This is a genomic window from Streptomyces sp. RLA012 (assembly GCF_056270325.1).
The window spans coordinates 6515728-6573398 of record NZ_JBWDPA010000002.1 but is presented as its reverse complement, the minus strand read 5'-3'; the positions used below and the strand labels follow the sequence as shown (position 1 = coordinate 6573398).

The 57671-nt window shown below is 71.5% G+C and carries 41 protein-coding genes (2 of these 41 only partly in view); 13 read left to right on the top strand and 28 right to left on the bottom strand.

All coding sequences use genetic code 11. From position 1 onward, the window contains the following. From RV986_RS30190 to sbnA, 15 genes are all read right to left on the bottom strand, one after another. Nucleotides 1–564, bottom strand: the 5' end (the start) of a protein-coding gene (locus RV986_RS30190; RefSeq protein WP_475924479.1) for an inositol-3-phosphate synthase. 636 nt of this gene lie to the left of the window's left edge; only the first 564 of its 1200 coding nucleotides appear in the window; it begins with the start codon at nucleotides 562–564; the stop codon falls past the left edge of the window. A 172-nt stretch (nucleotides 565–736) separates the two neighbouring features. Then, nucleotides 737–1525 (bottom strand): Tat pathway signal sequence domain protein, encoded by a 789-nt coding sequence (locus RV986_RS30185; protein ID WP_475920409.1) that lies wholly within the window; start codon nucleotides 1523–1525, stop codon nucleotides 737–739. A 123-nt stretch (nucleotides 1526–1648) separates the two neighbouring features. Beyond that, on the bottom strand, nucleotides 1649–3124 hold the full coding sequence (locus tag RV986_RS30180; RefSeq protein ID WP_475920408.1) for an MFS transporter: 1476 nt from the start codon (nucleotides 3122–3124) through the stop codon (nucleotides 1649–1651). Further along, the gene (locus tag RV986_RS30175) at nucleotides 3121–4104 is read right to left on the bottom strand and encodes an ornithine carbamoyltransferase (RefSeq protein WP_475920407.1); all 984 of its coding nucleotides are present in this window, start codon (nucleotides 4102–4104) and stop codon (nucleotides 3121–3123) included. Before RV986_RS30175 ends, RV986_RS30180 begins: the two co-directional genes overlap by 4 nt. Nucleotides 4105–4109: 5 nt before the next feature. Further along, a complete protein-coding gene (locus tag RV986_RS30170; protein WP_475920406.1) occupies nucleotides 4110–10835 on the bottom strand; it encodes an amino acid adenylation domain-containing protein in 6726 nt (2241 codons plus the stop codon). Then, nucleotides 10832–16096 (bottom strand): amino acid adenylation domain-containing protein, encoded by a 5265-nt coding sequence (locus RV986_RS30165; RefSeq protein WP_475920405.1) that lies wholly within the window; start codon nucleotides 16094–16096, stop codon nucleotides 10832–10834. The genes RV986_RS30170 and RV986_RS30165 overlap by 4 nt, the downstream gene beginning before the upstream one ends. 43 nt (nucleotides 16097–16139) lie before the next feature. Continuing rightward, nucleotides 16140–16394: an MbtH family protein gene (locus RV986_RS30160; protein WP_475920404.1), complete on the bottom strand. Its 255-nt coding sequence runs from the start codon at nucleotides 16392–16394 to the stop codon at nucleotides 16140–16142. A gap of 177 nt (nucleotides 16395–16571) precedes the next feature. Beyond that, complete coding sequence (locus RV986_RS30155; protein WP_475920403.1) at nucleotides 16572–17822, bottom strand: FAD-dependent monooxygenase; 1251 nt, start codon at nucleotides 17820–17822, stop codon at nucleotides 16572–16574. 78 nt (nucleotides 17823–17900) lie between these two features. Beyond that, complete coding sequence (locus RV986_RS30150; RefSeq protein ID WP_475920402.1) at nucleotides 17901–19349, bottom strand: condensation domain-containing protein; 1449 nt, start codon at nucleotides 19347–19349, stop codon at nucleotides 17901–17903. Next, a complete protein-coding gene (locus tag RV986_RS30145; RefSeq protein ID WP_475920401.1) occupies nucleotides 19346–20080 on the bottom strand; it encodes a DsbA family protein in 735 nt (244 codons plus the stop codon). The genes RV986_RS30150 and RV986_RS30145 overlap by 4 nt, the downstream gene beginning before the upstream one ends. A 66-nt stretch (nucleotides 20081–20146) precedes the next feature. Continuing rightward, nucleotides 20147–20890: a 3-oxoacyl-ACP reductase FabG gene (gene fabG, locus RV986_RS30140; protein WP_475920400.1), complete on the bottom strand. Its 744-nt coding sequence runs from the start codon at nucleotides 20888–20890 to the stop codon at nucleotides 20147–20149. 70 nt (nucleotides 20891–20960) lie between these two features. Beyond that, a complete protein-coding gene (locus RV986_RS30135) occupies nucleotides 20961–22055 on the bottom strand; it encodes a beta-ketoacyl synthase N-terminal-like domain-containing protein (RefSeq protein ID WP_475920399.1) in 1095 nt (364 codons plus the stop codon). Between the two features lie 26 nt (nucleotides 22056–22081). Next, the gene (locus RV986_RS30130; protein WP_475920398.1) at nucleotides 22082–23332 is read right to left on the bottom strand and encodes a beta-ketoacyl-[acyl-carrier-protein] synthase family protein; all 1251 of its coding nucleotides are present in this window, start codon (nucleotides 23330–23332) and stop codon (nucleotides 22082–22084) included. Then, nucleotides 23329–23592, bottom strand: a complete 264-nt coding sequence (locus RV986_RS30125) for an acyl carrier protein (protein WP_475920397.1) — start codon at nucleotides 23590–23592, stop codon at nucleotides 23329–23331. The genes RV986_RS30130 and RV986_RS30125 overlap by 4 nt, the downstream gene beginning before the upstream one ends. A gap of 202 nt (nucleotides 23593–23794) precedes the next feature. Beyond that, nucleotides 23795–24889: a 2,3-diaminopropionate biosynthesis protein SbnA gene (gene sbnA / locus RV986_RS30120; protein ID WP_475920396.1), complete on the bottom strand. Its 1095-nt coding sequence runs from the start codon at nucleotides 24887–24889 to the stop codon at nucleotides 23795–23797. 205 nt (nucleotides 24890–25094) lie between these two features. Between sbnA and RV986_RS30115 the strand changes: the two genes are divergently transcribed. The 3 genes from RV986_RS30115 (at nucleotide 25095) to RV986_RS30105 (ending at nucleotide 28928) form a co-directional block, all read left to right on the top strand. Further along, entirely contained in the window at nucleotides 25095–26696 is a 1602-nt protein-coding gene (locus RV986_RS30115; RefSeq protein WP_475920395.1) for a tryptophan halogenase family protein, read from the top strand. 239 nt (nucleotides 26697–26935) lie between these two features. Continuing rightward, complete coding sequence (locus RV986_RS30110; protein ID WP_475920394.1) at nucleotides 26936–27673, top strand: flavin reductase family protein; 738 nt, start codon at nucleotides 26936–26938, stop codon at nucleotides 27671–27673. Beyond that, nucleotides 27660–28928: a cation:proton antiporter domain-containing protein gene (locus tag RV986_RS30105; protein ID WP_475920393.1), complete on the top strand. Its 1269-nt coding sequence runs from the start codon at nucleotides 27660–27662 to the stop codon at nucleotides 28926–28928. Before RV986_RS30110 ends, RV986_RS30105 begins: the two co-directional genes overlap by 14 nt. Nucleotides 28929–29151: 223 nt before the next feature. Here RV986_RS30105 and trpD read toward each other — a convergent pair whose 3' ends face one another. The 7 genes from trpD to RV986_RS30070 form a co-directional block, all read right to left on the bottom strand. After that, a complete protein-coding gene (trpD, locus tag RV986_RS30100; protein WP_475920392.1) occupies nucleotides 29152–30231 on the bottom strand; it encodes an anthranilate phosphoribosyltransferase in 1080 nt (359 codons plus the stop codon). 76 nt (nucleotides 30232–30307) lie between these two features. Further along, entirely contained in the window at nucleotides 30308–30499 is a 192-nt protein-coding gene (locus RV986_RS30095) for a hypothetical protein (protein ID WP_475920391.1), read from the bottom strand. Nucleotides 30500–30628: 129 nt separating this feature from the next. Continuing rightward, nucleotides 30629–31996, bottom strand: coding sequence for a class II 3-deoxy-7-phosphoheptulonate synthase (locus RV986_RS30090; protein ID WP_475920390.1), 1368 nt, complete (start codon nucleotides 31994–31996; stop codon nucleotides 30629–30631). 36 nt (nucleotides 31997–32032) lie between these two features. Further along, the gene (locus RV986_RS30085; protein ID WP_475920389.1) at nucleotides 32033–32656 is read right to left on the bottom strand and encodes an anthranilate synthase component II; all 624 of its coding nucleotides are present in this window, start codon (nucleotides 32654–32656) and stop codon (nucleotides 32033–32035) included. 316 nt (nucleotides 32657–32972) lie between these two features. Further along, nucleotides 32973–34481, bottom strand: coding sequence for an anthranilate synthase component I family protein (locus RV986_RS30080; RefSeq protein ID WP_475920388.1), 1509 nt, complete (start codon nucleotides 34479–34481; stop codon nucleotides 32973–32975). Between the two features lie 87 nt (nucleotides 34482–34568). Then, nucleotides 34569–35606 (bottom strand): 2,3-diaminopropionate biosynthesis protein SbnB, encoded by a 1038-nt coding sequence (gene sbnB, locus RV986_RS30075; protein ID WP_475920387.1) that lies wholly within the window; start codon nucleotides 35604–35606, stop codon nucleotides 34569–34571. Between the two features lie 292 nt (nucleotides 35607–35898). Then, nucleotides 35899–38892, bottom strand: coding sequence for an AfsR/SARP family transcriptional regulator (locus tag RV986_RS30070; RefSeq protein WP_475920386.1), 2994 nt, complete (start codon nucleotides 38890–38892; stop codon nucleotides 35899–35901). 554 nt (nucleotides 38893–39446) lie between these two features. On the opposite strand from RV986_RS30070, the gene RV986_RS30065 reads away from it, so the two are divergent. From RV986_RS30065 to RV986_RS30045, 5 genes are all read left to right on the top strand, one after another. Further along, complete coding sequence (locus RV986_RS30065; RefSeq protein ID WP_475920385.1) at nucleotides 39447–40433, top strand: ArsR/SmtB family transcription factor; 987 nt, start codon at nucleotides 39447–39449, stop codon at nucleotides 40431–40433. A 102-nt stretch (nucleotides 40434–40535) separates the two neighbouring features. Continuing rightward, nucleotides 40536–41738 (top strand): MFS transporter, encoded by a 1203-nt coding sequence (locus RV986_RS30060; RefSeq protein WP_475920384.1) that lies wholly within the window; start codon nucleotides 40536–40538, stop codon nucleotides 41736–41738. A 150-nt stretch (nucleotides 41739–41888) separates the two neighbouring features. Beyond that, the gene (locus RV986_RS30055; protein ID WP_475920383.1) at nucleotides 41889–42776 is read left to right on the top strand and encodes a calcium-binding protein; all 888 of its coding nucleotides are present in this window, start codon (nucleotides 41889–41891) and stop codon (nucleotides 42774–42776) included. 40 nt (nucleotides 42777–42816) lie between these two features. Continuing rightward, nucleotides 42817–43323 carry a glutathione peroxidase gene (locus RV986_RS30050; RefSeq protein WP_475920382.1) on the top strand — a complete coding sequence of 169 codons (507 nt, stop codon included), beginning with the start codon at nucleotides 42817–42819 and terminating at the stop codon, nucleotides 43321–43323. A 95-nt stretch (nucleotides 43324–43418) separates the two neighbouring features. After that, complete coding sequence (locus tag RV986_RS30045) at nucleotides 43419–43718, top strand: MerR family transcriptional regulator (protein WP_475920381.1); 300 nt, start codon at nucleotides 43419–43421, stop codon at nucleotides 43716–43718. 289 nt (nucleotides 43719–44007) lie between these two features. On the opposite strand, the gene RV986_RS30040 is transcribed toward RV986_RS30045, so the two are convergent. Both RV986_RS30040 and RV986_RS30035 read right to left on the bottom strand, forming a co-directional pair. Beyond that, entirely contained in the window at nucleotides 44008–45876 is a 1869-nt protein-coding gene (locus tag RV986_RS30040; RefSeq protein WP_475920380.1) for an MFS transporter, read from the bottom strand. 289 nt (nucleotides 45877–46165) lie between these two features. Beyond that, nucleotides 46166–48814 carry a D-alanyl-D-alanine carboxypeptidase gene (locus tag RV986_RS30035; protein ID WP_475920379.1) on the bottom strand — a complete coding sequence of 883 codons (2649 nt, stop codon included), beginning with the start codon at nucleotides 48812–48814 and terminating at the stop codon, nucleotides 46166–46168. A 230-nt stretch (nucleotides 48815–49044) separates the two neighbouring features. On the opposite strand from RV986_RS30035, the gene RV986_RS30030 reads away from it, so the two are divergent. The 3 genes from RV986_RS30030 (at nucleotide 49045) to RV986_RS30020 (ending at nucleotide 51537) form a co-directional block, all read left to right on the top strand. Further along, nucleotides 49045–49800, top strand: coding sequence for a GOLPH3/VPS74 family protein (locus tag RV986_RS30030; RefSeq protein ID WP_475920378.1), 756 nt, complete (start codon nucleotides 49045–49047; stop codon nucleotides 49798–49800). Nucleotides 49801–50206: 406 nt separating this feature from the next. Continuing rightward, nucleotides 50207–51064 (top strand): helix-turn-helix domain-containing protein, encoded by an 858-nt coding sequence (locus RV986_RS30025; RefSeq protein ID WP_475920377.1) that lies wholly within the window; start codon nucleotides 50207–50209, stop codon nucleotides 51062–51064. 263 nt (nucleotides 51065–51327) lie between these two features. Next, on the top strand, nucleotides 51328–51537 hold the full coding sequence (locus tag RV986_RS30020) for a DUF397 domain-containing protein (RefSeq protein WP_475920376.1): 210 nt from the start codon (nucleotides 51328–51330) through the stop codon (nucleotides 51535–51537). 142 nt (nucleotides 51538–51679) lie between these two features. Here RV986_RS30020 and RV986_RS30015 read toward each other — a convergent pair whose 3' ends face one another. Then, complete coding sequence (locus tag RV986_RS30015) at nucleotides 51680–52519, bottom strand: hypothetical protein (protein ID WP_475920375.1); 840 nt, start codon at nucleotides 52517–52519, stop codon at nucleotides 51680–51682. Between the two features lie 135 nt (nucleotides 52520–52654). Between RV986_RS30015 and RV986_RS30010 the strand changes: the two genes are divergently transcribed. Together RV986_RS30010 and RV986_RS30005 are read left to right on the top strand one after the other, a co-directional pair. Then, the gene (locus RV986_RS30010) at nucleotides 52655–53440 is read left to right on the top strand and encodes an SDR family oxidoreductase (protein WP_475920374.1); all 786 of its coding nucleotides are present in this window, start codon (nucleotides 52655–52657) and stop codon (nucleotides 53438–53440) included. A gap of 372 nt (nucleotides 53441–53812) precedes the next feature. Next, on the top strand, nucleotides 53813–55375 hold the full coding sequence (locus RV986_RS30005; RefSeq protein ID WP_475920373.1) for a sodium:solute symporter family protein: 1563 nt from the start codon (nucleotides 53813–53815) through the stop codon (nucleotides 55373–55375). Nucleotides 55376–55565: 190 nt separating this feature from the next. Here RV986_RS30005 and RV986_RS30000 read toward each other — a convergent pair whose 3' ends face one another. From RV986_RS30000 to RV986_RS29990, 3 genes are all read right to left on the bottom strand, one after another. Further along, entirely contained in the window at nucleotides 55566–56447 is an 882-nt protein-coding gene (locus tag RV986_RS30000; RefSeq protein ID WP_475920372.1) for a GNAT family N-acetyltransferase, read from the bottom strand. An 84-nt stretch (nucleotides 56448–56531) separates the two neighbouring features. Next, nucleotides 56532–56732: a ubiquitin family protein gene (locus RV986_RS29995; protein WP_475920371.1), complete on the bottom strand. Its 201-nt coding sequence runs from the start codon at nucleotides 56730–56732 to the stop codon at nucleotides 56532–56534. A gap of 4 nt (nucleotides 56733–56736) precedes the next feature. Continuing rightward, on the bottom strand, nucleotides 56737–57671 hold the 3' portion of the coding sequence (locus RV986_RS29990) for a radical SAM protein (protein ID WP_475920370.1). 175 nt of this gene lie beyond the right edge of the window; only the last 935 of its 1110 coding nucleotides appear in the window; its start codon lies off the right edge, out of view; its stop codon occupies nucleotides 56737–56739.

Sequence of the window (57671 nt, the reverse complement as noted above, 5' to 3'; positions counted from 1 at the left end):
GAACGCGGCGTACGCGTACAGGGAGCTCGGCGGCAGCAGGTCGGTGGCGGCCGCCATCGCCTTGTCGAGGTCGGCGAGGTCGAGGAAGGCGGGGTCGGGCTCGGGCAGCGGTTCGGTGGAGGAGACGTTGACGACGACGACCTGCTCCAGGCCGCCGCGCTCCCGGAAGTCGGCGATGTCCGCGGCGAGCCTGCGGGCCGCCGTGTACTGCGCCTCGCCCGGCAGCGGCGAGCCGTCGCGGATCTCCCGGTCGGCGGCGTCGAGGGCGGGCCGGACCCGGTCGGCCAGGCCGACGGGCAGCACGCCTGCCTCGGTCAGGTGGCCGGCCCTCGCCGTCAGCGGCACATCGACGATGTCGTGGCCGCCGAAGACGAGATCGGCGAGGGCCGGCAGGGACGCGTCACGGAACACGGGGGATTCGGTGACGCATCCGTTCGCGGAGGCGATGCCCGCGCCGATGGCGGCCGCGCCCACGATCACGGTGGTGGCGACCGAGCCCCGGGCGCCGATCAGCCACACGCCGACGCGAGGAGTGGTTCCGAGGGATCGGGCGGTGTCCTGCATGGTGAACATGCCTCCTGGGACGGGTGGTGCGTTTGCGGAAGGACAGAAGGGAGGACTGCCGGGCTGCTTCGGGAGGGCCGTCGCACTACTTGCCGAGGTCGGCCGGACCACTTGCCGAGGTCGGCCGGACCACTTGCCGAGGTCGGCCGGACCACTTGCCGAGGTCGGCGGACTACTTGCCGAGGTCGGCCGGGAACGGCGAGACGTCGAACGCCGCGTCGAGCTCGGCGCGGTCGCGGCGCAGCCACTTGGCGGTGATGTGCCGGACGGTGTGGCGCGGCAGGTGCGGGTTGGTGCTGAGGTCGGTGATCGGCTGGGCGAGGGACTGCAGCTCCCAGGCGGTGCCGGCCAGCCGGTTGATGTGGGTCCACCACTTCTTCTCGATGCCCAGCAGCACGAACCCGGCGAGGAACGGGTGCCAGCGGTGGTAGGCGTGGGTGGGCTCCGGCGGCGTGTAGTTCATCATGTGGACCTTCTGGCCGGCCGGGCGGCGCGGGTCGAACAGCGTGCCCTGGCCGAACTCCTGGAAGGCGAAGACCAGTCCGCGCGGGTCGTGGCCGTAGTACTGGTCGAAGACCGCGCGCTGGTTGCGCGAGAGCACCTCGAAGGCGTCCTTGTTGGGCTTGATCAGCTCCAGGTAGCTGCGCGGGTAGCGGCCGCCCTGGCGGGTGGCGGTCCAGGCGTCGTAGATCTTGGTGAAGCCGCCGAAGGGGGTGACGATGGCGGCCACCGCGTCCTTCATCTCCTGGGTCGGGGTGAAGTACGAGATCTCGTCGTACTGGTACCAGAACTCGTTCGCCCAGCGGTCGCCGACCATGCCCGGCACATCCGGCAGCAAGGGGTGATGGCGGCCGTGGGCCTCCGCCGGGACGGCACCGACCAGCGAGGCCGCGGCGGCCGCTCCGGCCACTCCGAGGGCGGCCCGCAGCGCGCTCCTCCGGTCCATGGTGTTGAGCGACATGGGTTCTCCTAAGGGTTGTACGAGGGTGTACTGGTTTATGGCGGTGTGCGTTTCGGCGGAGCTTTCCTGTGTTACGACTTTCGCGTACGCCCCTATCGGCGACCTATACCGCAAAAGCGCAGGTCAGGACTTGTTCTCAGGGGCGGAATCAGGGGCGGAATCAGGGGCGGAATCAGGGGCGGAATCAGGGGCGGGATCGAGGGTGGGATAGGGGGCCTTGCGCAGGCCGGGGGAGACGACGGCGACGAGCGCCGTGAGCGCCATGACGGTGCTCAGGGCCAGCACGGTGCGGATCGCGCCGACGCCCTCCAGGAGGAAGCCCGCGGCGACCGGCCCGGCCGCCATGGCGCCCGAACCGACCAGGTTGGCGAGGGAGTTGGCGCGGCCGCGCAGCCGGTCCGGGGCGGCGCGCACGAGCAGGACACCGCCGGCCACGTTGAAGACGCCGCCGACATAGCCGCTGGCCGCGAGCAGCGCGCCGAGCAGCACGGGGGCGTGCAGGGCCGCGGCGACCGGGACCATCAGGACGGTCCAGGCGAGCAGGCCGCCGAGGACGAGGGCGCGCAGGGTGCAGCGGGTGTTCCACCAGCCGCCGGTGAGCGCGCCGACCAGCCCGCCGGCGCCGCTCAGCGAGAGCACCACGCCGATCTGGAACTGGCTGCCGTGCGCTTCCTGGATGCCCGTCATCACGGCCAGGTTGAGGCCCTGGAAGAGGACGTTGGTGACGGCGACCGCGGTCATCACGGCCCGTAGGAAGGGCTGGCGCCACATCCACACCAGGCCCTCGCGGATCTCGGTGCCCAGCCGGGCGGGCGGACCGGTGCGCTGTTGCTGGAGCTTGCCGCGGACGCCGAACAGGCAGAACGCGGAGGCCAGTTGGGCGAGGGCCGCGGCGCCGTAGGGCAGTGCGGTGGCCAGCGCGACGAGGCCGCTGCCGAGCGGCTGCCCGGCGATGGCGGCGCCGCGGGTGCGGGCCTCGTTGCCGGTGAGCGCGGCGGGCAACTGCTCGGTCGGGACCACGGAGGGCACCGCGGCCCGCTCGGCGAGCTGGTGCAGCACACCGAGCGTGCCCTCGGCGAAGGCGGCGGCGAGCAGCGCCCACAGCCAGATGTGGCCGCTGAGCAGCAGGGCGAACACCAGGCCCGCGACGAGGGCCTGGCCGAGCCCGGCCCCCACCATGATCCGGCGCCGGTCCCAGCGGTCCACCAGCACACCGCCGGGCAGCTGCACCAGCAGTTGCGGCAGCAGCAGCGCCGTTCCGACCAGGCCGGCGTCGGCCGGTGACCCGGTCGCCCACAGCACGGTCAGCGGATACGCCACGGCGGTGGCCCGCCCGGCGAGCAACGAAAGCCCGGCGCCGCCCCACAGCAGCCGGAAGTCCCGGTTGCGCCGCAGCGGAACCGCGGCGGACGGGCCTTCCACGACGGGCTCGGCCATGACGTCGTCGGGCTCGGCCAGGTCCTCCGCGGTTGCCGTCACGGTCGCAGCCCCACTCTCGGTCATGGTCGCGGTTGCGGTGGCGGTGGCCGTCCGCTCCTCCTCCGCCAGCAGCCACGGCACCTCCGACGGATCGGTGGGGCGCTGCGCGGCCCTGGTCATCGCGTGGCCTGGAGGGTCTTCGCGGCGAGCGGTGCGTACGCGTGCTCCAGCACCGCCATGGCGCTGTGCATCTTGTTGGTGGCCTGGGCGAACGCGATGCTCATCGGGCCGTCCAGGACCTCGGCGGTGACCTCGTCGCCGCGGTGCGCGGGCAGGTCGTGCATGAAGACCGCGCGCGGGCTGCTCCGCCACAGCGCGGAGCCGACCTGGAACGGGGCGAAGAGGTCACGCCAGTCGGGGTCCGGTTTGGTGGTGCCGGTGGTCTGCCAGCGGGTGGTGTAGATGACGTCGTACGCGCCGGTCGTGCCGTCCGTGCCGGTCATGTCGTGGCGTTCGGTGATCCTGGCCCCCGTGCGGGCGGCGGACGCGCGGGCCCGGGCGGCGACGGAGGGGCTGAGGCCGTAGCCGGGCGGGGTGCGCAGTTCGAGGTCGACGCCCTCGAAGCGGCTCAGCGCGAGCGCGAGGGCCGCCGCGGTGTTGTTGCCCTCGCCGACGTACAGGACGCGCAGCCCCTCGATCCGGCCGAAGTGGCGCAGCAGGGTGGTGAGGTCGGTGAGGGCCTGGGTGGGGTGTTCCGCGGCGCTCATGGCGTTGACGACGGCCATCCGGTGCTGGCCGGCCCAGCCGCGCAGTTCGGCCTCGGGCCCGGCGGTGCGGGCGACCAGCAGGTCGAGCATGCCGGACAGCACGCGGCCGGTGTCCTCGGTGGTCTCGCCGGTGTTGAGCTGGAGGTCGCCCGGCCCGTACGAGACGAGGGAGGCGCCCAGGCGCAGCGCGCCGGAGGAGAACGCGGTGCGGGTCCGGGTGGAGGTCTTGGCGAAGTAGACGCCCGCGACCAGACCCTCCAGGGGGCGTACGGGGCCGGCGAGTCCGGCGGAGAAGTCGGCACCGCGCTCCACGACGCGGCGCAGTTCCTGGTCGGTGAGGTCGTCGATGGAGATGACATGGCGCACACGGCGCTCGTCCCGGAGGACGTCCATGGGGTTCAGCCTTCCTGGCGGGTGACGCGGTTGGCGGAGTGGTCGAGGGCCGCGGCGAGCTGCGCGACGGTGTGGTGGCGCAGTGCCGTGCCGAGGTCGAGGGCGAGTCCGGCGCCGCGGGCGGCGACCAGCAGCGGCGGGACGAGCAGGGAGTCGCCGCCGAGGTCGCGGAAGTCGTCGTGGACGCCGACCCGTTCGAGGCCGAGCACCTCGGCCCAGACCGCGGCGAGCGTGTGCTCGGTGGCGGTGCGCGGTGGCGCGTAGGGCCGGGCGGCGCCGGTCGCCTCGCGGGTGAGGAGGGCGCCGCGGTCGCGTTTGCCGTGGGTGGTGAGCGGCAGTTCGGCGACGACGGCCACGCTCGCGGGGACGACCGCGGCGGGCACGACCGCGCGCAGCCGGTCCCGCAGGGCCGCTATGTCGATGGTGCCGGTGCCGGTGCCGGTGCCGGTGCCGGTGCCGGTGCCGGTGTGGCCGTCGGCGGGCACCACCCAGGCGGCCAGCCGTTTCCCGCCGTCGGCCGCCTCGACCGCGGTGACCAGCGCCTCCCGTACGGCGGGGTCGGCGGCGAGCGCGGCCTCGGCCTCGCCGGGCTCGACGCGGTGGCCGCGGATCTTGACCTGGTCGTCGGCGCGTCCGGCGAACTCCAGGAGGCCGCCGGGCAGCCGCCGGGCGAGGTCGCCGGTGCGGTAGAGACGGGTGCCGGGCAGTCCGTACGGGTCGGGCAGGAAGGCGAGCGCGGTCAGGTCGGGGCGCCCGGAGTAGCCGCGGGCGAGCCCGTCGCCGCCGAGCCAGACCTCGCCGGTGATGCCGTCCGGGACGGGCCGCAGCCGTTCGTCGAGGACGCGCACCAGGACGCCGGGCAGGGCGGAGCCGAGCGGCACGAGGGTGCGCCCGGAGCGCTCGCGGACCCATCCGAAGGTGGCGGCGACGGTGGCCTCGGTCGGCCCGTACTCGGCGCCGAGCGCCATGCCCGAGCCGCCGGCCCGGATCCGCGCGGCCACCCGGTCCGCCTGGGCGGCGGGGTAGGCGTCCCCGGCGCAGACCGCGACCGCGGCCAGCGAGGCGAGCTGACCGTCACTCAACTGGTGTTCGAGCAGGGCCAGGTGACCGGGGGTCAGACCGATGAAGGAGTAGGGCGCGGCGCGCAGCAGCAGCGGTCCGAACTCGGCCGTCTCGTACGTCTGCGGCAGCACGTGCACGGGCTGTCCGGTCATCAGCGGCGCGTACAGCGCGGGCATCCCGAGGTCGAAGCCGACGGGCGTGAACCACGGGGCTCCGCCGCGCCCGAGGGCCGCGTACTCGCGTACCGCCCAGTCCAGGTAGTGCGCCAGCGCCCGGTGCGAGATCTCGACGCCCTTGGGGGTGCCGGTGGAGCCGGAGGTGTGCAGGACGTAGGCGAGCCGGTCGGGGTGGTGCGGTACGCCGAGCGGGCTGCCGTCGCCGTCGCAGGCGGCCTCCTCGGCGAGGAGTACGCCGTCGACGGCGAGCCGGTCCGCGTACGCGGCCTGCGTCACCGCGAGCCGGGCGTGCACGGCGTGCAGCCGCGCGTCGGGCGTGCACGGGTCGAGCGGCACCTGCGTGGCGCCCGCCTTCCACACCCCGAGCAGTGCGGCGACCAGGTCGGGGCCGCGGTCGAGGAGGACCGCCACCCGGGTCTCCGGGCCGGCGCCGAGGGCACGCAGCCCGCGGGCGATCCGGTTGGCGCGGGTGTCGAGTTCGCCGTACGAGACCTGGAAGCCGTCACCGTGCAGCGCGGGCGCCCACGGGGTGCGGGCGGCCTGTGTCTCGAAGGCGGTCAGGGCGTCGGCGGGGGTGTCGGGGTGCGGCAGCGCGGGCGCCTTGAGCCGGGCCCGCTCGTAGGTGTCGGGGAAGGCGCCGGTGCAGTCGCCCTCGGCGCCCGCGCCCGCCATCTCGGTCAGCACCGCCCGGTACAGCCCGGCCAGCCGGTCGGCGGCGGCCCGGGACAGGGTGCGGGTGCGGGAGGCGAGCGAGAGGTGGCCGCGGACGGGGGTGCCGACGACCACGGGGAACTCGTTGGGGCTGTCGTCGCGGCTGGCCATGATGTCGATGAGCTCGGTGTCGACCTGGTGGAAGTCCAGGTAGTGGAAGAGCACGTCGATCAGGTGCCGTTCGCCGCCCGGCTCCCGCATCGCGGGCATCGGGTAGCGGCGGTGCGGCCACAGCGCGACCTCGTGGGCGAACACCTGCCGGGCCAGCTCGCCCCAGGTCCGCGCGGACCGCTCGTACGGGAAGGGCACCGAGTTGAGGTACATCCCGGACACGGTCTCCGCGCCGGCCTCCTCGGGGCGGGCGTCGGCGACCATGCCGCCGCGGAAGGCACGGGCCCGGGTCAGCAGCGACAGCACCTTGCTGTGCGCGGCGTGCAGCACGCTCTTGTACGGGACCTCGGCGGCGGAGCCCAGGGCGCGCAGGCCGGGTTCGAGGCCGCCGAGCGGGATGTCGAGGCGGTAGCGCTCGTCGGGGCCGTCCGGGTCGCCCGCCCAGCCCGCGGGCACGGTGAACTTCTCGTGCCCCTCGACGATCCCGCGCCAGAAGGCGCGGTCGGCGGGGTCGGCGAGCGAGCGCAGCTCCCCGGCGATGAAGTCGGCGTAGCGGACAGCCGGCACGGGCGGCGCCGCGGCGGGCTCGCGGCCCCGGCTGAGCTCGTGGTAGGCGCGCAGCATCTCCATCAGCTGGGAGTGGTAGCTCCAGCCCTCGATGACGGGGTGGCACTCGGTGATGGACAGCCACCAGCTCTCGTCGTCCAGCAGGTGCACCGCCATCCGCATCAGCGGCGCGGCGGCGAGGTCGAACAGCTCGGCCCGGTCCCGGTCGGCGAAGTCCCACAGGGCCTGCTGGCGCCGCTCCTCGGGCAGCTGCCGCAGGTCCTCGTGGACGACGGGCATCCGGGACGCGGCGTGCACGAACTGCAGCGGCTGGGTGTAGCCGGACAGGGCGAAGGAGGTACGCATCACCTCGTGCCGCTCGACGATCAGGTCGGCGGCGCGCTGGAACGCGGCCGGGTCGAAGGGCAGCTCGTCGCGGATCCGGAAGGAGGTGATGTTGTGGTAGCGGTTCTCGCCGCTGCCGCCGTGCATCTCGACGAGCATTCCGGCCTGGATGCGGGAGACCGGGTAGGCGTCGGTGACGTCGGCGGGCAGTGCGGCCCGGTCCTCGCCGCCGATCAGCGCGAACCGCTCGACGGGTCCGCGCCGGACACCGGCCCCGGCCCCGTCGCCGTCACCGCCGTCGCCGCCGGTCCGTTCGACGGTGGCACGCAGCCGGGCCACGGTCCGGTGCTCGAAGACGTCCCGGACGGACGTCTCCCAGCCGGCCGCGCGCAGGGCGCCCACCAGGCCGACCGCGCGCAGCGAGTCGCCGCCGAGGTCGAAGAAGTTGTCGTGCACGCCGACCGTGTCCAGGCCGAGCACCTCGGCCCAGACGGCGGCCATCGCCCGCTCGTCCTCGTCGCGGGCCTCGACGTGCTCGCCGACCGCGGTGGCCGCCCGCCCGGGAGCGGGCAGCGCGCGCCGGTCCAGCTTGCCGTTGGCGGTCAGCGGCAGCGCGTCCAGCCGCAGGTAGGCCGAGGGGATCATGTACGGCGGCAGGGTCGCGCCGAGGTGCTCGCGCAGCGCCGCCGGGGCGAGCGCCTCCTCGTCGGCGTCCGGCGCGGGCACCAGGTAGGCGACGAGCTGCTGGTCGCCGGGGGTGTCCTCACGGACCAGGGAGACGGCCTCGGCGACGGACGGGTGCGCGGTGAGCGCGGTCTCGATCTCGCCGGGTTCGATGCGGTAGCCGCGCAGTTTGACCTGATGGTCGACGCGGGCGAGGAAGTCGAGGTTGCCGTCGGGCAGCACCCTGGCCAGGTCGCCGGTGCGGTACAGACGGCTGCCGGGCGGGCCGTACGGGTCGGGCAGGAACCGCTCGGCCGTCAGGTCCGGGCGCCCCGCGTAGCCGCGGGCCAGTCCGACGCCGCCGATCCACACCTCGCCGCCCACCCCGATGGGCAGCGGGCGCAGCCGCTCGTCGAGGACGTACATCGTGGTGTGCGGGATGGCGCGCCCGATGGAGACCAGCTCGGTGTCGACGGGCCCGTCGACGAAGTACGCCGAGTTGCCCACGGTGATCTCGGTGGGCCCGTACTCGGCGGCGAGCCGCGTACCCTGCGGCCCGGCGGCCGCCGCCCACCGACCGGCGAGCCGGGCGGTGAAGGAGTCCCCGGCCGCGATGACGAGCCCGGCCAGATCCCGGATCTGCTCGTCCCCCAACTGCCGGGTGAGCAGGTCGAGGTGACCGGGGGTCAGCTTGATGAAGGAGTACGGTCCCCCGGCCGCGAGCAGCTCGCCGAGGTCGGCGGTGTCGAAGCCCTGCGGCAGCAGATGGACCGGCTGCCCGGTCATCAGCGGCGCGTACAGATCGGGCACGCCGAGGTCGAAGGCGACGGAGGAGAACAGCGGCGCTCCCCCGCCACCCGTTTCCCCGCCACCCGTTCCGCCGTCGTCGCCCGTTCCCGCGTACGCCTGGACGGTCCAGCCCAGGTAGTTGGCGAGTCCTCGGTGGCCGACCAGGACGCCCTTGGGACGGCCGGTCGAGCCGGAGGTGTAGATGACGTACGCGAGCCGGTCCAGGTCGTGGGTGGCGGGCAGCTCGGCGTCGGCGGCCTCGATCGCGGCCCGCTCGGCGGCGTCGTCGACGACGACGACGATCCGGCGCACTCCGTCGGACTCCTCGGACCCCTCGACCCCCTCGACCCCTTCGGAGCCTTCGGAGCCTTCGAAGCCTTCGAAGCGGCCGGCGTGGCCGGACTCGGTGACGACCAGTTCGGTGGCGGTCGATTCGAGCATGTAGGCGATGCGGTCGTCCGGGTAGGCGGGGTCGATCGGGACGTACGCGGCGCCCGCCCGCCAGATGCCGAGCAGCACGGCGACCAGCTCCGGGCTCCGGTCGAGCAGGACGCCCACGGTGGTCTCGGGGCGGGCGCCGAGGGCCGCCAGCCTGCGGGCGAACCGGTCGGCCCGCGCGTCGAGTTCGGCGTAGCTGACGGTGGTGCCGCCGTGCCGGATCGCGGGCGCGTCCGGGGTGGCCGCCATCTGTTCGGCGATCGTCTCGAAGACCGGGCGCAGCTCGGCGAGGTCCAGCGGCCGGCCGGTGCCGACGGGGACGGCCGGGCCGTCCAGGAGCAGGGCCCGCTCCTCGGCGCCGAGGAGGTCCAGGTCGGCCACCGGGAGGTCGGGGGCCTCGGCGATCGCGGCGAGCAGCGCCGTGTAGTGGCCGGTGATCCGCTCGGCGGTGGCGGTGTCGAAGAGCGCGGTGGCGTACTCCAGGCTGCCGTGCAGCGAGCCGTCCGCCCGCTCGGTGAGGTGCAGGGTCAGGTCGAAGCGGGCGATACGGCTGCCGGCCGCCACCGGCGCCACGCGCACGCCGGGCAGCCGCGGCCCCGCCCCGCCCTCCCCGCTCCGCTCGCTCTTCCCGCTCCGCCCGCTCTTCCCGCTCTTCCCGCTCCCCCCACTCTGCCCGCTCTCCTCGCCGACCAGGTCGAACATCACCTGGAAGACCGGGGTGGTGGACAGGTCCCGCTCCGGCTCCAGCTCGTCGGCGACCCTGTCGAACGGGATGTGCTGGTGGTCGAAGGCGTCCAGGACGGCGGTACGGCTGTCCGCGAGGAACGACCGGAAGGGCGCGTCCGCCCGCCAGGTGCCGCGCAGGGCCAGGGTGTTGTACGCGTACCCGGCCATGCGGTGCAGCTCGGGCCGGGTGCGGCCGGAGACCGCGGTGCCGACGCACACGTCCTGGGTGCCGGTGTACCGGCCGAGCAGCAGCTGCCAGGCGCCGAGCAGCGCCATGAACGGGGTGGCGCCGGTGTCCCGGGCCAGCGAGCGCAGCCGTTCGGCGACGGGCGCGGCCACGTCGAAGTGGGCGACGGCCCCGCTCCAGTCCCGCACGGCGGGGCGCGGCCGGTCGGTGGGCAGCCCCAGCGGGGTCAGCCCGCCGAGCCGCTCGCGCCACCAGGCCAGCCCCGCGTCGAACGCGGGCCCGGCGGCCCGGGCGGTGAGCCAGGCGGCGTAGTCGGCGTACTGCACGGGCGGTTCCGGCAGCGCGCCGGCCGGGTCGCGCCCCTCGACCACGGCCGCGTACAGCGCGGCGAGGTCCTCCAGGAGCAGCGGCCGGGTCATGGCGTCGCACGCGATGTGGTGCACCACGGCGACGAGCACGTGATCGTCGGGTGCGAGCCGCAGCACACGTACACGCAAGGGGTGTCGGGTGGCGAGGTCGATGGGGAGCGCGGCCTGCTCCTCGGCGAAGGCGACCGCGGCGGCGGCCGCTGCCGCTTCCTCGGCGTACCCGTCCGTCTCCTCGGTCACCGTGAAGTCCACCGGACCCGCCGGGTCGACGGCCTGGCGGGGCTCGGGGCCGTCGAGGACGTAGCGGGTGCGCAGGATCTCGTGGCGGGCGGCGAGGGCGTCGAAGGCGCGGCGCAGGGCGGTGGTGTCGAGGGGTCCGTGCAGCCGGTACACCATCGGCAGCAGGTACTCGGGGCTGTCCGGGTCGAGCTGGTGCAGGAACCAGAGCTGGCGCTGCCCGGCGGACAGCACGAGCGGGGCGGTGCGGTCGGCGCGCGGTATCGCGGTGCGGGCGGCCGGCTTCGCGTCGCGCCGGCCGGAGGCGGCGAGGCGGCGGCGCAGCAGTTCGGCCCGCAGATCTTCCTGAGTGGGTGCGGTGGGTGCGGTCACGACTGGAACTCCCGGTGAGCGAGGGCCAGTTCGGCCTCGGTGAGCGAAGCGATCTCGGCACGTACGGCCTCTTCCACGGCGGCGGCGAGCCCGCGCACGGTGGGCCGCTCGAAGACGGCGCGCAGCGGCAGCTCCACGTCGAACTCCTCCTGGACGCGGGCCACGACCCGGGCCGCGCGGACCGAGTTGCCGCCGATCCGGAAGAAGCCCTGGCGGGCCCCGACCTGGCGGGTGGCGTCGCCGTACAGCACCTCGGCCCAGATCTCGGCGAGGATCTCCTCGACCGGGCCCTCGGGCGCGGTGTACGGCTCGTCGGCGAGCGCCGCGGCGAGGTCGGGCACCGGCAGCGCGGCCGTGTCGACCTTGTTGTGGCGGGTCAGGGGCAGCGTCTGCAGGCCCACGAGCAGGGCGGGCAGCATGTAGTCGGGCAGCCGGCGGGCGCAGTGGTCGAGGAGTTCCCCGTCGGTCGGGGTCGCGGCGCCCGGCGCGGGTGTCCAGTAGCCGACGAGCGCGGCCTCGGGCCCTTCCCCGTGCACCAGGACGAAGGCCTGGGCGACGGCCGGGTGCTCCACGAGCACGCTCTGCACCTCGCCGGTCTCCACCCGGCGGCCACGGATCTTGACCTGTCCGTCGGCGCGCCCGGCGAACTCCAGGGTGCCGTCCGGCCGCATCCTGGCCCGGTCGCCGGTGCGGTAGAGGCGCGACCCGGCGGGCCCGTACGGGTCGGGCACGAACGCGGCCGCGGTGAGGTCGGGGCGGCCGTGGTAGCCGCGGGCCAGTCCGCCGCCGCCGACGCACAGTTCGCCGGTGACGCCGTACGGCACGGGCCGCAGCTGCTCGTCGAGGACGTACACCGTCACATGCGGGTAGGGGTGGCCGACCGGCACGTCGGCGGCGGTGTCGTCGGCGTCCCAGCGGGTGGCGGCGATGGTCGTCTCGGTGAGCCCGTACTCGTTGATGAACCGCATCAGACGGCGGGAGAGCTCGCGGGCCAGCGCGGGCGGGCAGGGTTCGCCGCCGGTCTGGCCGACGATCGGGCGGCGGCCGAGCCCCGCGTCGATGAGCATCTGCCAGTGCGGCGGGGCGACCTGGAGATGCGAGACCTCGTACTCGTCGATCAGCCGCAGCTGGGCGGCGTGGTCGTGCTGCTCCCGCTCCTGGGCGAGCACCACCCGGCCGCCGGCCAGCAGTGGTACGAACAGCTCCGTGGCGGAGATGTCGAAGGTGACCTGGGCGAGCGCCAGCCAGGCGTCGTCCGGGCCCTGCCCGAAGTCGAGGTGGGCCTGCGAGGCCCGCAGCATCGCCAGCAGTGAGCGGTGTTCCACGGCGACGCCCTTGGGCCGCCCGGTCGAGCCGGAGGTGTACATCAGATAGGCGAGCCGGGCGGGGTCGTCGTCGAGCGGCGCCACCGGAGGCACCGGAGCTACCGGGGCCACCGGAGCTACCGGCTCCGCGGGTGCCACCGGCGCGTTCCCCGTGCCGACGACGGCCCCCGCGGCCGTGTCGACGGCGGGCGTCGCGTCCGTACCCACGGCGGGTATCGCGTCCGTTTCGGCGGCGAGTACCGGGTCCGTGTCGACGGCCAGCACCGGCCCCTCGAAGCGGTCCGCGAACCGGTCGGCGCCCGCCGAGTCGCTGATCAGCACCCGGGCCGAGGAGTCCGCGAGGACGTGCGCGACGCGCTCGTCCGGGGCGGCCGGGTCCAGCGGCACATACGCGGCGCCCGCCTTCCAGGTGCCGAGGAACGCGGCGATGAGGTCGGGGGTGCGGCCGAGCAGCACCGCGACCACGGAGTCCGGGCCCGCGCCCAGCTCCCGCAGCCGTCGGGCGAAGGTCTCCGCGCGGTGTTCCAGGCGCTCGTACGACCAGCTCTCGCCCCCGCAGACGACGGCCGTGTCGCCCGGCGTGCGGCGGGCCGACTCGGCGATCGCCGCGTGCACGGTGGAGCCGAAGGCCTCCCCGGTGCCGGGTTCCGGGCGGCCGGGGCCGCGGCCGAGGAGTTCGGCGCGCAGCGGCGCGGGCAGGATGTCGGCGTCGGCCAGCCGGCGCGCGGGGTCGGCGGTGACCGACTCCAGGAGCCGGATCCAGCAGTCCGCGAACCGCTCGACGGTGGCCGCGTCGAACAGGGCGGTCGCGTACTCGGCGAGGCCGAGCAGCGAGCCGTCGGGGCGGCGCTGGAGCACGAAGGTCAGGTCGGTGCGGGCGGTGCGCCAGGCGTCGCGGAAGGCGGCCACGTCGTCGGCGTCGACGGCGGTGCCGGTGCGGCCCTCGTCGTGGACGTCGAACATCACCTGGTAGAGCGGGGTGCGCGCCGGGTCGCGGGTGTCGTCCAGCTCCTCGACCAGGCGGTCGAAGGGGAGTTCCTGGTGGGCGAAGGCCGTGCGGGCGGTGTCCCGCACCCGGACCAGCGCCTCCTGGAACGGGGTGTCGCCGGGCGCGTCGCAGCGCAGTACCAGCGTGTTGAGGAAGTAGCCCACGACCTCGGCGGCCTCGGGGCGCCCTCGTCCCGCGACGGGCACGCCCACGGGGATGTCCCAGCTGCCGGTGAAGCGGGCGACCAGCGCGGCGAACGCGGTCAGCAGGGTCTGCTGCAGGGTCGCCCCGCTGCCGCGGCCGAGCGCGGCGACCTTCTCGGCGAGCGGCGCGGGCACGGTGAACACATGGGCCGCGCCGGCCGCGTCCCGGGTGGCCGGGCGGCGCCGGTCGGCGGGCAGGTCCACCGGGACCAGGCCGTCCAGGGCCTCCTTCCAGTGGGCGAGTTCCCCGCCGAGGAAGCGGTCGGTGAGCCGGCGCCGCTGGTGGACGGCGTGGTCGGCGTACTGCACCGGCAGTGCGGGCAGGTGGGCGTCGGTGCCGGTGTGGGCGGCCTCGGCGAGGGCCTTGAGGTCGCGTTCCAGGATGACCGAGGACCAGCCGTCGCAGGCGATGTGGTGGATGCTCAGGACGAGGTTCAGCGCGCCGCGGCCGCGGACCACCAGGGCGCGCCGCACCGGTCCGTGCTCCAGGTCGAAGGGGAGCGCGAACTCCTCCTCCACCAGCCGGTTGAGCTCCTGTGCGCTGTCGGCGCGCGCGGTACGCAGCTCCCACTCGGACTTCAGGTCGGCGATCTGCACCGGCTCGGCGCCGCGCAGGACATAGCGGGTGCGCAGGATCTCGTGGCGCTCGGCGAGCGCGGTCAGGGCCCGGCGCACGGTGGTGTCGGTGTACTCGGCGGGCAGGGTGAGGAAGACCGGCGCGTTCCACTCGGCGCTGCCCGGGCGCAGCCGGTCGAGCAGCCACATGCTCTGCTGACCGGGCGAGAGCGGCAGCCCGCGCGGGTCGCGGTCGACCGGCCGTACGGCCTCCTCGGGCGCGGCGGTGTCCGCCGCGCGCCCGGCGCCGGTGAGCAGCGCGGCCTGGGCCTCCACGGTGGTGGCGGTGAGCAGCACGGTCGCCGCTATCTGCCGTCCGGCGGCCTGGGAGAGGCTGGCCGCGAGCCGGTTGAGCATCAGCGAGGAGCCGCCGAGCTGGAAGAAGTCGTGGGTGGCGCCGATCTCGGCGGCGGGGGTGCCGGTCAGCCGGGCCCACTCCTCCGCGACGGCGCGCTCGGCGGGGTTGCGGACCGGGACGTGCGCGGCCTCGGCGCCCGCGGCGGCCGGGTCGGGCAGCGCGGACCGGTCGATCTTGCCGTTCGGGGTGTGCGGGAACTCGGCCACCGGCACGTACGCGGTGGGGATCAGCGGGTCCGGGAGCGAGCGGCGCAGGAAGGCGCGCAGTTCCTCGGGGCGCAGCTCCTCGCCGCGCGACTGCACCCAGGCGACCAGCCGGTGTCCACCGCTGCCGTCGGGCACCGCGGCGGCGACGGCGGCCCGTACCCACGGGTGGGCGGCGAGCGCGGCCTCGACCTCGCCGGGCTCGATGCGCACGCCGTTGACCTTGACCTGGTGGTCGAGGCGGCCCAGGTACTCCAGGGTGCCGTCGGCCCGCCAGCGGGCGCGGTCACCGGTGGCGTACAGACGGCCGCCCGCGCGGTGCGGGTCGGGCCGGAAGCGTTCGGCGGTCTGGCCGGGGCGGCCCAGGTAGCCGAGGGCCAGCCCGACGCCACCGGCGTGCAGTTCGCCCGGGACCCCGGCCGGGACCGGCCGGCCCGCCGGGTCGAGGACGACGACGCGCATGTTGCCGATCGGGCGGCCGATGGGGACGGCGCCGGTGTCCTGCTCCGGGTTCCAGCGGTGCTCGGTGATGTCGACGGACGCCTCGGTGGGGCCGTAGGTGTTCCAGATCTCGGCGCCGGGGGCCCGCTCGTACAGCGCCCGGCACAGCTCCGCGTGCAGCGGCTCACCGGCGCTGAACAGCAGCCGCAGGGTGCCGGTGCGCTCCCAGCCGGGCTCCTCGACGAGCCTGCGGTAGACGGAGGGCACGCCCTGAAGGATCGTGATGCCGTGGTCGCCGACCGTGCGCAGCAGGGCCGCCGGGTCGCGTTCGGCGCCCTCGGGGGCGAGCACCACGGCGGCGCCCGCGATCAGCGGGGAGAAGAGTTCCAGGCCGACGGCGTCGAAGCCGACGGTGGTCTTCAGCAGCATCCGGTCGCCCGCGCCGACCCGGTGCCGGTGTGCCAGCCAGCGCACCCGGTTGGCGATCCCGCCGTGCGGCACGAGCACGCCCTTGGGGCGGCCGGTGGAGCCCGAGGTGTGCAGGACGTAGGCGGGCCGGTCGCCGTCGGCGACGAACTCGACGCGCTCGTACGCCTCGCCGTCCGCCCCTTCACGCGCCCCCTCGTACGTCCCTTCACGCGTGCCCTCGTACGTCCCTTCACGCGTGCCCTCGTACGTCCCTTCACGCGTGCCCTCGTACGTCCCTTCGCTCGCGACGGACTCGACGGGCAGCCGCCGCACCGAACCGGGCAGCTTGTCCTCGGTGCCGCGCTCGGTGAGCACCAGCGGGAAGCCGGTGTCCTCCAGGACGGCTTCCAGCCGGGCCGCCGGGTGAGTGGGGTCCAGCGGCACATAGGCGCCGCCCGCGATCCACACCCCGAGGAACGCGGCGACCAGTTCCGGGCGGCGGGGCAGGCACACCCCGACGAAGTCGCCGGGCCGCACCCCGGCCGACCGCAGCCGGGCGGCGAACCGGCCCGCCAGGTCGGCCAGTTCGGCGTAGCTGACGGCGGCGCCGTCGGCGCGCAGCACGGCCGGGGCGTCCGGCGTGCGCGCGGCCTGGGCGGCGAAGAGCGAGGGGATCAGCAGATGGCCGGGCACGGGTCCCGACTTCGCAGGCTCGTTCACGATCTCTCCTCCATCGGGATCGGCGGTGCGGGTGGGCAAGGGCTCAGGCGACGGCGGTCGTGCCGGCGACGGCGGTGGTGCCGGCCTCGGCCGCCTGCTCCATGCGGCGGCGCAGGCTCAGCGGGCGCATGTCGGTCCACAGGGTGTTGATGCGCTCCAGGCATTCCCCGCGGCTGCCCCGGGTGCCCTCGGCGTGCCAGCCGGCCGGGAGGGCGCGGTCGGCCCACCAGAGCGAGTACTGCTCCTCGTCGTTGAGCACGACGCTGTACACGATTTCGTCGGACAGGTGTTCAGCCATGGGGTGTCCCTTCTGCGCGGTCAGGTACTGGCCCATCGTTGAACGCGGCGCTATCGGTGGTTTATCGCGCGCCTATACACCCCCTACGCCCCCCTCCGCCCCCCTTCGAACGTGGGCGGGCCCCCGACGCCGGATGCGTCGGGGGCCCGTGACTGCCGTTGACCGGATGAGGAGTGATCAGGCGGCGTTGTTGTTCAGGTTGTTGTTGTTGGAGTTGTTGTTGTTCAGGTTCGCCTCGACGTCGTTCGCGAGGATCCACGCGACGTTGTTGGCCTGGTTGTTGACGTTGTTGTTGTTGAGGTTGTTGTTGTTCGAGTTGTTGTTGGAGTTGTTGTTCATAAGAGAGTTCCTCTCGTTGGATTCCTTGGGTGGTTGACCGTCCCGTGAACCCAGCTGCACACGGGTCGTGTGCGGCCGGCGGGTCGCTTCGTAGCGGGCCAGCGCGGCGGCGGTGCCCGCCGCGCCCGGTTCCGCCTCATCGAGGCAGATGGCGAGCGCCACCCCGTCCTCGATGGCCTGGTTGGCTCCCTGCCCGTGGTGCGGGAGCATCGGGTGGGCCGCGTCGCCGAGCAGCGTGGTGCGGGCGGTGCTCCAGCGCTCCAGCGGGGCCCGGTCGTACAGCGCCCAGCGGCGCACGTCCCGGGCCGCCGCGACCAGCTCGCGCACCTGCGGGGCCCACCCGGTGAGCGCGGCGTCGAGGTCGCTGTGGTCGGCGGCGCTGGTCCACGACTCGTCGAGGCCCTCGGGCGCCGGGGCGACCACGACGTAGGTGAACTGCCGCCCCCCGCCGACCGGGTAGACCAGCACCCGTGCCGCCGGCCCGGCGAACATGTACATCAGCGTGGGGTCGAGCGAGGGCACGTCGGCCGCGTCGACCAGACCGCGCAGGGCGCTGTTGCCGGAGTAGACCGGCTGCTCGGGCCCGGTGAGCCGGCGCCGTACGACCGAGTGCGCCCCGTCCGCGCCGACCAGCGCGGAGGCCCGGGTGGAGCGGCCGTCCGCGAAGTGCAGGGTGACACCCTTGGGGCTCTCCTCGTACGCCACCACCTCGCGCCCGGTGTGCACCCGCGCGGCGGGCAGCAGCGAGGCCAGCATCCGGTGCAGGTCGCCGCGGTGCACGGTCAGATAGGGGGCGTGGAAGAGCTGCTCCCAGCCGGCGCCCATGTCCTGCCGCATCACGGTCGCCCCGTTGTGGAAGGCGCGCACCTCCAGCGCCTCGGGGCGGACCGCCTTCTGGGCCAGCTGCTCGCCCAGGCCCAGGCGGTGCAGCAGCCGGGTGCCGTTGGGGCCCAGGTGCATGCCGACGCCCTGTTCACGCAGGGTCTCGCCCCGCTCGTACACATGGACGTCAAGTCCTCGGCGGTGCAGGGCCGCGGCGGCGGTCAGTCCGCCGATGCCCGCGCCGATCACCGCGATCGTGGTCGTCATCGGTAGTCCCAAGCGGTCTCGAAGGAATCGAAGTCGTTGAAGCCCGTGTCGCCGAAGCCCGTGTCACCGAAGCCCGTGTCACCGAAGCCCGTGTCGCCGAAGCCGGAGACGCCGGAGCCGAGCGCGAGCAGGGCGTCCAGGTCTGCCTCGGCCGCCAGTTCGACATCGGCGACCAGGGTGTCGGGGTCGTGCACGGCGGCCGCGAGCAGCCGCTCGTAGCCGTCCGCGAGACGTTCGACCGTGGCGCGGTCCAGCACGTCGGTGTCGTAGGAGAAAACCGTGGTGACGCCCTCGGGGGTCTGTTCGACGCGCAGCAGCAGGTCCAGCTGGCCCTCCTGCTGCGGTACGTCGATGAGGGCGATGTCGAGTCCCGCGTACGGGATGGCCGGGCCGACCGATGAGGGCGATGTCGAGTCCCGCGTACGGGATGGCCGGGCCGACCGGCTCGCCGGGCGGCACATTGGGGACCGGGGGTTCCATGCGGTCCATCTGGACGAGGAACAGGGCGCTGCGGAACAGGGTGGTCCCCGGGAAGGCCAGGCCGCAGGGGTAGCGGACGTTGAGCATGCCCCGCATGACCCGCTCGCCCGCCCGGACGGCGGCCTGCCGGAAGGTGGTGGCGGGGCCGAACTCGGCCCGGACCGGCATGGTGTTGAGGAAGCAGCCGATCACGTCCCGCATGCCCCGGCCCGAGCGCGCGGAGGCGGGCACCCCGAGCAGGAAGTCGTCCTGGCCCGTCCAGCGGTGGGTGAGCGACTGGAAGACGGCGAGCAGATAGGCGAAGGGGGTGACGCCCGCGGTGTTCGCGGCGGCGGCCAGGCCCTCGGCGGACTCCCGCGGCAGCTGTCGTACGACCGTGTCCCCGCGCAGCGAGCGCACCCGGGGGCGCGGGTGGTCCAGGGGCAGTTCGGCCGGCGCGGAGCCCGCGACCGCCGCCCGCCAGTCCTCGGCCGCGCGCTCGCCCGCCTCGGAGGCGGTGTAGCGCAGCTCCTCCGCCGCGTGGTCGGTGTACGAGCCCTTCAGCGGGCGCCAGGCGGGCCCGGTGCCGGCGGCATGGCCCGCGTAGGCGTCCAGGACGTCCCGCACCAGCAGCCAGCGCGAGGTGAAGTCGCCGACGATGTGGTGGGCGGCGGTCACCAGCGCCCAGTCCTCGTCCGAGCGGCGCAGCAGCACCACCCGGAAGGTGCCGGACTCCAGCCGGAACGGGCGCGCCCCGGCCTCCTCGGCGGCCCGGCACAGCCCCTCCTCGCTCACCCCGTCCAGATCCCTGAACTCCAGGCGTACGACGGGCTGTTCACCGGTGACGCGGACCGGGCGGCCGTCCTGTTCGGTGAAGACCGAGCGGAGCAGCTCCTGGCGTTCCCCGACCGCGGTGACGGCAGCGTCCATGGCAACGGCATCGACCCGGCCGCGCAGCCGCAGGGGCATCACGATGTTGTAGGCGCTGCTGTCGGGGGCGATGCGGTACGCCGTCCACATCGACTCCTGGATCGTGGTCAGCGGCAGCGCGCGCACGGCGGTGCTCATCCGCAGCCTCCCGCGTGGCTCAGGTCGGAGGCGGGGCCGGCGACAAGACCCTCGGGGGCCGTCTCGGGAGCCGCCCCGGGGGCGGACTGCGGCGCGGTCTCCGGCGCGGGCGTCGGCTCGGGGAAGGAGGCGACGAAGTCCGCCACCCGGTCCAGGCCCCAGAACGGCTCCGAGCCGTTGATGAAGTACGGCACCCCGAACACCCCGTCGCGCACCACGTCCAGGAGCGCCTTGACGCCCTGCTCGCGGACCGCCGGGTCGTCGGTCGCGGCGGCCACCTCGGCGGCATCGAGGCCGATCCCGGCGGCCAGCTCGCGCACGGTGGCCGGGTCGCAGATGTCACGGCCCTCCAGCCAGCGGGCGCTGCCCGCCCGTTCGACCCAGGCCTTGCCCAGGCCCCGCCGCTCGGCGAGGAACCAGGTCAGATGGGCGGGCTCCCACCACGGGTCGGCGTCCGTCGGCCAGGTGACCTTCAGACCGCGCGCGGCGGCGAGGCGGCGCACGTCGCGCAGAATGTAGAACTGCTTGGCCCGGGACATCGGCGTGTAGGGGAACTCGGCGCCGGCCTCGGCGAGCAGCTTCTGGCTGGTCTCGTCGGGCTCCCAGAAGGGCCGCCAGTCGAGCGAGTCGAGCAGGGCGGGGTGGTGGGCGCGCAGCTCGCGCAGCGCGAAGAAGTTGTAGGGGCTGCGCAGATTGAAGTAGAAGCGCGGCGGCCTGGCGGCGCGTGGCATCGTTGACTCCCGTTTCCTGTCCTGTGGGCTGCGAGAGGCCGGTCGTACGGGCCCCGGAGGGATGGCTCAGACGACCAGTCCGCCGTCGATGGAGAAGACCTGTCCGGTGATGTACGAGGCGCGCTCACCGGCCAGGAAGGACACGAGTTCCGCGACCTCCTGCGGCTCGCCGAAGCGGCCCAGCGGGATACGGCGGGTCATCTCCTTGGCGTGCTTCTCGGTCAGACCGCCGGTCATGTCGGTGCTGATGAAGCCGGGGGCGACCACGTTGGCACGCAGTCCGGAGCGCCCGGCCTCCTTGGCGAAGGCCTTGGTGAAGCCGATGATCCCGGCCTTGGACGCGGAGTAGTTGGCCTGGCCCGCGTGGCCCGCGGCGGCGACCGAGGAGAGCGTGATCACGGCGCCGCGGCGGCGCTTCATCATCGGGAAGGCCAGCGTCTTGACGAAGTTGTAGGTGCCGTCGAGGTTGGTGCGCACCACGGCGTCCCAGTCCTCGTCGGCCATCATCGCGAGCTGGCTGTCGCGGACGATCCCGGCCGCGGTGACCAGCACATCCACGGGGCCGAGGGTGTCCTCCGTCTCCTGGACGAAGGCGGCCACGCCCTCCCGGTCGGTCACGTCGACCCGCCGGCACAGTGTGCGGGCGCCATGGGCGGCGGCCGACTTCGCGGCGAGCTCGGCGGCCTCCTCGTTGGACTGGAAACACAGCGCCACGTCGTGGCCGTCGCGGGCCAGGGTCTCCACGACGGCCCGCCCGATGCCGCGCGAACCGCCGGTGACGAGGGCGACCGGCCTCGGTGTGTCGGACATGGAGCTTGCCTCTCTGCTGGGGAGCGTTCGGATGCGGTACGAAAACGGGAGCCGAGGTGAGCGGCCGGGTTCAGGCCAGGCGCAGCAGCAGCGCGCCGACGGTGCCGTCCCGGTCGACCGCGGTGACCAGCGTGAGCCGGTCCACCAGGCTCGGTTCGGACTCCGCCTCGGCGAGTACGGCGGCGATCTGGAAGGCGGCGGAGGCCGCGCCCGCGTCGCCGACCAGGGAGCGCACCGGAAGCCGGTTGCCGGTCAGACCGTCGAGGGCGGACTCCTCCTGTTTGCCGAGCAGCCCCGGCGGGGTGCCGGGCGCGATCAGCTCCACGTCCTGCGGTCCGGCCCCGGCGGCGGCCAGCACATCGGCGACACAGCGCTCCAGTGCCGTACCGGCCCGTGCCGTGTCCTGGAAGGCGCGGAAGCGGGAGCCGACGACGGTGGCCAGGACGGGCCTGCCTCCCTCGCGGGCGGCCAGGGCGTCCTCCAGGAGGAAGAGCGCGGCACCCTCGCCGAGCGGCTGCGGCGGTGCGCCCCCGTGGTCGGCGACCCGCTCCAGGCGGCCGCGCTGCACGGAGAACTCCTCGGCCGCGCCGGCCAGCAGCGCCGTGCCGTGTCCGCCGCGCAGCAGCCGGGAGGCGTACTGCAGGGCGAGCAGCGCGGTGGCGGCGCCGCCGGAGACGGTGACGTTGGGGCCCTTGAGGGTGTGCCGGATCGCGCTCTGCCCGGTGGGGCAGTTCATCACGGTGTTGGGGAAGCGGGCCGGGTCCACGAGGTAGGGCTTGTCGCCGGTGAGCGCGTCCCGGGTGAAGTCCATGATCGACTGCACACTGCCGGAGGTGCCGAGCACCAGCCCGGTCGACTCCGGATCGGCGGCGAGCCCGGTGCCGTACTCCTCCAGAAGCATGCCGACCGTGGTCGCCGCGATACCGGTGACCCGGTCCATGGAACGGGTGCCCTTGCGGCCGAGTACGGCCTTGATGTCGAAGCCGGGGATCAGCCCGGCCTCCTGGTACGGGACCGGCCAGAGCGCCGGATCGAGCCCGGCGATCGCGCGCCGCCCGGACCGCAGTCCCTCGGCGAACCCCCGCCTGCCGAGTCCGTACGGCGACGAGACGGCCCAGCCGGATATCACCAACTCCGCTGTGCGGACGCTCACTTGGGGTGCCATGCCGTTCAACTCCTCTCAGACCGGCGCTAGGCCGCTTGGTCCCATTTGCCGAGCACCAGCACGGCGTTGTTGCCGCCGAAGGCGAGGCCGTTGTTCTGCACGACCCGGAGTTCGGCCTCCACCGCCTCGTTGGGCACGCAGTCGACCGCGCACTCGGGGTCGGTGGAACGGTGGTTGATGGTCGGCGGGATGAAGCCCTCCTGGAGCGCCAGGGCGCAGGCCGCGGAGGCGAGCGCGCTGGCGGCGCCCATGGTGTGGCCGATCATCGACTTGATCGACACGGTGCGCGGCAGCTCGTCCCCGAACACCTGGCGGATGGCGCCCACCTCGGTCACGTCGTTGGCCCTGGTGCCGGTGCCGTGCGCCGAGATGAAGTCCACGTCGGCGGCCTCGATCCCGGCGTTGCGGTGCGCGGCGGTGATGCAGCGGGCGATGGAGTCCCGGTCGGGGGCGACCGGGTGGCTGGCGTCGCAGGACAGCCCGTAGCCGAGTACCTCGGCGTAGATGCGGGCGCCGCGGGCCAGCGCGGACTCCAGCGACTCCATCATCAGGATGCCGGCGCCCTCGCCGGTCAGGATGCCCTGCCGGTCGGCGTCGAAGGGGCGGCACACGTCGGGCGCGATGGTGCCGAGCCGGTAGAAGCCGGTGAAGGTCTTGCGGCACAGCGCGTCCGCGCCGCCGCACAGCGCCATCGCGACGTCCCCGGAGCTGATCGCGTCGTAGCCGTAGCCGACCGCGTAGTTGCCGGCCGCGCAGGCGGTGGGGACGGTGACCGTCTCCACGTCCTCCAGGCCGAGTTCGCGGACGATCCCGGCGGCCAGCCGCCCGGGCCACACCCGGCGGGCCACCACCTCGTCGAGGGCGTCGTCACCCTCGGCGACCTGCAGCGCGGTGAGGTGGTCCAGGTCGCGGGACTCGCCGTCGGTGGTGCCGACGGAGACCAGCGTGCGCACCTCGCGCAGCTGCGCCTCGGTCAGCCCCGCGTCCGCCACCGCCATCCGGCCCGCGGCCACCGCGAACTGGGCGGCGCGGCCCAGGTCCTCCGGGGACTGCGCGTCCAGCCACGCCTCGGGCTCGAAGTCGGTGATCTCGCAGGCGTTGGAGTAGGCGAAGCCGGTCGTGTCGAAGGCGCCGATCGGCTTCGCCCCGCTGCTCCCGGCCCGCAGGCCCGCGGCGAAGGCGTCGACCCCGGTGCCGATGCTCGTCACCACGCCGAGGCCGGTGACGACGACCCGGTGCCGGGCCGGACCGGGCCGGTTCGTCCCGCCGGCGCTCACTTGACCTGGGCCTCGGCGACCACGGCGTAGACGCCGGCGAGGTTGACCATACGGCTGAGCTCGGACTGCTTGAGGGTGATGCCGAAGGTGCGCTCCAGCGAGGCGAGGATCTCGATGGTGCGCAGCGAGTCGGCGTCGTGCTCCTCCATGAACAGGCTGGTGTCGGTGACCTCGTCGAGTTCGAGTTCGAGGATGTCGCAGACGATGTCCTTGATATCCGCCTTCTGCCCGTCGTCCAGGGCCGGCAGCTGAGTGGTCATGGGGTGCCTCCGTGAGTCTTCAGTAGGTCCGTGAATCGGTTCGGTGGGTCCGTGCATCGGTTCGGGCGGGTCGTGAGTCGGTTCGGGCGGGTCGTGAGTCGGTTTCAGTGGGTGGCGAGTCGGTTTCAGTGGGTGGTGAGTCGGTTTCGGTGGGTCCGGGAATCGGTGGGATCTCGGACGACTTCCATGCTCCGGGAGGCCGCTATCGGTGCCCTATATCGGCCAACTGGTCTGCGCCTTCCGGCAGTTCAGCGTCCTTCCAGAGCTTGGAGACCTCGCCGAAGTGGCGCTGTACCCAGACGTCGTCGTAGATCGTGTCGAGGTAGCGGTCGCCGCCGTCGGGCAGGATCAGTACGACGTTGGCGCCGGGCTCGATGCCGGGAAGGATGCGTTCCAGCGCGGACACCACGGCTCCCGAGGAGCCGCCCGCGAGGATCGCCTCCCGGGCCACGAGCCGGCGGCAGCCCACCACACAGTCCAGGTCGGTGACGTGGACGACGTGGTCGGCGTCCGAGCGGCGCAGCAGCTTGGGCTGCATCGAGGCGCCGTGCCCCGGCACGAGCCGCACGCACTTGGCGGTCTGCCCGAACAGCACACTGCCTACCGCGTCCACCGCGTGCACGGTGGTGGTGAGGCCGTGCCGACGGATGTACTCGGCGCAGCCGCCCAGGGTGCCGCCGGTGCCGGCCGCCAGGATCAGATGGTCGACCTTGCCGTCCAGAGCCTCGGCGATCTCCCTCATCGTGGTCAGGTGTGCCTGCCGGTTGAGGGGGTTGGCGTACTGGTCGGGCCAGTACGAGTCGGGTGTGACGGCCAGCAGTTCGGCGACCCGGCGCAGCCGCATGGGCAGCAGCTCCCCGGTGACCGGGTCCGGATCGACGACCACCTCGACCCGGGCGCCGTAGGCGCGCAGGATCGCGATGTTCTGCTGGGTGGTGCGGGCGTCGACCACGCAGACGAAGCGCAGGCCGAAGTATCCGCAGATCTGGGCGAGTCCGATCGCGAGGTTTCCGGAACTGGACTCGATCACCGTGGAACGGCCGGGCACGAGTTCCCCGGAACGGATCCGGGCCAGCACCATTCCCAGTGCCGACCTGTCCTTGACGCTGCCACCGGGATTGAACCGCTCGGCCTTGGCGAAAAGCCGTCCGGGAAATTCCGGGACAAGCCGTTCGAGTTCTATCAGCGGGGTCCCTCCGACAGTGGCGAGGATTCCCTTGAGTGCGGCCGGCGGCCCGTCGGGGAACCCGCCCGGTCCCGGCCCCGGGACAACAGCATTCCCGTCTTCGTACGGCATCTGATGCAGCCATCCTCTGCTGGGAGTTGCGGGCGCTTTTCGACGGACCGACCATCGCGCAGCCGCCTATACCTCATCCATACAAAGCTGCTCAAGCAAGTAATCCGGCCATCTATAGAAGACTCATAGCGGGCTCGCTGACTCTGGCGTGCAAAGCACTCGACAAGGTGCCGTCGCACATTCCACCGGAAGAAAGAGCCTGCACATGACCGACACCGACTCGCGCATCCGCAAGGTCGTCATTCTCGGCGGCGGTACGGCCGGCTGGATGACCGCCGCCTATCTCGGCAAGGCGCTCCAGGGCACCGTGGACATCCAGGTCCTGGAGGCCCCTGCCATCCCCCGGATCGGCGTGGGGGAGGCCACCGTCCCCAATCTGCACCGCGTGCTCTTCGACTACCTCGGGATACCCGAGGAGGAGTGGATGCGGGAGTGCAACGCCAGCTTCAAGATGGCCGTCCGCTTCGTGAACTGGCGCACTCCCGGCCGCGGTCAGGCCGACGCGCGCACCCTGGACGGTGGCCGACCCGACCACTTCTACCACCCTTTCGGCATCCTGCCCGACCACGACAACACGCCACTCTCGCACTACTGGTTCAAGAACAAGTACGAGGGCGCCACGGACGAGCCCTTCGACTACTCCTGCTTCCGCGAGCCCCCGGTGATGGACGCCAAGAAGTCGCCGAAGTGGCTCGACGGCACCGAGTCGACGCGCTACGCCTGGCACTTCGACGCGGCTCTGGTCGCGGACTTCCTGCGCCGCTTCGCCACCGACAAGCAGGGCGTCGAGCACGTCCAGGACGAGATGGTGCGGGTCGAGCAGGACGAGCGCGGCCATGTCACCGCCCTGCACACCAAATCCGGCCGAGTACTGGACGCGGACCTGTTCGTCGACTGCTCCGGCTTCCGCGGCCTGCTGATCAACAAGGCACTGGGCGAGCCGTTCATCGACATGAGCGACCACCTCATGTGCAACAGCGCGGTCGCCACCGCCGTCCCGCACGACGACGCGACGAACGGTGTGGAGCCGTACACCTCGGCGATCGCGATGTCCGCCGGCTGGGCCTGGAAGATCCCGATGCTGGGCCGCTTCGGTTCCGGCTATGTGTACTCCAGCAAGTTCACCTCTCAGGAGGAGGCGACCGAGGAATTCTGCCAGCTGTGGGGCCTCGACCCGGAGACCACGAAGTTCAACCATGTGCGCTTCCGCGTCGGCCGCAACCGCCGCGCCTGGGTGAACAACGTGGTGAGTATCGGCCTTTCCTCGTGCTTCCTGGAGCCGCTGGAGTCGACCGGCATCTACTTCATCACCGCCGCCATCTACCAGCTCGCGAAGCACTTCCCGGACCGCACCTTCAACCCGGCGCTCGTGGACAGCTTCAACCACGAGATCGAGACGATGTTCGACGACACCCGGGACTTCATCCAGGCGCACTTCTACTACGCGCCGCGCAATGACACGCCTTTCTGGAAGGCGCAGAAGGACCTGGTGCTCCCGGAGAACATCCAGAAGAAGATCGAGGCCTACAAGGCGGGGCTGCCGATCAATTCACCGATCGCCGACGAGTCCACGTACTACGGCAACTTCGAGGCGGAGTTCCGCAACTTCTGGACGAACGGCAGCTATTACTGCATCTTCGCCGGCCTCGGCCTGGAGCCGGACACCCCGCTGCCCGCGCTCGCCCACAAGCCCGAGTCCGTCGCGGGTGCGGCGCCGCTGTTCGACAAGGTCAAGCAGGAGCAGCAGCACCTGCTGGACACGCTCCCCAGCGCCTACGACTACCTGCGTCAACTGCACGGCAAGTAGACCGGCTTCGGCACCGTACGCAGTCCGGTTTCAGCACGGCGAGCAGGCCTGCTTCCGCATCGGCCCGGCGGCACCGACCCCCCGCGGTCCGCCGGGCCGGGCCCGGCCGCACGGCCCGCTTCCCCGACAGTGCGCGCGCTTCTCCGACATACCCGCCCGCTTCTCCCCCGGCGCGCGCACGGCCCCGTCCCCCATGTCCGTATGTCCGCAGCGAAAGACACCGACAGGAGTCGTCCTGCATGACCGACACGACTGGCACGACTGGCACCACCGGCACGACCGAACTCACCGACGACGCCGGCGTCACCGGCGTCACCGGCGTCACCGGCGTCACCGACACCGACACCGACATCGCCAACGTCACCGACATCCGTCCGTTGATGTCCGCCTTCCCGTCCGGGGTGGGCGTGGTGGCGGCGCTCGACGCCGACTCGGCACCCCGCGGAATGACCTGCAGCTCGCTCGCGAGCGTGGCGCTGGCCCCGGCGACGCTCGTGGTCTGCCTGCGCACGGCGAGCCCCACCTTCCGAGCAGCGCTGGAGAGCGGGCAGTTCGCGCTGAACCTGCTGCACGAGGACGCCCGCGCCGTGTCCGACCTGTTCGCCTCGGGCAACGCCGAGCGATTCACGCTCACCGAGTGGCGGCTGCCGCTCGGCGCGGCCGGCCCGCATCTGACGCACGCCGCGCTCGCCGTGGCGGACTGCACGGTCACCCGGACCGTGGAGGTCGGGGACCACACGGCCGTCTTCGGCCGGGTCACCCGCGTCACGCTCACCGACGACAAGGCGCCCCTGCTGTACGGCAGGCGCCGCTACGCCCGCTGGTCGGCGGCGGCGTCGGCCCCACCACCGCAGGCGGCACCCGCCGCCCTGCGGGTGCCCGCCCCACGGGAGGTCCCCGTGGAAGTTCCCCTGGTCGTTCCCGAGGTTGTTCCCGTGGAAGTCCCCCTGGAAGGAGACGCCCGTGTCCGCTCCTGACCCGTTGCCCGACCTGTTGATCGCCGTCCCCGCGGTGATCCTCGCCTGCCGGGCCGGCGCCCTGCTGTTCCGCCGGATCGGTCAGCCCCCGGTGATCGGCGAGATCACCCTCGGCATCCTGCTCGGGCCCTCGCTGCTGGGCTGGATCTCCCCCTCCGCCCAGCACTGGCTGTTCCCGCCCGAGTCCCTGCCGTACATCGGCGTCCTGGGCAACCTCGGCCTGCTGGCCTTCATGTTCCTGGTCGGCCTGGAACTGGACCTGTCGGCGCTGCGCGGGCACGGCCGTACCGCCGTCGCCGTCAGCCAGGTCAGCATCGCGCTGCCACTGGCCCTCGGCTCACTGCTCGCGCTCGGCATGTACGACACGTTCGCGCCGAAGGGCGTGGACCGGCTGCCGTTCGTGCTGTTCATCGCCGTCTCCATGAGCATCACGGCGTTCCCGGTGCTGGCCCGCATCCTCACCGACCGCGGCCTGTACACCACGCGCCTGGGCTCCCTGGCGATGGCGTGCGCGGCGGTCGACGACGTCAGCGCCTGGTGCCTGCTGGCCGTGGTGGTCGCCGTCGGCACGAGCGGCACCGCCGAGCACGCCGCGCTGACCGCGATGTGGTCCATCGGCTTCCTCGTCCTCATGCTGTACGTGGTCCGGCCACTGCTCGCCCGGCTGGTGGCCCGCGCGGGGCGGGCCGTGGAGAGCACGGTCCTGGTCGCGATGTTCAGCGGGCTGTGCCTGTCGGCGTACCTCACCGACCGGATCGGCATCCACGCCCTGTTCGGCGCCTTCCTCTTCGGTGTGGTCACCCCGCGCGGTTCGCGGGCGGTCGAGCTGTCCGCCGCGCGGCTGCGGGCCTTCACGCTCCCGGTGCTGCTGCCCCTGTTCTTCGTCAGCACCGGACTGCGCACCGATGTCTCGCTGCTCACCGGCGGTGCGACGCCGTGGCTGTGGGCCGGCGCGGTGCTGGCGGTCGCGGTGGTCGGCAAGTGGGGCGGCAGTACGGTGGCCGCGCGGCTGTCCGGGCAGAGCTGGCGGGACGCGATGTCCCTCGGCTCGCTGATGAACTGCCGTGGGCTGACCGAGCTGATCGTTCTCAACATGGGCCTCCAACTGGGTGTGATCGGGCCAGAGTTGTTCACCATCCTGGTGCTCATGGCTCTGATCACCACCGCGATCACCTCCCCTGCCCTCACCTGGTTCCTCCGCACTCCCGAACCGGACACCGCACCCGCGCGCCCCGAACCGGTCCCGTCTCCGTGACCGTGCCGCCCGCGGCCGTGCCCCCGCTCCCCATCAGGAGCCGGGCACGGCCGCGACGGCGATCCGGGGCAAAGCCCCGCCCCCAATCGACGACAGCCGGACGGGAATCCGGGGCGAAGCCCCGGCCTCAGGGGCGCGGGGAACTGCGCGACCAGCCCCCACCCACCCGCACCCGATCAACGCACCCGACGTACCAGACGTACCCGACGTACCCGACACCCCCTCAAGCGGCCCGCGCCAACGCACACACCCCGCTGGCAGCCACCCACCGCTCCAACACACCCCCCGCGGACCCCGAGTCGACAGACTCGACAGCCCGCACGAGCCCCGCACCAAGACGCTCGGTCACCGAACGCCCCGCGGCCGGCTCCGCCGCGGCCAGCGCGGCCGCCGCCGAGAGCAGCACCGCATCCCGTACCGGCCCCCGCTCCCCCTCCAGCACCCGCCGCGCCACCGCGGCGTTGTACGCGGCGTCAGCCCCGCGCAGCGCCTCGATCGGAGCCCGGCCGATGCCGAGGTCACGGGGGTCGAAGGACTCCTGCCGTACGCTCCCCTCCTCCACGGCGAAGACGGTCGACGTCGTGGTGACCGTCAGCTCGTCCAGGCCGTCGTCACCCCGGAACACCAGCGCCGTACCGCCGCGCCGGGCCAGCACCCCCGCGATCAGCGGCAGCAGCCGGGCGTCGGCCACTCCCACCGCCTGGGCGGTGGGCGCCGCCGGGTTGGTCAGCGGGCCCAGGGCGTTGAAGACGGTGGGGATGCCCAGCGCCCGCCGCGCACCGGCCGCGTACCGCATCGCCGGATGGAAGTCGGGGGCGAAGCAGAAGGTGATCCCGGCCTCCTCGGCGAGCGCGGCGACCTGTTCCGGTGCCAGCCGCAGGGTCACTCCGAGTTCTTCGAGCACGTCGGCCGATCCCGAGGCCGACGACGAGGCGCGGTTGCCGTGCTTGACGACCCGCTCCCCGGCGCCCGCCACGACCAGCGCGGACATGGTGGAGATGTTGACGGTCTTCGCCCCGTCTCCCCCGGTGCCCACCACATCGACGGTCCTCCCCGGCACGTCGATGCGCACGGCGTGCGCCATCATTCCCCGTACTAGCCCTTCGAGTTCGCCGACCGTCTCCCCCTTGGCGCGCAGTGCCACCAGGAAGCCGGCGATCAGGGCGTCGGGGACGTTGCCCCGCATCACCTGGTCCATCACCCACGTGGTGTCCGCCCCGGTCAGATCACGACCGGTCAGGACGGAGTCGAGCAGTCCGGGCCAGGAACGTTCCGGCCGGCCCGGGTCAGGCCTTGTGTTCACTCGCGTTCTCCTCAGTCAGTCGGTCCCTCGGTCCCGTGATCCCGTGATCCCTTGGGACCGGGACGCTTCGGAAGCGTCAGCTCCAGGGGTCCACGCCGTCGGTGCCGTTCACGGCCGCGCCGACGTTCAGGTCCGCCGCCACGCTGTGCGCGGCCCCCCGGGTCACCGCGTGGGCGTCCTCGGCGACCGCCAGCGTGGTGAACAGCGCACCCGCGGCGAAGACGCCGACGAAAAGAACCTGAACCTGGGACTTCTTAACGAGCTGCATTTCCGTCTCCCGTTGGTTATTCATTCGCTTGCTGCCGCTTCTTCCTGACAGCAAGAAAATTACGGAGCTGCGGCTTCGCTTTATTATCGGTGGAGCTTCGCCTCCTTCCGAGAAACGATAACGGTGATATCAGTGCAGGCCAGCGGCCGGATGCTGAAAATCGGACCGCCAAATTCCGGCGACCAGGAAGGCGAGTTCCAGGGACTGTTCACGATTCAACCTGGGGTCGCAGGTGGATTCGTATCGATCGGCCAGATCTTCGAGGGCGAGTTCACCCCCGCCCCCCACGCACTCGGTGACATCGGAACCCGTGAATTCCAGATGTATTCCGCCCGGATGCGTGCCCAGCGCCCGGTGCACCTCGAAGAAGCCCTTGACCTCGTCGACGATGGCGTCGAAGTGCCGGGTCTTGTGGCCCGAGGGCGCCTCGAAGGTGTTGCCGTGCATGGGGTCGCAGATCCACACCACGCCCGCACCCTCGGCGGTCACCTTCTCCACCAGCACGGGCAGCCGCTGCCGTATCGTTTCGGCACCCATCCGGACGACCAGGGTGAGCCGACCGGGCTCCCGGTGCGGATCGAGCTTGTCGACGAGCCGCAGCAGGGTGTCCGAGTCGGTGGCCGGGCCCAGTTTCACGCCGATCGGGTTGGCGAGGGTCGAGAAGAACTCGACGTGGGCGCCGCCCAGGTCCCGGGTGCGCTCACCGATCCACACCATGTGCCCGCTGGAGGCGTACCGCAGCCCCGTGAGCGGGTCCTCGCGCACCAGGGCGTCCTCGTAGTCGAGGAGCAGCCCCTCGTGGCTGACGAAGAACTCCACTCCGTGCTGGACCCGTTCGTCGGCCCCGCAGGCCCGCATGAAACGCAGCGCCTGGTCGATGCGGGTGGCCAGTTCCGCGTAGCGCCCGCCGACCGGTGAGCGCGCGATGAAGTCCTGGTTCCAGGCGTGCGCCCGGCGCAGATCGGCGTCCCCGCCGGTGCTGTAGGCCCGTACCAGGTTGAGGGTGGCGGCGGCCGCCTGATGGACCCGCAGCAGCCGCCGGGGGTCGGGGGTGCGGTCGGCCGCGGTGAACGGGAAGCCGTTGACCGCGTCGCCCCGGTAGGCGGGCAGGGTGACCCCGGCGCGCGTCTCGGTGGGGCGGGAGCGCGGCTTGGCGTACTGGCCGGCCATCCGGCCGAGCTTCACCACGGGCATGGAGGCGGCGTAGGTGAGCACCAGCGCCATCTGCAGCAGGGTGTGCATCTTGGCCCGTACGCTCTCGGCGCGCACGTCGTCGAAGGTCTCGGCGCAGTCCCCGCCCTGCAGTACGAACGCCTCGCCGCGGGCGACCGCCGCGAGCCGGTGGGTGAGCAGCTCGCACTCCTCGGGGACCACGAGGGGCATGGCACCCCGCAGTTCGTCCCGGACCGCGGCGAGGGCGTCCGGGTCGGGCCAGTCGGGCTGTTGCGCGGCGGGCAGGCCCCGCCAGGAGTCCTGTTCCTCCTTGGGATACAGCACGTCGATGTGCTCCCTTCAAGGTCGGGCAGTGATGGGTCAGACAGCGTTCATGGCCGGATCACCGGCCGGGTGGGCGGCGGGTGCGGCGGCGGGTGCGGCGGCGGACAGAAAGTTCTCCAGCAGCCGCATCCCGCCCACGGTGGTGATGGACTCCGGATGGAACTGCACACCCTCAACAGCGAGTTGACGGTGCCTCAGTCCCATCGCGTAGCCGTCGTCCACGGCCCGCGCGGTCACGGTCAGCTCCGCGGGCAGCGGTTCGGCGACGATCAGTGAGTGATAGCGGGTGGCGGTCATCTCCGCGCCCAGGCCCGTGAAGACCCCGGCCCCGTCGTGCGCGACCCGGCTGGTCTTGCCGTGCTTGAGCCGGTCCGCGACGGTGATCCGGGCCCCGTACGCGAGCCCGATGGCCTGGTGGCCGAGGCAGATGCCGAGCAGCGGCACCCGCCCGGCGAAGGCGTGCACCAGCTCCACGTGCCCGGAGTCCGCCGGGTGGCCGGGCCCGGGCCCGAGCACCACCGCGTCCGGCTCCAGGTCCAGGAGCTGCTCCGGGGTGCGGGTGCCCGACCGTACGACGTCGGTGTCGGCGCCCAGCCCCCGCAGATACTGGTCGATGATGTGGGTGAAGCTGTCGTACGCGTCGACGAGCAGGACGTTCACCGGGTCCCTCCGAGGATGCCCCGGCATTCAGGCCTGGGAGGAATCGGACTCCTGCGGAGCAGGGCAGGGAACGGGGTTTCGCCTCCAGGGCGAATCCCCATCCACGCGATCGGGTAAAGTGCTCGATGTGCGCTGCGAGAACCAAGCGCGCACACCGTGCTGAGCGAGAGCCAAGCCAGCACAGCAACTCCTTTGCTTGTAGTACCAAACCGGGCAGGTTCCGACCCGGCTGGTGTTGAGGGTGTAAGACCCGTAGGTCCGCTGGACCCGTAGGCAGCCTGAGCCAGGAATCCCCCTGCTTCAGCGGGGGAAGGGTTCAAGGCAGCAGCTCCTCACCGGTCAGCGCCCAGTGGGCCGCGCCCATCTTGTGCAGCGTCTCGTGCCACTCGGCGAGCGGCCGGGAGTCGGCGACGATGCCCGCGCAGCTCTGCGTGGAGTACGTCGTCCCGTCGTACGTGATCGTCCTGATGCACAGCGCGAGCCGTGACCAGCCGCGCACGTCGACCAGCCCGACCGCGCCCGCGTACATCCCGCGCGGCTCGGACTCCAGTTCCTCGATGATCTCCATGGCGCGGATCTTCGGGGCGCCGGTGACCGTGCCCGCGGGGAAGGTGGCGCGCAGCGCGGACCAGGTGTCCTCGCCGGGTTCGAGCACGCCCTCCACGGTGGAGACCAGGTGGAAGACGTGCGAGTAGCGCTCGACCGTCATCAGCTGGTCCGCGGCGAGCGTGCCGGGCCGGCAGACCCGGCCGATGTCGTTGCGGCACAGGTCGACCAGCATGACGTGCTCGGCCCGCTCCTTCTCGCTGGCCTTCAGCGCCTCGACGCGCGGCCAGTCGATGGTCGGGTCGCCGCTGCGCGGGGTGGTGCCGGCGATCGGCCGCATCACGATCCGCTCGCCCTCGGTGCGGAACAGCACCTCCGGGCTCGCCCCGATGAGCGTCGATCCGTCCCGCGGCACGAGGTACATGTACGGCGACGGATTGCGCTGCCGCAGCCGCCGGTAGACGTCCAGCGGGGTCAGCTCGGTGTCCACGTCGATGCGGTGGCCGATCTGGATCTGGTAGATGTCGCCGACGCCGATGTGGGCGAGGCAGCGCTCCACCTTGCCGACGAAGGACGCCTCGTCGATGGAGTCGCGCACACCGCGCGGCGCGGGTGCCTCGGGCACCGGCCCGACCGGGCGCAGCGCGGCCACGGCGGTGGCGATCACGGCCGGGTCGGCGGGCGGGAAGTCCTCGCTGCGCGCGGTGAGATGGTGGGCGGTGCCCGCGTCGACGTCGTAGCGCACGACGTCCCGGAAGAGCGTCAGGACCAGGTCCGGGCCACTGTCCGCGGTGCGCTCGGGCAGCCGCTCCATGTGCCAGGCGGCGCCGTAGCCGACGGTGGTCAGAAAGCCGAAGGCGTACGTGTCCGGGGGCACCTCGGTGTTCACGGCGAACGACTCCTGCGCGGCCCGCAGCAGCTGCCACACCTGCCCGCCGGAGCTCAGCGTGTGGCCGCCGTCCGGCCGCCGGGCCAGCCCCAGCCCCTCGGCGGCGGCGCGCAGGACCCGGGTGATCGGGGCGATGCCGGAGACGGTGATCCGGTCGGCGTGGACCTGGAGTTCGGCGAGCCGGCCGTATCCGACGACGGCGGTGTTGCCGTCCTGGTCGGGCGCCTCCAGGCTCTCCAGCAGGAACACCTCGTCCGCGGAGCGCTCGCGCAGCGCCGCGTACAGCTCCAGCGGGTCGTGCGGGGTGAGCGGTATCTCGTCGACCTGGACGGCGAGGGGCCGGCGTGGGGCACCGGCCGCTCTGGTCGGGGAGTCGAGCAGTGTGGTCACAGTGAGCTCATTCCTCGTGCGAACGGGTGGGCGGGATGGACGGGAAGGTGGCCGGGAAGGTGGCCGGGAGGGTGGCCGGGCCCCGGGTCAGCCGTAGCGGCGCAGCTCGTGGAAGAAGTCCTCCTCGACGGCGAGTTCACCGGCGGCGAGCAGGGAGTCGTACACGTGCTTGCCGACCGCGAGGTCCAGGACGCCGAGGCCGAAGGGCGAGAAGAACACGGGCCGGTCGGCGGGCACGGAGACCTCACCGGTGAGGACGTCGTACAAAGTGCCGTCGATGAAGTCGCGCCCCCCACTCAGCTGTTCGGCCAGATGCGGGGAGGTGTCGGCCTTCAGACAGTGCTCGACGTCGTCGACGAAGTTGGCGCCGCCGAGGATCACTTCGGCCCCCAGGTCGCGCAACGACACATGCAGGACCAGCGGATTGTGGTCGAACCAACCGGGATCGGTGACGTGCGGAGTCCCGGCGACGGTGGCGAACACCACCAGGTCACTACGGCGAATCAGCTCCTCCGCACCACCGTGCACGGTGATCCGCCCGCTCTCTCCCACCCTCCCCAGATATCCCGCGAACCCGTCCGCGTGCTCCCGCGAAAGGTCGTGCACGCCGATCTCGTCGAATTCCAGACCGCATCCGACGAGGTACTCGTGGATGTAACGGGCGATGAGTCCGACCCCGAAGAAACCGACCCTGCGCGGCCGTACCCCCCTTTCCGCGCTGAGCGTCGCGGCGGCCAGCGCCGCGGAGGCCGCGGTGCGGGCCGCGCTGATGATGGAACTCTCCAGGCAGGCCAGCGGATAGCCGGTGTCGTGGTCGTTGAGGATGAGCACGGCGGAGGCACGCGGAATGCCGGCCGCCACATTCTCCGGGAAGCTGGAAATCCACTTCAGTCCGTCGACGCGGACGTCACCGCCGATCGACGCGGGGAGCGCGATGATCCGGGCCGTGGGACGGTCGGGAAAGCGCAGGAAGTAGGACGGCGGATTGACGGTGTCACCGGCCCCGTGGACGCGGTACGCCGATTCCACGAGACGCACCACCTCCCGGTGCCGGCCCTGGAGGACCCGGTGAACCTGGGCCCCGGAAATCATGGCAAAGGAAGGCGCCTTGACCACAGGCGGCATGGTGTACTCCACAGCTCGGCTGGCGGTTGTCCCAGTCGAAGGTAAGCGGGTTCCTTATCGACGGATTATTGGACGTCTACATCGGGGAATTGCCGAACTCTCCCCGCCGCACCCATGCATGGCCCGGACAATGACATTCGAATATGCGCGACCGTTTCCACGGTCACAGCCCCCGACGGCTTCCAGCCGTTCACACCGCCACGACACCCCCGACCGGAACACCCAGTTCCAGCCGATCGCACCCCACCCCCACCCGCACCGGCACGGCCCCGCCCCACCCCCCAGGCAGGTGCTACCCCCGCTCCTCCTGGCCCCCGCTCTCCTCCTCCACCCGCGCCAGCGCCCGCTCCGCCTGCTCCTGCCACTGCGGCGCGGCAACCCGCACGAACACCTCGTGAGCGATGACGAGGGACTCCCGCGCCTCCTCGTACCGCCCCCGCAGCCGGCGCGCCTCACCCAGGATCAGATTGATCCGCCCGTCCACGAGCGGGCTGTCGATCCGCCCGACGATCTCCAGCGCCTCCATCAGCACGTCCTCGGCCGCGTCGGCGTCACCCCGCCCGAGCCGCACCTCGCCGAGTCCCAGCAGCGCGTACGCCAGTCCGACCAGGTCGGACTTGGCCTTCACCAGGGCCACCACCTGCTGAAACGCTTCTTCTGCCTGCTCGTACTCCTCCTGCGCCAGATGCACCCGGCCGAGCCGGTGCACGGTCTGCGCGGCGCCCCGCTTACTGCCCCCCGTGATCGACTTCTGGAGTTCCACCGCCTCGATGCTCAGCTTCATCGCCAGGTCGTTGCGGCCCCGGTCGATCTCGATCTGGGCCATGTTGTCCAGCGTGTGCGCCTCGGACGCCATGTCGCCCACCGCCCGGAAGATGTCCCGCGCGGTCTCCAACTGCAGCATGGCGATCTCCAGTTCCCCCCGGAACCGCTCCAGGATCGACAGGTTCCGCAGGTTCAGCGCCCGCCCGTGGTCCTCCCCGATCCGGTCGAACAGCGCCAGCGCCTCGCTGTAGCGGTCGTGCGCCGCGTCCAGCTCGCGGTACGACTGGGCCACCCCGCCGAGCTGGTGCAGCATCGCCGCCTGACCGCGCAGGTTCCCGCTCTCCCGGGTCGCCGCGAGCGCCGCCTCCGAGCACACCCGCCAGTCCTCCAGATAGTGCCGCGTCTCGAACAGCACCGCCGCCGACACCGTGATGTCCCAGGCCAGGTCGTCCATGCCGAGCCCCGCCGCCTGCTCCACCGCCGCCACCAGCGACAGCCGCTCCGCCTCCAGCCACTCCAGCGGGGAGTCCAGCAGCTCGTCCACGTGGATGCAGTCGATCGTCCGGCGCGGCACCTCACTGTGCACCACGCTGAAGTAGCCGCCGTACTCCCGCCGATGGGCCTCCTCGGCGATCGTCAGCCAGGTGCGGAACGCCCGCTCCCGCGCCGCCCGCTGCTCGTCCTCGGGCTCCTCCGCATACGCCCGCTCCCGCGCGTACAGCCGCATCAGGTTCTGCAGCCGGTAGCGCAGCCGCCCGGTCTGGTCGACACCGACGACCTCCAGGAACTGGGCGTCGACCAGGTCCTCCATCAGCCGCTCGGCGTCCAGCACGTCGATGTCCAGCAGCGCCCCCGCCACCCAGGCCGCGAAGTCCGGCACGTCCAGCAGCCCGAGCCGCCGGAACAGCAGCGCCGTGTCCTGCGACAGATAGCGGTACGACAGCTCGAAGCTGGCCCGCACCTGGGCCGCGCCCTGGCTCAGCTCGTCCAGCCGGCGCCGCTCGTCGCCGAGCCGCGTCACCAGGTGCCGTACGGTCCAGTGCGGCTTCGAGGCGAGCCGGGCCGCCGCGATCCGCAGCGCCAGCGGCAGCCGGTCGCACAGCTCGGTCAGCCGCCCGGCGTCCGCCCGCGCGGAGGCGATCCGCTGCTCGCCCACGATCCTGCCGAGCAGCTCCACGGCCTCCGGCTCCGGCAGCACCCCCAGGTGCACCCGGGCCTCCTGCGGCCAGGTGACCAGCTCCTCCAGCTGCTCCCGGCTGGTGACCAGCACCGCGCAGCCCCCGCTGCTCGGCAGCAGGGGCTGGATCTGTGCGTAAGAGCGGACGTTGTCCAGGACGAACAGGACCTGCCGCTCGGCCAGCACACTGCGGTACAGCGCGACCAGGTCCTCCGGCTGGGCCGGTATCTGGTCGCTCGGCACGCCCAGCGAGCGCAGGAACCGGCTGATCACATCGCCGGCCTGGGTCGGCTCGTGCTTCTCGTCGTACCCGCGCAGATCCGCGAACAGCCGCCCGTCGGGGAAGCGGGCGGCGGCCCGGTGCGCCCAGCGCACCGCGAGACCGGTCTTGCCGCCCCCGGCGATCCCGGTGATCAGCCCGATGGCGGGCGCGTGCTGCCGGTCCCGGCCGGTGACCAGCGTGTCCAGCAGGGAGAGTTCGACCTCCCGCCCGGAGAATCCGGAGACGTCCGGGGGGAGTTCGGAGGGCACGATGAGGTTCTCTGCGCGTAGCGCCTCGGCGGCCGGGACAGCGGGAGCGGGTGCCAGTGACGGGTCGTCGCGCAGGATCGCGTCGTGCAGCCGCTGCAGATCCGGGCCCGGCTCCATCCCCAGCTCGTCGATGAACTGGCTGCGCGCCTCCCGGAAGGTCGCCATCGCCTCGGCCCGCCGCCCGGACCGGTACTGCGCGAGCATCAGATGGTGCCGGGTCCGCTCCCGCAGCGGATGCTCCCGCACCGCGGCGGCCAGTTCCGGCACCAGGTCCTGGTGGTCACCGAGTTCCAGCCGTACGGCGGTGGCGTCGTCGTACGCGTTGAGCCGGTGCCCCTCCAGACGTGCCGCCTCGTCCTCCACCACCGGGCTGTCGATCCCCGCGAAGGCGGGCCCGCGCCACAGCGCCAGCGCCCGCGCGTAGCAGTCCGCCGCCTCCGCCTGCCGCCCCCGCTGCACGGCCGTCTCGGCGCTCTTGACCAGCCCCGCGAACTCCAGCCCGTCCACCGAGTGCCCCTCGGCCCGGAAGACATAGCCGGGGTGGGCGGTGACGATGATCTCCTCCGTCGCGCCCTCCTTCTTGAAGGTCTTGCGCAGCGCGGCGATCACGATGGCTATCTGGGTGCGCGCGGTGGCCGGAGGGCGGCTGTTCCAGACAGCCTCGATCAGGGAGTCGACCGGCACGATCCGGCCGGAGTTGAGTAACAGCAGGGCGAGCACCGTACGCTGCCGTGCTCCCCCGACGGCCAGACTGCGCCCGTTCGCCGTGACCGTCAGTGGACCAAGAAACTCAAATCTGAGCTGCTCGCCCACGGATGTCCCCTCCCCAAGAACAACATCCAGCATTCAGACCGGCGCGCCATGACAGTACCCGATCGGCGGGATTGAGCTGTTGTCTTATTTGACGTGGGGGGAGGTGTGAACCGAACGCGTTTCGCGGTAAACAATCTTCCCGTGATCGGCACTTGAAGGCAAGCGAAGTTTCCGGAAGAGAGTTTCCCGACTTCCGTGCAAGCTTCAGCTCTTCACTTCATCGCCAGTCAGCGCGAGTGTCGGCTTCACCGCGTTCGAGGCCTCCGCCGACACCGCCATCCCCGTTCATCCCCGTTCCAGGAGCCACGAGTCGGGCCGTCGGGCCCGCGCGCGCCGCTCCCATCCCCCTGTCTTGCCAAGATACTCGCCCCGCGCGCGCGACCGAAGGTCTGCGCGGTCACGCGTGCGCCAAGTCTGCGCCCCCCGTGCGGTATCGGCTGCGTACGAGACCGTCGTTATTGTTTCGCCGAACAGCGAAACCGACCAGCGAAACCGGACAGTGGAACCGAAGAGTGCGCCGAGGCCGGCACGGGCCCGGCCGGCAGGAGGCGGACATGGGCTGGTGGCAGGTCAACGCCGACACTCTCGCCCGCAGCCGCTTCGTGCTCTCGCCGCTCGCCGAGACCTTCGCCGGTCTCAGGACGCTGCAGGCAGGGACGGCCGCGCACCCCGGCGAGCGGGCCTGGCTCGACGCCCATCTGCCCGCGTACCGGGCGCGGTTGGCGGACGATCCGGTCACCGAGCTGCTCATCCGGGCCGGGCTCGGCCGGGAGTGGATCGCCGACTTCCTGACGCCGACGCCGCGCGGCGAGGCCGACTTCGAGGAGGAGGTCGTCCGGGTGCGGGAGGTGTCGCCCTCGGCCGCCCGCGCCCATCTCACCGTCGCCCTGGGCGGGCCGCTCCCCGCCGTCCTGCACCGCGACGACCTTCCAGGGCGCGCCGCCGACCTGCTCACCGACGTGTGGACCGAGGCCGTACGCCCTTACTGGGCCCGGCGCCGACGCGTCCTGGAGGCCGATGTGGTGTCCCGTGGCGCGCAGTTGAGCCAGGCCGGCTGGGCGGCCGCGCTGGGCGCGCTGAGGCCGGGCATGCGCTGGCTGGGCGACAACCGGCTGCAGGTCAACCTCCACGAGTACCCGCCGCGCGAGCTCTCCGGCGCCGAGCTGGTGCTCGTGCCCGTCACCCCGCAGCGCGTCGGATGGGTGTCGTGGGAGGAGCCGCACCGGTACGCGGTCGTCTACCCGTGCTCGGGCGCGCTCGCCCACACCGGTCCCGAAGCGGTGCCGGAGAGCCTGGGCGCGCTGCTCGGCCCCGCCCGCGCGGGCGTCCTCGTCCTGCTGGACTCCCCCATGAGCACGACCCAGCTGGTCGCCGTGACCGGGCAGGGGCTGGGCTCGGTCGGCCGGCATCTGAAGGTGCTGCTGAACGCCGGGCTGATACGCAGACGACGGGCCGGACGAACGGTGCTGTACGACCGGACACCGGCGGGCGAGGTACTCGTCGAGGCACAGTCGCAGGCGGGACCGAGCCGCTCCCGGTAAGAGGGGTGACCGCCCCGTCCGCCCGGCCACCCACCCGCCCCTTCGTTTCGCGCCTCCACGAAACAGTGACGAGCACCCCGTACAGCCCCCGACACTCCCCGCATGCGCAGTTACGCGGAGCTCTTCCGCACCCGTGAGTTCATCCCTCTCTTCCTCTCCTCCGCGCTCCTCTCCGTGGCCTCGACGATCGGCGGCCTGGCCATCGGCACGCTGGTGTACAGGGCGACGGACTCGCCCCTGCTGTCGGCGGTGAGCATGTTCGGCCCGCAGCTGGCGCAGGTGGTCGGCGCGACCACCCTGCTGTCGGCGGCGGACCGGCTGGCGCCGCGCGCGACGATGACGGGCATCGCGCTGTCCTTCGCGGGCGGTACGGCGGTGATGGCGGTGCCCGGCCTGCCGGTCTGGGCGGTCTTCGCCCTGATCGCCCTCCTCGGCCTGGTCTCGTCGCTCGGCGGCGGGGTCCGCTGGGGCCTGCTGAACGAGATCCTCTCCAAGGACGGCTATCTGCTGGGCCGTTCGGTCTTCAACATGGCGAGCGGTGTCACCCAGATCGCGGGCTACGCGGCCGGCGGCGTACTGGTGACGGTGCTCTCCCCGGGGCTCACGCTGGCGACCGCGGCGGCCCTGTACCTGGCGGCGGCCCTGGTCACCCGCTTCGGCATGTCCCGCCGGCCGCCGCGGGCCACCGGCCGCCCCTCGGTCGGGCGGACCTGGCGCACGAACCGGCTGCTCTGGTCCTCGCCCGAGCGCCGGACGACCTTTCTGCTCCTGTGGATCCCGAACGGCCTGATCGTCGGCGGCGAGTCCCTGTACGTGTCGTACGCCCCGGACCGGGCGGGCCTGCTCTTCGCCTGTGCGGCGTTCGGGATGCTCGTGGGGGACGTGACGACGGGCCGCCTCGTCCCACCGCGGGTCCGCCGTCACCTGGGGACCCCTCTCCTGCTGCTCCTCGCGACGCCCTACCTGTTGTTCGCGCTGCGGCCGGGGGCGGGCGTGGCCGCGGCCGTCGTGGCGCTCGCCTCCGTCGGCTTCGGCGCGAGTCTGATCCAACAAGAACGTCTGATGGCCCTGACCCCCGACGAACTGAGCGGCCACGCGCTGGGGTTGCACTCGGCGGGCATGCTCACCACGCAGGGCGTGAGCGCCACCCTGGCCGGAGCACTCGCCCAACTCACCTCCCCGGCAACGGCGATGGCCGCGATGGCGTGCGCGTCGATCGCGGTGACGCTGGCGCTCTCGGGCCGTCGCCAACACCCGGAGGTATCCGCGCAACGTGAAGAACAATCCGGGGTGAACGCCGCCTGAACCCCAAAAGGTTGTGCGATCGGTGCCACAACCACCCTTCGAACATCTCCGTCGAACGAGGTGACCACAGCGCGCACCGGCACGCGTCTTCCGAAGAGGCGCCTTCCACCGAGCGCGCGGAACCACCAAGCGGAACCACCAAGGGGAACCATGTTCAGTCTCCGTACCGCCCTGCCGAAGGCGCTGGCGCTCGCCGCGGCCACCGTCGCCGTGTCCGCGGCGGTCGCCGCCCCGACCGCGTTCGCCGCGCCCGCCAAGGGCGCGACCGCGGTCGTCGTCGGCCAGAAGCTCTTCTACACGGCCGCCGCCGGGCAGACGAACCACCTGTCCATCTCCTGGGCGCTCGGCGCGACCGACCCGGGCTCCCAGCTGGCCGACTACATCTACACCTTCGACGACAGCGTCAGGATCTCCCTCGGCGCGGGCTGTGTCCGTCCGGCCGGCGGCGACGTCACCAAGGCGGTCTGCACGGTGACCGAGCCCAACACCTCGGCGTCCGACCTCGACTCCCTGATCGTCGACCTCGGTGACGGCAACGACACCGCGAAGACCGACGACAGCAGCGGCGGGTACACGAGGATCTACGGCGGGGCGGGCAACGACACCCTGACCGGCCACGGCGTCGACGTCCTCTACGGCCAGGGCGGCAACGACCGTCTCTCCGGAGGCGGCGGGGCCTACAGCGAGGGCGCGTTCGGCGGGGCGGGCAACGACACCCTCACCAACTGCGGCTACACCTGCCACGGCGGCGCGGGCAACGACACCCTGTACGGCGGCGCCCAGTACGGCGGCGTGATCGCGGGCGGAGGCGACTACGCCGACTACAGCAACAACCTGTACGGCGACGACGGCAACGACAAGCTGTACGGCAACGCGGGCAGCGACCTCCTCCAGGGCGGCCGCGGCAACGACACCGTGTACGGCGGGACGGGCAACGACAAGCTGTACGGCAACAGCGGGAACGACGTCCTGCACGGAGGCGCCGGCAACGACTTCCTCTCCGGCGGCCCGGGCCGGGACAAGGCCTACCAGAACTGACCCGGCCGTCACCCGCACAAACCGGGGATAGCATCCGTTTATGACTACCGACAACAGCGACACCTCCGTACTCGACGTCCCGATCGATTCCCTGCAGGGCGGTTCCGCGGATCTCGGGCAGTACCGCGGCAAGACCGTGCTCGTCGTGAACGTGGCCTCCAAGTGCGGGCTCACCCCCCAGTACGCGGGCCTTGAGCGGCTGCACGAGCGGTACGCCGCCCAGGGCTTCACCGTGCTCGGCGTGCCCTGCAACCAGTTCATGGGGCAGGAGCCCGGCACCTCCGAGGAGATCGCCGAGTTCTGCTCCGCGACGTACGGCGTGACCTTCCCGATGACCGAGAAGGTCGAGGTGAACGGGGACGCGCGGCACGCGCTGTACCGCCGCCTGGTGGACACCGCCGATGCCGAGGGTCACACCGGTGACATCCGCTGGAACTTCGAGAAGTTCCTGATCGGTCCGGCCGGCGACGTGGTGGCGCGCTTCTCGCCGCAGACCGAGCCGGAGTCGACGGAGGTCGTCGCGGCGGTGGAGAAGGCGCTCGCGTAGCCCCCTCCCGTCCTCATGGGTTGACCTTGCCCCTGGGGCAGGGACCACCGTCCTCCGCACCGGGCGACTTCCGCCCGGTGACGGAGGATGGGCTCGTGCATCAGGAACTGCTCACGATCGGCGCCTTCGCCGCCCGCGCGCGGCTCTCGCCGAAGGCACTCCGGCTGTACGACCGGCTCGGGCTGCTGGCTCCGGCGTACGTCGACGAGGTCAGCGGCTACCGCTACTACCGCGCCGACCAGGTCGAACGCGCCCGCATGGTCGCGCTGCTGCGCCAGCTCGACATGCCGCTCGTCTGGATCCCCGCCTCGCTGAGCCGCCTGGAGGACGGGGCACGGCAGTGCGGATGCTGTGGGCAAATCCGCCGCGGGGACCACTCTCCCCGGAAGCCGTGAGCACTAGACCGATCTAGTGCTCACGGTTTCCGGCACACATGCCGCGGAGCCGACGTGGCCGACCGGGTTGGCTTGTCTACTACGCCGAGGTCAGCATGGAAAGCGACGGCCCCGTCGAGTCGTGCGTGCCGGTCGCGGACGGGGAGGCGGCGCGGGTGTGGGCCGAGAAGCGGGTCCGGGTCGAACCGGCGCGACGCCTCGCCGGACGGGGGCTCGCGTACGACGGTCCTGGCGTTCCCGGTGACCTGAACACCCACCGTCGCCAGGACGCGTTCGCTCCTCGTTGTCCTCAGCGCAGTTCCTCGGGGCAGGGGGTCCCCCGGGGAAGCTGGTAGGGGGCCGCCAGGCGGTAGGTGCCCGGGGACGGGGCCAGGAGTTCCGTCCACTTGTCGCCGGAGGCGTTCTCCTCGGTCTCCATGAGGCAGCCGTTGAGGTTGTCGTACGTCTTGGGAGTACCGTCCGCCCGGTGCTTGGACTTCTCCGTCTCCTGGGGCGGCTTCACACTCTTGCCCTTGGCGTCGACGAGACCGAGCCAGGGAGAGTAGGGGATACGGATGAGGACCCGCCCGGCCTTCTTCACCTCGATGGTCAGCTCCCCCTGCTCCGCCCGGTCGACGACGGCCGGCGGATCGGCCAGCTGCGTCGGATCCGTCACCGCGAAGAGCTGCCAGTTCGCATCGCCCCAGATCTGCCGGAGATAGGGCATCCCGCGCTGGACGAGCTGACGCTCACGCTCGCCGCCGTCCCCGTCCGGTTCCCCCTTCGGCAGCACCACGTAGTGGACGGCCCAGCGCTGCAGCCACTCGTGGTAGTTCGCGGAGTTGAGGGTGTCGTCGTAGAAGAGCGGATTGCGCTCCATGTCGGCCTGACGGTTCCAGCCCCGGGCGAGGTTCACGTACGGGGCGAGGGCGGAGGCCTCGCGGTGGGAGCGGGCGGGGACGACCTCCACCCGGCCCTTCTCGGCACCGACCACCTGGAGCTGGTTCACCAGCGGGGCGAGCTCCCGGGTCCAGGACGCCACCGGGGTCGTTTCCACCACGTCGTCGACCGACTTGAAGCCGATCCAGCCGATGAACCCGGCGATGGCGACGACGGTCAGATACCACTTGCGCGACTTCGGCACGGTGAAGGGCAGGGCGGCCACCAGCACCACCCCCGCGAGGAGCATCGCCAGGCGGGTGATGTTGGAGCCGATCTGCGAGCTGATCAGCCAGACGAGGAGCACCGAGAGGCCGTACACCGCCGCCGTGATCCGTACCGTCTTCCACGTCCTGGGGACGAGCGCGAAGATCAGCACGGCGTAGATGAAGGGCAGCGAGGACGAGCCGATGGACATCGGCTGCGTGCCGGAGAAGGGGAACAGCCAGGCCGAGACCGCCACCACGATCGCCGGCGCGATACCGAGCGCGTAGGCGCCGGGGCGGCGCTTCTGGAAGAAGAGGGCCACCGCGACCAGGCCGACGAACAGTCCGGCCACCGGCGACGCGGCGGTGGCGAGCGCGGCGAGCGGCGCCGCGCACAGGGCCTTCGCCCAGCGCTTGTAGCGCCAGCGGTACGGCCAGCAGAAGACCACGGCGGCCGCGGCGAGCCCGAAGACCATGCCCAGGCCGTACGTCACCCGCCCCGACGCCGCGTTGCACAGCAGCGCGAAGACCCCCGCGAGAGCCGGCCACAGCGGCTCGCGCACCACCCGGCTGCGGATCAGGATCATCGTCAGCAGACCGGCCGAGATCGTCCCGGCGATCATCATCGTCGTACGGACGCCGAGGACCGACATCAGATACGGCGACACCACGCTGTACGAGACCGGGTGCATACCGCCGTACCAGGCGAGGTTGTACGCCGAGTCCGGGTGGCGCCCGACGAACTCCGCCCACGCGTCCTGCGCGGCGAGGTCACCGCCGCTGTTCGCGAAAGTGAAGAACCAGGCGAGGTGCAGCAGACCGGCCAGGGCGGTGACGACAGCGACGCGGTGCCGGAGGACGAAACTCCGCAGTCGGACACCGAGCGCTCCGGAGCCGCCCGCCGATCCGGCGGTGGCACGTGCGGGCAGTCGTATTCGTGAGCCCGGTCCGCGCTCCGGTCCGCGATCCGTTCCGTCACCCGGTCCAGGGCCCGGATCGGCGTCGTCGGCGTGTGTCGGCTCCGCTGTCGCCACTGCAAGGCTCCCGTATCCCGTTTTCCCGTGCTCGGCCCAGGACCCGCGGCCCGCGACCTGCCCCGATCTCGCGACGCTAGCACGCACCCCGCCAGGGAGCGCCCGGGTGGGGCGCCCCCGGCGGGGTGCGATGCGTTCGCCTTGCGCTCACGATGCGCTCACGGCGCGTTCGCGTGGTGTTCGAAGCAACTACCGGCGTACGGGGGCTACGCCGCCCGCCGGAAGCGCCCCCCACTCGTACGCCCGTACGCCCTTACGTAGCCCTCACGCCCTTCTTACGCACGTCCGCTCAGCTCACACGGGTCAGCTTGGCGCCGAAGCCCGGCTCGGCGAGGTCCTTCTGGAGCTCGACGGGAACCCGCACGGCACCGCTGCTGCCACCGTCACCCACGGTGAGCGTGCCCACCTTGGTGCCCGCCTTCGCGGAGTGCGGCAACTCCGAGGAGACGAAGGACAGCTTCACCTTGAGCCCGGCCCAGCCGACCGCCGTGACGTCCTTGGTGATCACCACCGGCGTACGGCCGCCGAGCCCGTCGTCGACATACCCGACGACATCGCCCTTCTTCAGGATCGTCGCGGACTTCAGCGCGGCCTGCGCGGCACGGATCAACTTGTCGCCCGCGGCCAGCGCGCCGCCGAGGATGGTGTTGTCATCGCCGCCGGGACCCTGGCTGACCACCGCGCCGACGATGGTCCGCACCTCGCCGCCGATCTCCTTGGTCGCCGCGAAGACGAGGTTGCCGCCGGCCGCGGTGGTGGTGCCGGTCTTGATGCCGATGACGTTGTTGGAGCCGACCAGGTGGTTCCAGTTGCTGTGCTTGGTGCCCTTGTAGTCGGTGTACTCCATCATCCGGGCGACCTCGCGGAATGCCTCGTCCTTCATCGCGGCCTTGGCCAGCTTCACCTGGTCCGCGGCCGTGCTGACCGTCGTCTTCTGCAGGCCGGACGGGTCGGTGTACGTCGTGTTCGTCATCCCGAGTTCCTTGGCGGCGGCGTTCATCTTGGCGACGAAGGCCGTCTCGGAACCGGCGTCCCACCGGGCCAGCAACCGGGCCACGTTGTTCGCGGACGCGATCAGAACGCCCTCCAGGGCCTCCTTCTGCGTGATGGTGTCACCCGCGTGCACGTTGACCGTCGACTCGTCGCCCGCGTCCGACTGGTCCTCCGCCTTCTGGTCCACCTTGATCTTCGCGCCGTCGTCGGACTTGATCGGGTGGTCGCGCAGGATCAGATACGCCGTCATCACCTTGGCGACACTCGCGATCGGCGCCGCCTTCTGCTCGCCGGACGTGCCGAACGAACCGATGCCCTGGACATCGAGCGCGCCCTGCCCCGAGGACGGCCACGGGATGGAGGCGTCGCCGCCGCCGAAGGTGTAGCTGGATTCGGCGGTGAGGTCCAACTCGGGGCTGGGCAACGGCCGCAGCGACTGTGCGACCGCGAAGACGATCACGAGCAGCAGGACCAGCGGTGTCCAGATCTTCACCCGGCGCGCGAGCGTCCGCACCGGGGTCTGCGGGGGCGGCGGCGTGTTCGTCAGCTCGGCCAGCAGATCCAGCGGCGGCTTCGGCGGCAGGGGCTGCTGGGTGGTGCGCTCGGGGCCGACCTGCGGGAGGGCGGCGGTGGCGTCGGCCGGGGTCGCGCCGAGGAACTTCCCCGGGGGTGCGGTGGTCTTCGACCCGGCCTGCGGTCCGGCCTTCGGCACGCGTTCGTCGAGAGGCTTGAGGGCGACGAATTTGCTGGTGCGTTCAGCCGGGGACTCGGACTTGGGCTTGTCGGCCTCACCCTTGTCCGCCTTGGGCTGGTCCGCCTTGGGCTGGTCCGCCTTGGGCTGGTCCGCCTTGGGCTTGTCGGCGGCCGACTTGGCGCCGCCCAGCTTGAGCATCGTGGTGGGCTGGTCCACCGCCGGGCGCCGCGGCGCCTTGAAGACGGCGGTGGGCTGGTCGACGACGGGCTTGGCATCGGTATCGGCATCGGCGTCGCCGGAGTCCGTGGAGTCCGTGGAGTCCGAAGTGTCCGATGAGTCCTTGGACTTCGCCGCGTCCGCCGCCGCGGCATCGGCGGGCGAAGAGTCCTTCGGGGACTCCTTCGGGGACTCCTTCGGGCCGAGCTCGGCATCGGACTTCGGGCTGGACTCCGGGGTGGACTCCGGGCTGGACTCCGCATCCTCGTCCGAGGCTTCGCGGGAGTCGCCCTCGGTGTCGCTCTCGGCCTCGACGTCGGTCTCAGCCTCGACCTCGGCCGTCTTCCGCTCGGCATCCGTCTTGGACTCGGCGTCGGAGTCGGCGTCGGCGTCGGGGTCGTCCGTCACCGCGCTCTCGGCCTCAGCCTCGGCCTCGTCATCGGCACCGGACGCCGCCTCGGATCCGGCATCGTCGTGAGCGTCGGCATCGACATCGGACTCCGCAGCCGACGTCTCGTCAGCAGCCTTGCCCTCGACGCCCTCAGCCTCGGCCTCAGCCGCCGTACCCGCGCCCTCGGCGCCCTCGGAGCCCTCCGGAACCCCGGACTCCCCCTGGGGTCCGTCCTGGGCCCCCTCCCGGGGCTCCTCGTCGTCCGGCCCGGCCACCCACGCGGCGACAACCTCCCGCAGCCGCGCGTCCTCGCCCGAGTCGCTGCTCCCCGACCCCTCGGCCTCTTTCGAATCATTCGTCCCGGAACCGTTGGTTTCAGAACTGTTCGTCCCGGTACCGGTGGTGACCTTCTCCGCCACCCCGGCGGAACCTTCCGTCACCGCCCGCGTCGAGAACACCGCCGTGGCCTGATCCACCCGTACCGTGGCGGCCCGTTCACGGGCCACCGCCAGACGGGGATCGGCCGACGCCGCCGCGACGGGCCGGCTCGGGCCCGGAACCGCGGCCGGGGCCGTCGGCGTCGCTTCTGCCGACAACGCCGACGACTCGTGCTGCTTCGACCTGTCGGGGGACTCGCCCGCCACCGATGCCTCCTCCGTGCGCCCCCACCGGGCGCCCAACGAACCGTGAAACCCTTGCCCCGCCGCCCGAACATCGCTGTCCGAACCGTGTACCAGTGTCCTGTGTGCGGGCTTAACCCCTGCGGTAGACGAGAACGACATACCTGCCGGTTCCACTACGAAGCGGTCAGGCACTCTCGACAGACCAATGTGAGAGGGGTCACCCTGTCATTCATCCACGCGGGGAGGCATGGATGGGCAGGAGCCGCAGAACTCTTCCGGAAGAGCTTCTGCTGCTGGCGCTGGACCCGACCACGGGTACCACCGCACAGCCGCAGTCGCTCGACCTCGGTCTGGCCGGAGCACAGCTAGTAGAGCTGGCGCTGGCCGGACGGATAGCCCCAGACGGGGATCGTATCGCCGTGGTGCAGCCACGGCCGACTGGAGATCCAACACTGGACTGTGCGTTGGAACTGCTTCGCCGACGCGGAGCACCCGTACGCGCGGTCAACTGGATTGGCGGACCCCGACTGGGACTTCGCCAGACCTACCTCTCGCATCTGGAGAGGTGCGGCATGGTGCATGCCGTGGCCGGCCAGATGTGCGGGGTGCTTCCGACAACTCGCTACCAAGCGACGGACACGGAGATCAGCCGGGAGATCAAGTCCCGGCTGGACAGCGCGATCCGCACCGGCGTACCGCCGGACCCGCGGACCGCGGCGCTCGCCGCGCTGGCCCATGCGGTCGGTCTCGGCAAGCACCTGTATCCGGGCAACGAGGGACGCTCGTCCCGCTCCCGGCTGCGGGACCTGATCAGACATGACCCGATGGGCGGCCTCGTGGCCCACGCGGTCATGGACGTTCAGAACGGCGTGGGTGCACAGCCACGCCGCAGCCCGGCACCGGCAGGCCGTCCGGCCACCGCCGGAGTCAGGTCCGCACCGGAACCCGCCCGCGGTGTTCCGATGCAGCCGCGCCACGGTTCCATGGCGCGCGCCGTGGTCCACTGAGCCGCAGTCCCACGGCGCCGGCAGGCACCGTACGCATCAACGCATCACCACGCACAACGAAGAGCACCACCACGCATCGCCGGCACGACCTCAGCGCCGCACCGCAGTCCCCAAGATCCGGTTCGGGAGCCGCTGGTTCGCGCGGGGTGGTGGGACCGTACGTCCGGACGACGACACGGCCCCACCGCCCCGCGCGGCCGCATCTGCGGGCACCGCGCATATGCGCGCGGTACAACACGGGCACGCCGTACGCGTACACGATCTGCGCCAGAAACGTGCCAGATCTCCGAACTGGCCTGTACCCAGCGCATATCCGCTGTTTCCCAGCGGTAGAACGCACCTTGGTGGCAGTCTGCTCAACAGCAGATACGCAAAGTAGAGGCCCGCAGCCGGAGGTGCACGTCCCGTGGCGTCCAATGTCAATCCCACCGTCCGGCGACGCCGGCTGGGCCAGGAGCTGCGCCGGCTCCGAGAGCTCAAGGGCATGACGGCCGAAGAGGTCGCCGAGCGACTGCTGGTCTCGCAGTCGAAGATCAGCCGCCTGGAGAACGGACGGCGCAGCATCAGCCAGCGTGACGTCCGCGATCTCTGCGGGGTCTACGAGGTCGAGGACCACCGGATCGTCGACTCCCTGATGCAAATGGCCAAGGACTCGCGCCAGCAGGGCTGGTGGCACTCCTTCGGCGACATTCCGTACAGCGTCTACATCGGGCTGGAAACCGACGCGGCATCTCTGCGTGCCTACGAACCGCAGATTGTGCCCGGCCTGTTGCAGACCCGCCCCTACGCTGAGGCGCTCATCCAGGGTGCGCTGCCGGAAACTTCGACGACCGACATCGAAAAACGCGTCCAGGTACGCCTGCGGCGGCAGGAACGTGTCTCCACCGAGGATTCCCCTCTCCGCCTCTGGGCGGTGCTGGACGAGGCCGCCCTGCATCGGATCGTCGGGAACCGGCAGGTGATGCGGGAGCAGTTGGATCACCTCGCCGAGATGTCCCAACTCCCCCACATCACCGTGCAGGTGCTGCCATACGAGGTGGGGGCTCATCCCGGCCTCAATGGTCAGTACGCGATCCTGGAGTTCCCCGACGCGGCCGATTCGAGCGTCGTCTACATCGAGGGAGTCACCAGTGACCTCTATCTGGAGAAGGCCGCCGACGTGCAGAAGTACAGCGTCATGTACGAACACCTTCGGGCCCAGGCTCTGAACGTCGACCAATCGCGCCAGTTCATCATGGACATCGCGAAGGAGTTCGCGCGCTGAAGTCGGGCGGACCAACATCCGGGGGAACGATTCTCCGAACTATCTGCCAGCGAGGCGCGCACACTACACCTTTAGCACCCCATAGCGGAAGACTCCAGTAGAATATTTCATCCGGTCGAGTGAATAGCCGCTTCGCCCGCCGATGTTGGCGAGTAGCGTCGATCACGCCATCACGCAACAACGTTGGCGCAATCCGCACCGCCGGTTCCGGCAGGGACCGGCAGTGCGGTGACAGAAACTCGACACTGGCTACCGGAGCAAAAATGGCAATTCTCCAGGGTGCTACGGAAACGTGGACGAAGTCCTCGTATTCAGCCGGCAACGGCGCATGCATCGAGGTCAAGTCCCCGGTTCTCGCGGCGCTGGCCGTACGGGACTCCAAGGTCCCCGAGGGCCCCACCCTGGCGTTCCCCGCAGGCTCGTGGAACGCCTTCGTGGCAGAGGTCGGTCGGGGAGCTTTCGACCTCGCCTGATGCATCGGCCTCGACAACTGCATCAACAACTGCACCAACCAACTGCATACGCACCACCGAAAGAGCCCTCTCGACTGGCCCGCCGTCCTAGCCGAGGGGGCTCGGCCCTTTCCTTCGGAACTCGCTACGGGGCGCCCCTCCGCTACCTCAGGCGATCCACGTACCTGTCCGTTCCCGGCACGGTGGGGATGAAGGGCGCCACGAGTTCCGTCCTCCCCAGCCCCCCTTCCGTGACCGCCTCCTCAAGACCTTCGAAGTGGTCCTCCCAGCACTCCCGCGGATCCCTCTGAAGGAACCACAGGAGGGTCAGCCGGGTGTCGACCCCCTCGACCTGCTTCACGTACGTCATGCGGTCGCCGGGGAGCGGGGTGGGGCGGAAGACGGTCACCATCGCGGCCGGGGAGCCCGCGAGCCGCCGGGGAAGGTGCCGGGAGCGCAGCCACTCCAGCAACTCGGCGCGCCCGGCGGCGGATTCGGCGTCGACGACCTGGAGGACGAGGCCCGCGTACGGGTGGTCCAGGGCATGGAAGTCACGCGGACCCGCGGCCCCGTCCCGGTACACCGTCGCCACGTGGTCCTGAAAGGCCGTGAAGACATGTGTCCGGTCCTGATACACCCGGCCGTCGCGATTCAGCCGCTTGTTGATACCGACGGTCCACCTCATGTGGTCGTCGTAACGGCCCTCGGTGACCCAGTACGTGGAGAGGTAGCAGCCGGCGGTGACGGGCTGCGCGACCGCCGACTTCTCCGGGTACCGCAGGAGCTGGAGGTCGCGGGTGGCGACCCAGCGGCGGCCCGCGTACATCCAGGGCATGGCCAGCGCGCCGGCGTAGTAGTGATCGTCTTCGTACCAACGATTGTACGCGTACTCGTGGCCCGGATGCGGCTCGACCATGGTGATCAGAGCGTGGCCCGGGTGGACGCCGTACGGGCCGAGGGCGGCCAGTTCCGCGTACACCTCGCTGCGCGTCTCCTCCGACATGACGATCCCCTTCCTCCGTAGAACCCGCGCGGTACTTCCTTCCTCCGCCGGACGCTCTTACTCTGACGCTCCGTCAGATGATGCGCCAGAGCCACGTCGAGGCGAACCGAGCCACAAAAAAAGGGGAGGCCGTAGATGTCATTGCTCGCGGGCAGGACCGTCGTCGTCTCGGGGGTCGGGGCCGGACTCGGCCACCAGGTCGCGGCGGCCGTCGTACGGGACGGGGGCAACGCGGTGCTGGGGGCGCGCACGGAGGCGAATCTCGCCAAGTCCGCGGCCGAGCTGGACCCGGACGGCGCGCACACGGCGTACCGGGCGACCGACATCAGGGACGAGGGGCAGTGCGAGGCGCTCGCGGCGCTCGCGAAGGAGCGGTTCGGGAGGATCGACGCCGTCGTGCACGTGGCGGCCTGGGACAGCTACTTCGGCGGCCTGGAGGACGCGGATTTCGCCACCTGGCAGTTGGTCATCGACGTGAACCTGCTCGGCACGCTGCGGATGACCCGCGCCTGTCTGCCCGCGCTGAAGGTGTGCGGCGGCTCGGTCGTCGTCATCGGGACACAGTCGTCGGTGGCGGCCCCTTCCCAGGTGCGGCAGGCGGCGTACGCGGCGTCCAAGGGCGCGCTGACGAGCGCGATGTACTCGATGGCCCGGGAGCTGGGCCCCCATCGCATCCGGGTGAACACCGTGCTGCCCGGCTGGATGTGGGGCCCGCCGGTCGAGGCGTACGTCCAGTTCACGGCGTACACCGAGGGCGTACCGGAGGCGGACGTCCTGAAGCGGCTCACCGAGCGGATGGCCCTGCCCGAGCTGGCCACGGACGGGGATGTGGCGGACGCCGCGGTGTTCCTGGCGTCCGACCGGGCGCGGGCGATCACGGGCCAGTCGCTGCTGGTGAACGCCGGCGAACTCATGCGATAGCGGATATGACGGATCCGGTCGGCCGTCCCTTCCCACCCTTCCCAGCCGTACGGGACCCGCATCCCGTACACCTGTCGACTCGTCGGTGCTGCCGTGACTGCTGTGTCTGTGTGGTCTGACGAAGTGCCCGCTCATGGTGTGGTCCACGTCACGGGCACGACAACAGCCCTACGGGTAAAGTGGAGGCAAAATCGTTCTGCTTTCTGATCTGCGTTCATATGCATGACCGGAGAAGGTCTTGACCGGTCCCTCCGAACAGCGGTTCAATCCCCAAAGTCCCCGCTCCCGCAACGGGGGCGCCGCCCATGTACGTACTGGCGAAGTGCCGTCCGGTATCTGCAGGTTCACAAGGCGGACCCCTGGAGGGGGCACATGAACGGCTTCGACTGGGCCGTCCTGGTCGCGTACTTCGGCGTCATGACCGCGATCGGCTTCTGGTCCCACAAACGCGTGGACGACGTCAGCGACTTCTTCACCGCGGGCGGCAAGATGCCGTGGTGGCTGTCCGGCATCTCGCACCACATGTCGGGCTACAGCGCGGTGATGTTCACCGGATACGCCGGCATCGCGTACACGTACGGCATCACGTCGTACGTCACCTGGGCGCTGCCCATCGCCATCGGTGTGCTGATCGGCGCGAAGCTGTTCGCGCCCCGGCTCAACCGGCTCCGCTCCCGGCTGCACGTGGCCTCACCGCTCGAATATCTCAAGGACCGCTACAACGTCCAGACGCAGCAGGCGCTCGCCTGGTCCGGCATCCTGCTGAAGATCGTGGACGTCGGCGCGAAGTGGGCGGCGATCGCCACCCTGCTGAGCGTCTTCACCGGGATCAGCCTCACCCAGGGCATCATCATCACCGGCGGCATCACGGCGGTGTACTGCACGATCGGCGGTCTGTGGGCGGACGCGCTGACGGAACTGGGTCAGTTCGTGATCCAGTTGCTGGCGGGGCTCTCGATGCTGATCATCGTGCTGAACAAGATCTCCGACCAGGGCGGGCTGTCCAAGGCGCTGGACTCGCCGAAGCTGCACGGCCACGCGAACGGTTTCGCCGGCCCGTATCTGACGGTGTTCTTCATCGCGTATCTCTTCATCAAGCTGTTCGAGTACAACGGCGGCATGTGGAACCAGGCCCAGCGCTACATGGCGACGGGCAGCGCGAAGCAGGCGACGAAGTCGGCCTTCCTGTCCGCGGGTCTGTGGTTCGTCTGGCCGGTGATCCTCTTCATCCCCATGTGGCTGTCGCCGCTCCTCGTCACGGCGAAGAAGCCGGACGGTTCGGACGCGTACGGCCTGATGACCGAACAGCTGCTGCCGCACGGGCTGTTGGGTCTGGTCGTCGTCGGTTTCTTCTCGCACACGATGGCCATGTGCTCGTCGGACGCGAACGCGATCGCCGCCGTCTTCACCCGGGACGTCGTCCCGGTCTTCTCCAAGGCCGCGCGTGACTGGGACACCCGGGCCGGGCTCATCGCGGGGCGCGTCACCACGGTCGCCTTCCTCGGCTTCTCCATGGCGGTCGCCACGCAGGTCAACTCCCCCACCTTCAAGGACATCATCACGGTCGTCATCAAGTGGGTGGCGGGACTCATGGGACCGATCGCGATCCCGTTCATCCTGGGCCTGCTCCGCCCGTTCCGTAAGTCCGGCCCGACGGCGGCGCTCACCAGCTGGGCCTGCGGGCTGCTCGCGTTCTTCTTCGTCAACTACCACCTGGACTTCTCCCAGCGCACGGATGTGAAGCTGGAGTACCAGGTCTCCCTCCCGATGGCCGTCTCCCTCGTCCTGTACATCCTGATCGGCTTCCTCAAGCCCGAGGACACGCCGGAGCGGGATGCGATCATCGAGAAGATCAACACGGATGACGACGGTTCGACGGCGGCCGCGGTGCCCGTGCCGGCGGACGGCGCGTCCACCAGCCCTACGGGGGTGTGAACGGGCCCCTGGACCCGGGGCTGCGCCCCGAACCCCCGCCCACCCGAGTTTGTTCTTCGACTGCGGGTGGGCGGGGGCCGGCCTCGCGGTTCGGTCCCCGGCCCATCTGTCGCCAGGCGGATTCCAGGTACTGGGGCCTCTTCATGTCGGCGGGGCCTGCCGACCAAGATGCCTCGGGTGTGGGTGGCGGTCACACGGTGCGGGTGCAGACGAAGCCGAGGGAGGCGAGTCCTTCGGCCTGGCACAGTCGGTCGGATGCGCCGCCGACCTCGGTCTGGAGGAGTTGGTAGGCGGCTCCGTGATCTCGGCCCCATGTCATGGCGGCGCGCCACAGGGCGCGGCCGTAGCCGTGACCCCGGTGTTCCGGGAGGACGCCGAAGTACTGGGGGAGGAGCTGGGTGCGCCCGGCGGGGTCGGTGATGGTCTCCATGGGGCCGATGGCTCCGGCCACGTGGCCGTCGTGGGCGACGGTGAGGACCGGCCCGACAGTCCCGGCCTGCATCTGTTCGTGCAGGAAGGCGAAACCGTCGGCCTTCATGTTCTTGGCGAAGGCGGCGAACGAGGCCTTGACGGTGTCCGGCTGCTGGTCGTACGGCCGTACGCCGGTGCGCGGGCGTGCGTCCGGTCCGGGGGCGGTGAAGTCCTTGAGGTGGACGCGTGTGCCCACACCGGAGGAGTACGGCTCCGGCTGCTCGGGGCCGAGGAACCACACGATGCGCGCCTTCCCGGTGCCGTGGGTGGCGGCAAGCTTGCGGGCCAGATCGGCCCCGGCGGTCAGGCTGTCCGGCTCTGCCCCGTACACGTGGACCTTCACCACGCCTTGGCCGCGCTCGGAGAGGGTGGGAATGAGCGTGCTCCGCCGGTCGTGGTGGACGTCGCGGGTGATGATGCTCTCGGTCTTGGTGTCCGACCAGCGGCGGTCTTTGTCGTACGGGAGGAACTGGCCGGTGCCCGCCACGTCGGCGGCGGCCTCGAAGAGGTCGGGCAGGGGGCTACCGGGGTGGACGGGTCCCAGGGTCGGCACGTAGGGCACGGGCATCACGGGTTCGATCCAGTCCCAGTGGAAGCGCATGCCCGCACGCTACACACGCGGCGCAGGCCCCGCGGGAGAACACCGGGGCCTGCGCGTTCATGACCGGATCAGGTGCGGATCAGGTCAGTGGGGGTTGTCGTCGCCCGCGTTGCAGGAGCACTTGACGGAGTCCATCACCTGGTCCAGGTCCGTGATGGGGGTGACGGCGGTGAGCGGCGGCGCGGGCTCGGTGACCGGCCGCGTGTAGTAGGGCAGTTCCCCGCTGATGGACAGGTCGTCCAGGAGCGGGCGCCTGGGGGAGAATTCGACAGCTACAGCCGTCATGGGGTCACCTCTTCATTCCGTGTTGGCAGTAACTTGCGAGTGGTGCCTTCGCCTCCTGGTAGTGCTTGGCCAGCGGCCTGCACACGGTGCAGGAGCCCGAGAGCCGGCAGCCGGAGCAGCCACCGGTGCGAAGCATGAGACGGTCGGCGACAGCGCCGAGCCGGGCGAGGCCGTCGATTCCCTCGGCGGGGAGGCCGATCTGGTCGTCGCGGCCGATCTTGCAGATGGACACGAGCCCGTGCGGGTCGGTGTGGAAAAAGGTGTGGCCCGCGTTGCAGCCGGTGAAGGGCTTCCGCATCCGCAGGTGTTCCTTCGACTGCGCCGTCAGGGACTCGGCGCCGCCGTAGATCGTCGGCGTCATGTTCGTGAAGACGTTGTACTCCACGCCCCACCGCTCACACAGGGCGACCATCGGGGCCTCTTCGTGGGCGTTGTCCTCGGTGACGATCACGCTCATCCGCAGCGGCAGGTTCGCCCGGCGGCCGGCGTTCATGCCCTGGATGAACAGGTCCCACGCCCCGGTGCGCTGGGTCAGCTCGTCGTAGCTCTGCTTGGTGGCCCCGTACATGGACACCGTGATCCGGTAGGGCGGCCGCTCTCGAAACATGGCCAGCAGGTTCTCCCGCCACAGAAGGGAGGCGTTCGTGGAGACCGTGATCATCATGCCCCGCTCGAAAGCGTGTCGGTAGGAGGGCATGAAGTCCTTGTCCACCGTGGGCTCGCCCCCGGTGATCTGGAGCCACAGGACGCCGGCCTCCGCCATGATGTCGAGGCAGCGGAGCTTGTCGTCCAGCGGCATCCCTGAGTTGACCTTGAGACCCAGGTAGCAGTGCTTGCACGTGTAGTTGCAGCCCAGGTTGATCTCCCAGGACGCCCGCCCGTACCCCCACTTCGACGGTTGCCGCATCAGCAGGAACTCGGACAGCGGGCGGCCGGTGA

Bases quoted from the DNA above. Each gene is read 5' to 3' on its own strand.
- fabG (WP_475920400.1), bottom strand. From the start codon at position 20,890: ATGTCCGACACACCGAGGCCGGTCGCCCTCGTCACCGGCGGTTCGCGC.
- RV986_RS30180 (WP_475920408.1), bottom strand. From the start codon at position 3,124: ATGACCAGGGCCGCGCAGCGCCCCACCGATCCGTCGGAGGTGCCGTGG.
- RV986_RS30125 (WP_475920397.1), bottom strand. From the start codon at position 23,592: ATGACCACTCAGCTGCCGGCCCTGGACGACGGGCAGAAGGCGGATATC.
- RV986_RS30185 (WP_475920409.1), bottom strand. From the start codon at position 1,525: ATGTCGCTCAACACCATGGACCGGAGGAGCGCGCTGCGGGCCGCCCTC.
- RV986_RS30135 (WP_475920399.1), bottom strand. From the start codon at position 22,055: ATGGCACCCCAAGTGAGCGTCCGCACAGCGGAGTTGGTGATATCCGGC.
- RV986_RS30065 (WP_475920385.1), top strand. From the start codon at position 39,447: ATGGGCTGGTGGCAGGTCAACGCCGACACTCTCGCCCGCAGCCGCTTC.
- RV986_RS29995 (WP_475920371.1), bottom strand. From the start codon at position 56,732: ATGACGGCTGTAGCTGTCGAATTCTCCCCCAGGCGCCCGCTCCTGGAC.
- RV986_RS30095 (WP_475920391.1), bottom strand. From the start codon at position 30,499: ATGCAGCTCGTTAAGAAGTCCCAGGTTCAGGTTCTTTTCGTCGGCGTC.
- sbnA (WP_475920396.1), bottom strand. From the start codon at position 24,889: ATGCCGTACGAAGACGGGAATGCTGTTGTCCCGGGGCCGGGACCGGGC.
- RV986_RS30010 (WP_475920374.1), top strand. From the start codon at position 52,655: ATGTCATTGCTCGCGGGCAGGACCGTCGTCGTCTCGGGGGTCGGGGCC.
- RV986_RS30175 (WP_475920407.1), bottom strand. From the start codon at position 4,104: ATGGACGTCCTCCGGGACGAGCGCCGTGTGCGCCATGTCATCTCCATC.
- RV986_RS30145 (WP_475920401.1), bottom strand. From the start codon at position 20,080: ATGCCACGCGCCGCCAGGCCGCCGCGCTTCTACTTCAATCTGCGCAGC.
- RV986_RS30110 (WP_475920394.1), top strand. From the start codon at position 26,936: ATGACCGACACGACTGGCACGACTGGCACCACCGGCACGACCGAACTC.
- RV986_RS30115 (WP_475920395.1), top strand. From the start codon at position 25,095: ATGACCGACACCGACTCGCGCATCCGCAAGGTCGTCATTCTCGGCGGC.
- RV986_RS30020 (WP_475920376.1), top strand. From the start codon at position 51,328: ATGGCAATTCTCCAGGGTGCTACGGAAACGTGGACGAAGTCCTCGTAT.
- RV986_RS30060 (WP_475920384.1), top strand. From the start codon at position 40,536: ATGCGCAGTTACGCGGAGCTCTTCCGCACCCGTGAGTTCATCCCTCTC.
- RV986_RS30005 (WP_475920373.1), top strand. From the start codon at position 53,813: ATGAACGGCTTCGACTGGGCCGTCCTGGTCGCGTACTTCGGCGTCATG.
- RV986_RS30055 (WP_475920383.1), top strand. From the start codon at position 41,889: ATGTTCAGTCTCCGTACCGCCCTGCCGAAGGCGCTGGCGCTCGCCGCG.
- RV986_RS30050 (WP_475920382.1), top strand. From the start codon at position 42,817: ATGACTACCGACAACAGCGACACCTCCGTACTCGACGTCCCGATCGAT.
- sbnB (WP_475920387.1), bottom strand. From the start codon at position 35,606: ATGCCGCCTGTGGTCAAGGCGCCTTCCTTTGCCATGATTTCCGGGGCC.
- RV986_RS30030 (WP_475920378.1), top strand. From the start codon at position 49,045: ATGGGCAGGAGCCGCAGAACTCTTCCGGAAGAGCTTCTGCTGCTGGCG.
- RV986_RS30000 (WP_475920372.1), bottom strand. From the start codon at position 56,447: ATGCGCTTCCACTGGGACTGGATCGAACCCGTGATGCCCGTGCCCTAC.
- RV986_RS30155 (WP_475920403.1), bottom strand. From the start codon at position 17,822: ATGACGACCACGATCGCGGTGATCGGCGCGGGCATCGGCGGACTGACC.
- RV986_RS30150 (WP_475920402.1), bottom strand. From the start codon at position 19,349: ATGAGCACCGCCGTGCGCGCGCTGCCGCTGACCACGATCCAGGAGTCG.
- RV986_RS30015 (WP_475920375.1), bottom strand. From the start codon at position 52,519: ATGTCGGAGGAGACGCGCAGCGAGGTGTACGCGGAACTGGCCGCCCTC.
- RV986_RS30160 (WP_475920404.1), bottom strand. From the start codon at position 16,394: ATGGCTGAACACCTGTCCGACGAAATCGTGTACAGCGTCGTGCTCAAC.